At 73.6% G+C, this 56,609-nt stretch carries 52 protein-coding genes, 1 tRNA gene and 1 pseudogene (1 of these 54 running past the window's edge); 24 read left to right on the top strand and 30 right to left on the bottom strand.

Features of this window, described 5'->3' with window-relative positions:
* The 3 genes in view from ABD324_RS05460 to ABD324_RS05450 are tightly spaced (each overlapping or abutting the next) and all read left to right on the top strand, a layout consistent with a single transcriptional unit that may run on beyond the window.
* A protein-coding gene (locus ABD324_RS05460; protein ID WP_344412979.1) for a hypothetical protein crosses the window boundary here: on the top strand, positions 1-760 show its 3' portion. Its footprint begins 482 nt before the window's first position; only the last 760 of its 1,242 coding nucleotides appear in the window; its start codon lies beyond the left edge, outside the window; the stop codon is at positions 758-760.
* The gene (locus ABD324_RS05455; RefSeq protein ID WP_344412977.1) at positions 757-1,272 is read left to right on the top strand and encodes a roadblock/LC7 domain-containing protein; all 516 of its coding nucleotides are present in this window, start codon (positions 757-759) and stop codon (positions 1,270-1,272) included. The genes ABD324_RS05460 and ABD324_RS05455 overlap by 4 nt, the downstream gene beginning before the upstream one ends.
* Positions 1,269-1,832: a MarR family winged helix-turn-helix transcriptional regulator gene (locus tag ABD324_RS05450; RefSeq protein ID WP_344412975.1), complete on the top strand. Its 564-nt coding sequence runs from the start codon at positions 1,269-1,271 to the stop codon at positions 1,830-1,832. Before ABD324_RS05455 ends, ABD324_RS05450 begins: the two co-directional genes overlap by 4 nt.
* A 9-nt stretch (positions 1,833-1,841) precedes the next feature.
* On the opposite strand, the gene ABD324_RS05445 is transcribed toward ABD324_RS05450, so the two are convergent.
* From ABD324_RS05445 to ABD324_RS05415, 7 genes are all read right to left on the bottom strand, one after another.
* Complete coding sequence (locus tag ABD324_RS05445) at positions 1,842-3,116, bottom strand: geranylgeranyl reductase family protein (protein ID WP_344412972.1); 1,275 nt, start codon at positions 3,114-3,116, stop codon at positions 1,842-1,844.
* A 24-nt stretch (positions 3,117-3,140) separates the two neighbouring features.
* Complete coding sequence (locus ABD324_RS05440) at positions 3,141-3,791, bottom strand: hypothetical protein (RefSeq protein ID WP_344412970.1); 651 nt, start codon at positions 3,789-3,791, stop codon at positions 3,141-3,143.
* A 140-nt stretch (positions 3,792-3,931) separates the two neighbouring features.
* Positions 3,932-5,125, bottom strand: a complete 1,194-nt coding sequence (locus tag ABD324_RS05435) for an MFS transporter (RefSeq protein ID WP_344412968.1) — start codon at positions 5,123-5,125, stop codon at positions 3,932-3,934.
* A gap of 27 nt (positions 5,126-5,152) precedes the next feature.
* Positions 5,153-5,536: a hypothetical protein gene (locus ABD324_RS05430; protein WP_344412966.1), complete on the bottom strand. Its 384-nt coding sequence runs from the start codon at positions 5,534-5,536 to the stop codon at positions 5,153-5,155.
* Positions 5,537-5,604: 68 nt separating this feature from the next.
* Positions 5,605-6,993 carry an FAD-binding oxidoreductase gene (locus ABD324_RS05425; protein ID WP_344412964.1) on the bottom strand — a complete coding sequence of 463 codons (1,389 nt, stop codon included), beginning with the start codon at positions 6,991-6,993 and terminating at the stop codon, positions 5,605-5,607.
* 176 nt (positions 6,994-7,169) lie between these two features.
* On the bottom strand, positions 7,170-8,546 hold the full coding sequence (locus ABD324_RS05420) for a pyridoxal phosphate-dependent decarboxylase family protein (protein ID WP_344412961.1): 1,377 nt from the start codon (positions 8,544-8,546) through the stop codon (positions 7,170-7,172).
* Positions 8,543-9,790, bottom strand: coding sequence for an MFS transporter (locus ABD324_RS05415; RefSeq protein WP_344412959.1), 1,248 nt, complete (start codon positions 9,788-9,790; stop codon positions 8,543-8,545). Before ABD324_RS05415 ends, ABD324_RS05420 begins: the two co-directional genes overlap by 4 nt.
* 77 nt (positions 9,791-9,867) lie before the next feature.
* Here ABD324_RS05415 and ABD324_RS05410 point away from each other — a divergent pair, with 77 nt between their 5' ends.
* A complete protein-coding gene (locus ABD324_RS05410; protein ID WP_344412957.1) occupies positions 9,868-11,247 on the top strand; it encodes a chloride channel protein in 1,380 nt (459 codons plus the stop codon).
* 63 nt (positions 11,248-11,310) lie between these two features.
* On the opposite strand, the gene ABD324_RS05405 is transcribed toward ABD324_RS05410, so the two are convergent.
* The gene (locus tag ABD324_RS05405) at positions 11,311-11,877 is read right to left on the bottom strand and encodes a TetR-like C-terminal domain-containing protein (protein ID WP_344412955.1); all 567 of its coding nucleotides are present in this window, start codon (positions 11,875-11,877) and stop codon (positions 11,311-11,313) included.
* Between the two features lie 103 nt (positions 11,878-11,980).
* Here ABD324_RS05405 and ABD324_RS05400 point away from each other — a divergent pair, with 103 nt between their 5' ends.
* The gene (locus ABD324_RS05400) at positions 11,981-13,177 is read left to right on the top strand and encodes an MFS transporter (protein WP_344412953.1); all 1,197 of its coding nucleotides are present in this window, start codon (positions 11,981-11,983) and stop codon (positions 13,175-13,177) included.
* A 42-nt stretch (positions 13,178-13,219) separates the two neighbouring features.
* Here the strand turns inward: ABD324_RS05400 and ABD324_RS05395 are convergent, their stop codons facing one another.
* Both ABD324_RS05395 and ABD324_RS05390 read right to left on the bottom strand, forming a co-directional pair.
* Positions 13,220-15,100 (bottom strand): primary-amine oxidase, encoded by a 1,881-nt coding sequence (locus ABD324_RS05395; RefSeq protein ID WP_344412951.1) that lies wholly within the window; start codon positions 15,098-15,100, stop codon positions 13,220-13,222.
* Positions 15,097-16,500: pseudogene (locus ABD324_RS05390) on the bottom strand (APC family permease). Before ABD324_RS05390 ends, ABD324_RS05395 begins: the two are co-directional and overlap by 4 nt.
* A gap of 189 nt (positions 16,501-16,689) precedes the next feature.
* On the opposite strand from ABD324_RS05390, the gene ABD324_RS05385 reads away from it, so the two are divergent.
* From ABD324_RS05385 to ABD324_RS05375, 3 genes are all read left to right on the top strand, one after another.
* Complete coding sequence (locus ABD324_RS05385; protein ID WP_344412949.1) at positions 16,690-18,216, top strand: APC family permease; 1,527 nt, start codon at positions 16,690-16,692, stop codon at positions 18,214-18,216.
* Complete coding sequence (locus ABD324_RS05380) at positions 18,213-18,956, top strand: IclR family transcriptional regulator (RefSeq protein WP_344412947.1); 744 nt, start codon at positions 18,213-18,215, stop codon at positions 18,954-18,956. Before ABD324_RS05385 ends, ABD324_RS05380 begins: the two co-directional genes overlap by 4 nt.
* Positions 18,957-19,064: 108 nt before the next feature.
* A complete protein-coding gene (locus ABD324_RS05375; protein ID WP_344412945.1) occupies positions 19,065-19,484 on the top strand; it encodes a VOC family protein in 420 nt (139 codons plus the stop codon).
* 118 nt (positions 19,485-19,602) lie between these two features.
* On the opposite strand, the gene ABD324_RS05370 is transcribed toward ABD324_RS05375, so the two are convergent.
* A complete protein-coding gene (locus tag ABD324_RS05370) occupies positions 19,603-20,388 on the bottom strand; it encodes a hypothetical protein (protein ID WP_344412943.1) in 786 nt (261 codons plus the stop codon).
* Positions 20,389-20,458: 70 nt separating this feature from the next.
* On the opposite strand from ABD324_RS05370, the gene ABD324_RS05365 reads away from it, so the two are divergent.
* The 6 genes from ABD324_RS05365 (at position 20,459) to ABD324_RS05340 (ending at position 27,036) form a co-directional block, all read left to right on the top strand.
* On the top strand, positions 20,459-20,932 hold the full coding sequence (locus ABD324_RS05365; RefSeq protein ID WP_344412941.1) for a MarR family winged helix-turn-helix transcriptional regulator: 474 nt from the start codon (positions 20,459-20,461) through the stop codon (positions 20,930-20,932).
* Complete coding sequence (locus ABD324_RS05360; protein ID WP_344412939.1) at positions 20,929-22,161, top strand: MFS transporter; 1,233 nt, start codon at positions 20,929-20,931, stop codon at positions 22,159-22,161. Before ABD324_RS05365 ends, ABD324_RS05360 begins: the two co-directional genes overlap by 4 nt.
* Positions 22,162-22,291: 130 nt before the next feature.
* The gene (locus tag ABD324_RS05355; protein ID WP_344412937.1) at positions 22,292-24,274 is read left to right on the top strand and encodes an alpha-amylase family protein; all 1,983 of its coding nucleotides are present in this window, start codon (positions 22,292-22,294) and stop codon (positions 24,272-24,274) included.
* A gap of 157 nt (positions 24,275-24,431) precedes the next feature.
* The gene (locus ABD324_RS05350) at positions 24,432-25,130 is read left to right on the top strand and encodes a hypothetical protein (RefSeq protein ID WP_344412935.1); all 699 of its coding nucleotides are present in this window, start codon (positions 24,432-24,434) and stop codon (positions 25,128-25,130) included.
* Positions 25,131-25,183: 53 nt separating this feature from the next.
* Entirely contained in the window at positions 25,184-25,576 is a 393-nt protein-coding gene (locus ABD324_RS05345) for a hypothetical protein (protein WP_344412933.1), read from the top strand.
* A gap of 65 nt (positions 25,577-25,641) precedes the next feature.
* Complete coding sequence (locus tag ABD324_RS05340; RefSeq protein ID WP_344412931.1) at positions 25,642-27,036, top strand: alanine--tRNA ligase-related protein; 1,395 nt, start codon at positions 25,642-25,644, stop codon at positions 27,034-27,036.
* A 49-nt stretch (positions 27,037-27,085) separates the two neighbouring features.
* Here ABD324_RS05340 and ABD324_RS05335 read toward each other — a convergent pair whose 3' ends face one another.
* From ABD324_RS05335 to ABD324_RS05295, 9 genes are all read right to left on the bottom strand, one after another.
* The gene (locus ABD324_RS05335; protein WP_344412929.1) at positions 27,086-28,621 is read right to left on the bottom strand and encodes a bifunctional aspartate transaminase/aspartate 4-decarboxylase; all 1,536 of its coding nucleotides are present in this window, start codon (positions 28,619-28,621) and stop codon (positions 27,086-27,088) included.
* Positions 28,622-28,957: 336 nt separating this feature from the next.
* Positions 28,958-31,087, bottom strand: coding sequence for a bifunctional lysylphosphatidylglycerol flippase/synthetase MprF (locus tag ABD324_RS05330; RefSeq protein ID WP_344412927.1), 2,130 nt, complete (start codon positions 31,085-31,087; stop codon positions 28,958-28,960).
* A 32-nt stretch (positions 31,088-31,119) separates the two neighbouring features.
* Positions 31,120-32,397 carry an alpha/beta hydrolase gene (locus ABD324_RS05325; protein ID WP_344412925.1) on the bottom strand — a complete coding sequence of 426 codons (1,278 nt, stop codon included), beginning with the start codon at positions 32,395-32,397 and terminating at the stop codon, positions 31,120-31,122.
* An 83-nt stretch (positions 32,398-32,480) separates the two neighbouring features.
* The gene (locus tag ABD324_RS05320) at positions 32,481-32,870 is read right to left on the bottom strand and encodes a hypothetical protein (protein WP_344412923.1); all 390 of its coding nucleotides are present in this window, start codon (positions 32,868-32,870) and stop codon (positions 32,481-32,483) included.
* 91 nt (positions 32,871-32,961) lie between these two features.
* Positions 32,962-33,285, bottom strand: coding sequence for a putative quinol monooxygenase (locus ABD324_RS05315; protein WP_344412921.1), 324 nt, complete (start codon positions 33,283-33,285; stop codon positions 32,962-32,964).
* A gap of 102 nt (positions 33,286-33,387) precedes the next feature.
* Positions 33,388-33,612: a hypothetical protein gene (locus ABD324_RS05310; protein ID WP_344412920.1), complete on the bottom strand. Its 225-nt coding sequence runs from the start codon at positions 33,610-33,612 to the stop codon at positions 33,388-33,390.
* Between the two features lie 13 nt (positions 33,613-33,625).
* A complete protein-coding gene (locus ABD324_RS05305) occupies positions 33,626-34,753 on the bottom strand; it encodes an inorganic phosphate transporter (protein WP_344412918.1) in 1,128 nt (375 codons plus the stop codon).
* A gap of 157 nt (positions 34,754-34,910) precedes the next feature.
* On the bottom strand, positions 34,911-36,119 hold the full coding sequence (locus tag ABD324_RS05300; protein WP_344412917.1) for a lipase family protein: 1,209 nt from the start codon (positions 36,117-36,119) through the stop codon (positions 34,911-34,913).
* Positions 36,120-36,372: 253 nt separating this feature from the next.
* Positions 36,373-37,389, bottom strand: coding sequence for an LLM class flavin-dependent oxidoreductase (locus ABD324_RS05295; protein ID WP_344412915.1), 1,017 nt, complete (start codon positions 37,387-37,389; stop codon positions 36,373-36,375).
* A gap of 153 nt (positions 37,390-37,542) precedes the next feature.
* Between ABD324_RS05295 and ABD324_RS05290 the strand changes: the two genes are divergently transcribed.
* Both ABD324_RS05290 and ABD324_RS05285 read left to right on the top strand, forming a co-directional pair.
* Positions 37,543-37,884: a hypothetical protein gene (locus tag ABD324_RS05290; protein ID WP_344412913.1), complete on the top strand. Its 342-nt coding sequence runs from the start codon at positions 37,543-37,545 to the stop codon at positions 37,882-37,884.
* Positions 37,885-37,963: 79 nt separating this feature from the next.
* A complete protein-coding gene (locus ABD324_RS05285) occupies positions 37,964-39,208 on the top strand; it encodes a glycosyltransferase family protein (protein WP_344412911.1) in 1,245 nt (414 codons plus the stop codon).
* Positions 39,209-39,244: 36 nt separating this feature from the next.
* On the opposite strand, the gene ABD324_RS05280 is transcribed toward ABD324_RS05285, so the two are convergent.
* Entirely contained in the window at positions 39,245-40,363 is a 1,119-nt protein-coding gene (locus tag ABD324_RS05280) for an HNH endonuclease (RefSeq protein WP_344412909.1), read from the bottom strand.
* Positions 40,364-40,678: 315 nt separating this feature from the next.
* On the opposite strand from ABD324_RS05280, the gene ABD324_RS05275 reads away from it, so the two are divergent.
* Positions 40,679-40,840 (top strand): hypothetical protein, encoded by a 162-nt coding sequence (locus ABD324_RS05275; RefSeq protein ID WP_344412907.1) that lies wholly within the window; start codon positions 40,679-40,681, stop codon positions 40,838-40,840.
* 81 nt (positions 40,841-40,921) lie between these two features.
* Here the strand turns inward: ABD324_RS05275 and ABD324_RS05270 are convergent, their stop codons facing one another.
* Entirely contained in the window at positions 40,922-41,704 is a 783-nt protein-coding gene (locus ABD324_RS05270) for a hypothetical protein (RefSeq protein ID WP_344412905.1), read from the bottom strand.
* A gap of 160 nt (positions 41,705-41,864) precedes the next feature.
* A tRNA-Leu gene (locus ABD324_RS05265) sits at positions 41,865-41,937 on the bottom strand.
* 128 nt (positions 41,938-42,065) lie between these two features.
* On the opposite strand from ABD324_RS05265, the gene ABD324_RS05260 reads away from it, so the two are divergent.
* The 6 genes from ABD324_RS05260 (at position 42,066) to ABD324_RS05235 (ending at position 48,862) form a co-directional block, all read left to right on the top strand.
* Positions 42,066-42,692, top strand: a complete 627-nt coding sequence (locus ABD324_RS05260; RefSeq protein ID WP_344412903.1) for an ANTAR domain-containing response regulator — start codon at positions 42,066-42,068, stop codon at positions 42,690-42,692.
* Positions 42,693-43,097: 405 nt separating this feature from the next.
* Positions 43,098-44,330, top strand: a complete 1,233-nt coding sequence (locus tag ABD324_RS05255) for a branched-chain amino acid ABC transporter substrate-binding protein (protein WP_344412901.1) — start codon at positions 43,098-43,100, stop codon at positions 44,328-44,330.
* A 98-nt stretch (positions 44,331-44,428) separates the two neighbouring features.
* Positions 44,429-45,355 carry a branched-chain amino acid ABC transporter permease gene (locus ABD324_RS05250; RefSeq protein ID WP_344412899.1) on the top strand — a complete coding sequence of 309 codons (927 nt, stop codon included), beginning with the start codon at positions 44,429-44,431 and terminating at the stop codon, positions 45,353-45,355.
* Complete coding sequence (locus ABD324_RS05245) at positions 45,352-47,130, top strand: branched-chain amino acid ABC transporter permease (RefSeq protein WP_344412897.1); 1,779 nt, start codon at positions 45,352-45,354, stop codon at positions 47,128-47,130. Before ABD324_RS05250 ends, ABD324_RS05245 begins: the two co-directional genes overlap by 4 nt.
* Positions 47,127-48,140: an ABC transporter ATP-binding protein gene (locus ABD324_RS05240; RefSeq protein ID WP_344412895.1), complete on the top strand. Its 1,014-nt coding sequence runs from the start codon at positions 47,127-47,129 to the stop codon at positions 48,138-48,140. The genes ABD324_RS05245 and ABD324_RS05240 overlap by 4 nt, the downstream gene beginning before the upstream one ends.
* Positions 48,140-48,862, top strand: coding sequence for an ABC transporter ATP-binding protein (locus ABD324_RS05235; protein ID WP_425565731.1), 723 nt, complete (start codon positions 48,140-48,142; stop codon positions 48,860-48,862). The genes ABD324_RS05240 and ABD324_RS05235 overlap by 1 nt, the downstream gene beginning before the upstream one ends.
* Before the next feature lie 60 nt (positions 48,863-48,922).
* Here ABD324_RS05235 and ABD324_RS05230 read toward each other — a convergent pair whose 3' ends face one another.
* The 7 genes from ABD324_RS05230 to ABD324_RS05200 all read right to left on the bottom strand — a co-directional run bounded on the left by ABD324_RS05230 (position 48,923) and on the right by ABD324_RS05200 (position 54,841).
* Positions 48,923-49,348 (bottom strand): PaaI family thioesterase, encoded by a 426-nt coding sequence (locus ABD324_RS05230; protein ID WP_344412893.1) that lies wholly within the window; start codon positions 49,346-49,348, stop codon positions 48,923-48,925.
* Between the two features lie 49 nt (positions 49,349-49,397).
* Positions 49,398-50,456, bottom strand: a complete 1,059-nt coding sequence (locus tag ABD324_RS05225; RefSeq protein ID WP_344412891.1) for a DNA glycosylase AlkZ-like family protein — start codon at positions 50,454-50,456, stop codon at positions 49,398-49,400.
* Positions 50,457-50,473: 17 nt separating this feature from the next.
* Entirely contained in the window at positions 50,474-51,118 is a 645-nt protein-coding gene (locus tag ABD324_RS05220; RefSeq protein ID WP_344412889.1) for a response regulator, read from the bottom strand.
* Positions 51,115-52,242: a sensor histidine kinase gene (locus ABD324_RS05215; RefSeq protein WP_344412887.1), complete on the bottom strand. Its 1,128-nt coding sequence runs from the start codon at positions 52,240-52,242 to the stop codon at positions 51,115-51,117. The genes ABD324_RS05220 and ABD324_RS05215 overlap by 4 nt, the downstream gene beginning before the upstream one ends.
* Positions 52,243-52,251: 9 nt before the next feature.
* Entirely contained in the window at positions 52,252-53,031 is a 780-nt protein-coding gene (locus ABD324_RS05210; RefSeq protein ID WP_344412885.1) for a hypothetical protein, read from the bottom strand.
* 1 nt (position 53,032) lies between these two features.
* Positions 53,033-53,950 (bottom strand): ABC transporter ATP-binding protein, encoded by a 918-nt coding sequence (locus ABD324_RS05205; RefSeq protein ID WP_344412883.1) that lies wholly within the window; start codon positions 53,948-53,950, stop codon positions 53,033-53,035.
* A gap of 72 nt (positions 53,951-54,022) precedes the next feature.
* Positions 54,023-54,841: a class I SAM-dependent methyltransferase gene (locus ABD324_RS05200; protein WP_344412880.1), complete on the bottom strand. Its 819-nt coding sequence runs from the start codon at positions 54,839-54,841 to the stop codon at positions 54,023-54,025.
* Positions 54,842-55,121: 280 nt separating this feature from the next.
* Here ABD324_RS05200 and rpsA point away from each other — a divergent pair, with 280 nt between their 5' ends.
* Positions 55,122-56,600, top strand: coding sequence for a 30S ribosomal protein S1 (gene rpsA / locus ABD324_RS05195; RefSeq protein ID WP_344412878.1), 1,479 nt, complete (start codon positions 55,122-55,124; stop codon positions 56,598-56,600).
* The last annotated feature ends 9 nt before the right edge of the window (positions 56,601-56,609 follow it).

Here is a 56,609-nt window from a genome sequence, read left to right as displayed (position 1 = left end):
CCTCACCCCCGGAGAGCGTGCGGTGCGGGGTCTGTCCGACGGTGGCCTCACGGTGCGGGACATCGCGTTCCTGCTGGACCGTGGCGTGTTCGGGGTGCTGCTCGACGTCGTCGCGCTGCAGGAGCGGGGGCACGTGCGGCTGGACCGGGGAACCGTCCCCGCGAGCGACCCGCCCTCTCCGGCAGCGTCCTCGTCGCCGGCCGTGTCCCCGTCGCCGGTCGTCGTGCCGGAGCCGGTCCGGACCACCTACTCGTCCGTGCGGGACCGGCGGGCGGCCTCGCTGACCCCGTCGTACCCGCTGCCGCCCGGCACCCGTCCTGCTCCCGTGCCGGCCCGGTGGGCGGCCCGGACCTCCGCGGCGGCCGGGGCGGCTCCCGGGACGCCGGGATCCGGTGTCCCCGTGCGGGGTCCGGCCCTGGCCGGCATCCCGGTCCGGACCCGTCCCCTCGCCGCCCGCCCACCGACGAGCACCGGGGACGTCGAGCGGACGATGGTCGTGCCGGTCCGCGTGCCGGCGTCCGAGGCGGAGTCCCGCGAGGGGGTCTCGGCCGCGCCGGCCTCCTCCGAGTCCGTCTCCGCCGAGGTCGTCCCCTCGGAGGTCGTCTCCTCCGGGCCCACCGCCCCCGGGACCGGCGCGCCGCGGGAGAACCGGGTCGTCTCCCTGTTCACCCGGCGCCGCGGGAGGCCGGGCCCGCCGCCGGATCCGGGCCCCCGGCCCGCGCTGCCCCGGCGGATCCTCGGCGAAGGAGCGGGCCGATGACCACCGGGACCACCCACGAGCACACGGACGGCCTGGCCACGGACCCGCACGGCCTCGCGGTCGTACCCGCGCAGCGCGACCCCCGGGACGTGCTCCGCGATCCCCGCGATCCCCGCGAGTTCGTGCGGGACGCGTTGCACATCGCGCTGAGCGAGGTCCTCGACGACGCGATCGGAGTGTCCGGGGCGCTCGTCGCGACGCCGGACGGGATGCTCGTGGCCTCGGACTTCCGGGGGATGGCGACCGGGGCGGGCGGGGCCGAGCCGGAGGTGGTGGCGGCGCTGTCCGCGGCGGCCGCCGGGCTCGGCGCCCAGTTCGCGAACGTCCTGCTGCTGGGCGAGGCGTCGTCGACCGTCGTGCAGGGGGCGCGCGGCTGCGTCGCCGTGCAGCAGCTCCCCGGGCGTGGCGTGCTGGTGCTCTTCGGCAACGACGGGCCGAACGTGGCCCGCCTGCACCTGGCCGCGCGCCAGGCCGTGCCGCGCATCGAGGCCGCTCTCCGGGAGGAGGCGTGAGCGGGGTGCGCGAGGAGGAACGCGGCAACGGACGGATGCCGGCCCAGCGGTCGGCAGAGGGTGCGGCGCTCACCGAGCACGCGATGCTCGCGGCGCGGGTGGGGGAGCGGCTGCACCGGCTGAGCATGGACGCCACCCGGCTCGTCGACGTCTATGCGCGTCGGCGCGGGATGCGCTCCGGAGACGTCCATGCGCTGCTGGCGATCCGGCTGGCGGAGCTCGGCGGGGAACCGGCCACGCCCGGCGACCTGTCGCACACCCAGCTGCTCACCTCGGGCGCGGTCACCGGGCTGGTCGACCGGCTCGTCCGCTCGGGCATGGTGCGCCGGGAACCCGACGCGGTGGACCGGCGCCGGGTGCGGCTGCGGGTCTCGGACGGGGGGCTCACCGTCGCGGGCGAGCTCATGGAGATGCTGGGCGCGCGCACGGACGGCGTCGCGTCGGCGTTCAGCATCGCCGAGCTGTCCGCGGTCGAACGGTTCCTCGGCGAGGTCGGAATCGCCACCACCACGATGCTGTGGGCGCTCGAGGCGCCGGACGTCGGCCGCTCCCCGAACTAGCTCCCCGGCCTAGCCCCCGCTCTGGCGGAGATCGGCCGCCGGGAACGGCGGCCGGTCGTCCAGCCGGAGCGACAGCCTCCCGGCCGCCCGCCAGGCGCGGGCGGTCAGGTCGTGGTCGGCGTCGGTGACCAGGTTGCCCATCACCCGCAGCGCCACCCGCATGAGCGCGGTGGAGCGCATCCCGGCCGGGCCGGCGATCGGTAGCAGCCGCGGGATCGTCAGCAGGCCGGCGAGCCGGCGGGCGATGGAGAAGGCCTGGCCGTAGTGCCCGCGCAGGGTGGCCGGCCACGCCGTCTGCAGGTCCTTCTCGCCGGTCATCAGCTCGGCCACGACCCGGCCCGTCTCCAGCCCGTAGTCGATGCCCTCGCCGTTGAGCGGGTTCACGCAGCCCGCCGCGTCGCCGATCAGCGCCCAGTTGGGCCCCGCGACGCCGGACACCGCGCCGCCCATGGGCAGCAGCGCGGACCGGACCGCCCGGACCTCGCCGTCGAGCTGCCAGTCCTCGCGGCGCAGGGTCGCGTAGTGCCGGATCAGGGACCCGAGCTTGACGTTCGCGGGCCGCTTGTCCGTGGCCAGGGTGCCGACGCCGATGTTGACCTCGCCGTCGTGCAGCGGGAACACCCAGCCGTAGCCGGCGAGCACCTCGTTCTCGGTGCCGCGCAGCTCGAGATGGGAGGAGATCCACGGGTCGTCGTGCCGGCCGGACCGGATGTAGCCGCGGGCCGCGACGCCGTACGCGGTGTCCTGGTGCCATTCGCGGCCGAGGACCCGCCCGAGGCCGGACCGGGCCCCGTCGGCGACGACGACCCGCTCGCACTCCACCGTGACCGGGCCGTCCGCGGTGCGGAACACGACCCCGCTGACCCGGTCGCCGTCCCACTCGACGTCGACCGCCTTGGCCCCGTCGAACGGGACCGCCCCCGCATCGAGGGCGACCTGGCGGATCCGGGCGTCGAGCTCGGTGCGGGGGACGGCACTGCCCTCACCGGGCAGCGAGCCGCCGGGCCAGGGGAGCAGCAGCTCCTGCCCGAAGCCCGCGGCCCGCAGGCCCTTGTTGGCGCCGTGCCCGCGCAGCCACTCGCCGAGCCCGAGCCGGTCGAGCTCGGCCACGGCCCGCGGCGTCAGGCCGTCTCCGCAGGTCTTGTCGCGGGGGAAGACCGCCGCGTCCGCCAGGACGACGTCGATCCCGTGGCGCGCCGCCCAGGCCGCGGCCGACGAACCGGAAGGCCCGGCCCCCACGACCAGGAGGTCGGTGGAGCCGGGCGGGGTGGCGGTCGGGGGCATGTTTCCCAGTCTGCCTGACGGGCCTCAGCGGAGGGCGCGGGCGCCCACCCGGGTGGCCGAGGCGGCGGCGCCGCCGACCAGGGTCCCGATGGCCAGGCCGATCACCAGGTGCAGCGCACCCTGGGCCAGCCCGAGGGTGATCGCGGTGGTGTTGACGAGCGGGATCACCGTGGCCGCGGCGGTCACCAGGCCGACGATCCAGCCCAGGTAGGCCAGCGGCCGCGGGGTCGAGACCATCAGCAGGTGGGCGATGCCCGTGGCGACGAGTGCCGCGCCGGCGGCGACCGCGCAGAGCACCGCGGTCTGCTGGGTGCCGAAGGTCGCGAGGTGCGCGGCCGGGGCGAACTGGAAGGCCACCCGCAGGACCAGGGTCCCGACCAGCCCGACCAGGGCGGCGACGGCCGCGGTGGCCAGCCCGCCGGTCCAGAGCCGCTGGGCGTCGAAGGTCGGGCGGGGGGTCTGGTCGCCGTTGCCCAGCGAGGTGGTCCGGAAGTCCCGGGCCCGGTACTCGTCGGCCCGGTACCCGTCGGCCCGGTACTCGTCGGCCGGGCCCCGCTCGTCGGCCGAGAAGACCTGGGCCGGCGCGGCCTCGCTCCGGTAGGGGCGGGCCTTGTCGACGCGCGGCATCCGGACCGTCGGGCGGACGGTGTTGTCGATCTCGAACGGGGCGCTCATGGCGAGCCTTCTCTCGGTGCGTTCCTGGCGGGGTGTTTCCTCCAGCCGTGAGTAGCTTCTCGCCGCGCGGGCCCCCGCACCGTCGGCCGCCCGGCCGGTCCGCCGGCTGATCCCCGTGTCCCCCGATCGGTGGACGGGGCTCAGGTGTACGCGGTCGCCGGCACCCGCGCGGGGAGCAGCCGGCGGAGGGCGACGACGCCGAGGACCGGCCCCACGAGCAGCGTGAGGAAGGCGTAGCGCCAGCCCACCACCCCCGCGACCAGCCCGACGAGCTCGATGCTCGCCGCCGTCAGCAGGAAGCCCAGCGCGGTCTGCACGGTCAGCGCGGTGCCCGTGTAGCGGCGGTCCGCGACCGTGCTCAGCGCGGCGGTGAACAGCGCGGAGTCGGCCACGGCCGCCGCGCCCCAGACCGCGCAGAACAGGGCGAGCCCGGCCGGGCCGGCGTCGACGAGCACGGGGGAGAGCAGGCAGCAGGTGCCGCTCGCGGCGAGGGCCGCGGCGGCGACGGGGACCGTGCCGACGACGTCCGCGACGCGCCCCGCGAACAGGCACCCGGCCGCCCCGGCCAGCCCGACCGCCGTGAACACCACCGCGCCGACCGGCAGCCCGGTGCCGGTGGCCCCCAGCCAGGTCGGCAGCCAGGTCCACAGCGCGTACAGCTCCCACATGTGCCCGAGGTAGCCCAGCACCACCAGCCGCGGCCCGCGGTCGCGCAGCATCCGGGCGGCGTAGCCCGGGTCCGGCGGGGGAGACGGCGCGTGGTGCGGTCCGGGTCGGACGGCGACGGCGGCGAGGAGCGCGGCGACCAGCCCCGCGGCGGCGGGCGCCGCCAGCACGACCCGCCACGGCAGGCCGGTGGCGGGCAGGTGCGGCAGCGCGGAGCCGACCGTGAGGGCGCCGACCAGCAGCCCGAGGTCCCGGCCGCGGTGCGCGGCCCCGGACCAGGACGTCATCAGCTTCATCCCGACCGGGTAGACCCCGGCCAGGAACACGCCCGTCAGGGCCCGGAGCGCCAGCGCCCCGACCGGTCCGTCGGCGACCGTGGCCAGCAGGAGCGTGGTGCCCGCGGCGCCGAGCGCGGAGCCGGCGAGCAGGCGGTGGGGTCGCAGCCGGTCCGGCAGGGTGAGCAGCGCGGACGCGACCGCCCCGGCGACGAATCCGAGCTGGACGGACACGGTGAGCCCGACCGCCGCGCCGGTCCCGATCCCCCACTCCCGCCGCAGGTCCGGGACGACCGCCGAGGCCGAGAACCAGACGGCGAGCCCCAGGACCTGGACGAGGGCGATCGTCGCGCGGGGCAACAGGTGGCCCCGCGCGCGATGACGAGCCGGCACCCGACCTCCCCGAACGCGATGTCGCGCTCAGTATCGGACACGTGACGGAGCGTGTGGGTCAGTGGGGGTACAGTGGTCCCCGGAGGCGCGCGCCCGGGCGAGCTGCAGGTTGCACCACAGGAAGATGCCCACGCAGCCCAGCCCGATGACGGCGAAGATGATCGCGGGCACGATCACGCCGTCGAGCAGGAACACCACGACGACGAGCACGCACAGCAGGAACGCGATCACCGAGATGCCGCGATGGAGCTTGAGGGCGCTCTGCCCGTCGTGCGAGCCGGCGCCCGAGGTCGGTCCGCCGAACCCCCACACGCGGGTCCCGACCGTCTCCGTGGCCTGGGTGCGCTCCGCCCGCGGGTCCGGCGGGACGATGTGCGCGCCGACCGTCTCACCTTCGTCCTGAACGCTCATGGGGCTATCTACCCACGACCGGCCCGCCCGACACAATGGAGCGGGCGGGCCGGTGGGCGAACCGTTGCCTAACCGATCACGACGTTCGTGGCGAACGTCCCGGCCGGGTCGAGGCGGCGGGCGATCGCGAGCAGCCGCGCGCGGTCCTCGTCACCCCACAGTGCACCGACGCGCGCCGGACCGGCCTGGCCGAGGAGGTTCACCAGCGCGCCGCAGTTCCACTCGTCCACCGACTCGACGACGGCGGCGGCGCAGGCCGCGACGACCTCGATCGGCGGCCCGGCCAGCACCCCGACGGTGAACACCGAGAAGGCGGCCCCGCGGCCGGCCACGGCGTTGGGCACCTCCGGCTCCCGGCGGATCGCCCCGCCGAGCAGGCGCAGCTCGACCATCGCGAGCGGCACCTGCACCTCGGGTCCGGCCGCGGCGAGCAGCGCGTCGACGGCCGCGGCGGGCAGCGCCGAGACGGCGCAGCCGCGGTCCCAGACCGGCATCGGGGCGACCGGGTCCATGTGGACGGCGTCGATCGCCGCGTAGGGCAGCTCGCCGACCGTGTCCATGATCGGGCCGGCCGCGGCGCGCATCGGCGCGAGCAGCGCCTCGCCCTCCTCGGCCGGGCCGAGGTGGGTGAACCGCACGGCCACGACGAACCGCCCGCGCAGCGGCTCCGGGAGCGCCGGGTCCGGGGGCAGCCGCAGCATCGCGACGGACGTGCCGGTCTCCTCGGGCAGCGTCGGCGCCCACTCCCGCCAGGCGTGCAGGACCGTGCGGGCGTCGTCGGCCCCGAAGAACACGGCGCCGCCGAAGAACCGGGCGACCGGGACGAGATCGAACTCCATCTCGGTGACGATCCCGAAGTTCCCCTTGCCGCCGCGGACGGCCCAGAACAGGTCCGCGTCGTCGCCCCGGCTGTTCTCCGAGACCTCCCGGGCCGCACCGTCCGCGGTGACGATCGTGAAGCGCCGCACGTGGTCCGCGGCGAAGCCGTACCGGCGGGCCATCGGGCCGAGCCCGCCGCCCGTCGTGTAGCCGACCACCCCGACGTTCGACGACGAGCCGTTGAGCGGGGCGAGCCCGTGCGGCGCGGCCGCCTCGACGACCGCGCTCCAGCGCACGCCCGCGGCCACCCGGGCCCGGCGGTTCAGCGGGTCGACCGCGACGCCGTCCATCCGTTTCGTGGTCACGAGCACGGTCCCGAACAGCTCGCCGGTGAGGCCGTGCCCGGTGGCCTGCACGGCGACCCTGCGGCCGGTGGCGCGGGCGAACCGGACCGCGGCGACGACGTCGGCGGTGCAGGTGGCGCCCACGACCACGGCCGCGGCGGGCACGTGGGCCGTGTTGAACGCGGCGACTTCCGTGGCGTAGCCCTCGTCGCCGGGCTGCAGGACCGGGCCGGCGACGGCGGCCGCGAGGGCGGGCAGGTCGGCGGGGGTCAGCGAGTCGATCATGGCGGTCATGGGGTGTCCTCCCGGGTCGGCGCCGGGCCGCGCGGGATGGCGGCCTCGGCGCTTTCTGTGCTGGAGGAACCCTCCCGCCGGGAGGGGGTCCGCCACGATCGCGGCACCGGGCCTCTCCCGGGTGTGGCCAGCACCCCCCGCCCCTGCGCGCCAGGACGACCGCGGGGGTCCGCCGATCAGCGGGTCAGCCGGTCCAGGAACGCGATGAGCAGCGCCTCCCGCAGGCGGGGCGGGGCGGCGTCGAGCAGGGCGTTGACCGGCGCCATCCGGGTGGGCAGGCCGTCGCCGGACAGGCCGGCGGCGGCGAGCAGGCCGTCAAAGGCGGCGTCGTCGAGGGTGGAGGGATCGAGCTGGGCCGCCGCGGCCCGGAGCTCCGGGGCCACCTGCACCGGGCCGGCCGCGACCGCCGCGGCGACGGCCTCGTCGAGGTCGGCGAGGAACTCGTCCGCGGCCGTGGCGGCGGAGACCGTGAGGTGCAGGGTGGGCGCCAGATCCCGGAACCCCATCTGCGGCTGCGTGAACCAACCCCGCACGAGCATCTCGTCGGAGAGGGTGAACACGTCCAGCGCCGTGTCGGTCTCCACCGCGACCAGCGTGGTGTCCGGTTCGGCGGCGAGCCGCAGGTGCGGGTGCGCGGCGACCGCGGCGGCGATCCGCCGGGTGGCGTCCACAGTGGTCCCGACGAGCGCGCGGTAGCCGTCGGTCCCGATGTGCCGCACCACCGCCCAGGCTGCCGCGAGCGGCCCGCCGGACTTCGTGGACTGCATCGTCGCGTTGAGCATGGTGTAGCCCGGCCAGTCCGCGCTGGCGAAGAACTGCGGGCGCCGCAACGCCGGATCACGGTGCAGCAGAAGGGAAACCCCCTTGGGGGTGTAGGCGTACTTGTGCAGGTCGACCGACAGGCTCGTCACCCCCGCCACGTCCAGCCCCCACGGCTCGTGGTCCAGCCAGGGGAGGACCCAGCCGCCGATGCACGCGTCCACGTGGCAGCGCACGCCCCGCTCGGCGGCCGCCGCGGCGATCGGCGCCACCGGGTCCACGACGCCGTGGGCGTAGGAGGGCGCGGAGACGGCGACCAGCACGGTGTCCTCGTCGATCGCGGCCGCCATCGCCTCCGGCACGGCCCGTTTCGACACCGGATCCACGTCGATGGCCACCACGCGCACGCCGAAGTAGTGCGCCGCCTTGTGGAACGCCCCGTGGGCGGTCGTCGGCACCACCATCGACGGACGCTCGCGACGTGCTGCGTCCCGGGCGGTCTGCACCGCCAGGAGGATCGACTCGGTACCGCCGCTCGTCACCGTCCCGACGGCGCCGTCCGGGGCCCCGACCAGCGGCTTCGCCGTCGCGATCAGATCGCGCTCCATCGCCGCCAGGCTCGGGAAGGCCGTGGGATCGAGCCCGTTCGTCGAGGCGAACATCGCGAGCGCGCGGCGGCCGATCTCGTCCGCGTCCGGAAGCCCGGAGTCGTACACGTAGGCCAGGGTGCGGCCGCCGTGGGTCGGCAGGTCCCGCGCCCGCAGCGCCTCCAGCTCGGCGATCAGGTCGGTCACGCGGGGCTTCTTTCGTCGAGGGAGTAGCCGCGCAGCCCGACCAGGCTGAGCAGCACGAACACCGCGGGCACCGCACCGAACCCGAGGAGGATGGCGAGCAGCGCACCGTCCGGCTGCGCCTCGCCTGCGCTGCGGTACCCGCCGACCTGCAGCACGGCCGCGTAGATCCCGGGTCCCAGCGCGAGGCCCAGCGTCTCGCCCGCCGTCCAGATCCCGGCGAACATCCCGGCGCGGCTGGCCCCGCCCGCCCGGGCGTCCTCGGCCGCGACGTCCGGCAGCATGGCCAGCGGGAACACCTGCACCCCCGCGTACCCGATCCCGGCGACGGCGGCGGCCATGCAGAGCCCGACCAGCGATCCGCTGAGGGTCGCGAGCGCCCCCACCACCAGGACCAGCGAGGACACCACGTACCCCACCCGCTTGCCGCGGCGGGCGGCGTAGCGCGCCCACAGGGGCGTCACCAGCAGGGCGGGGCCGACGAACGCCGCGAACAGCAGCGACGAGGTGGCCGGATCGCCCAGCACGTACCGCGCGACGTACGCGGTGCCGGCCAGCAGCGTGCCGATCCCGAGCGCCTGCACGACCCAGGTGGTCAGCAGCCGCCGGAAGTCCGGGACCTCGGTGATCACCCGGAGCTGCGCGGCGAGCGTGCCCGAGGCGACGGTGGCCCCGACGCGCGGGGCGGACCGGGTGCCGACGTACGCACCCAGGCTGCCGGCGAGCAGCAGGACACCGACGTAGAGGCCCATGACGGCGTGCCCGGCCACGTCGACGACCAGGGGCGCGGTGGCCCCGGAGATGAGGATGGCGACGGCCAGCACCGCCACCCGCCACGTCATGATCCGGGTGCGTTCGGCCGGGTCGTCGGTCATCTCGGCGGGCATCGCCACGTACGGGACCTGGAAGAACGCATACGCGGTGGCGCAGGCCAGGAACAGCAGGACCACCCACACCGGGTTCGCGGGCCCGGCGAACATCAGCGCGAAGGTCACGGCCAGCGCGATCCCGCCCCACAGCAGGAACGGCCGCCGCACGCCGGCCCGGTCGCTGAGCCGGCCGGCCACCGGGTTGAGCAGCACGTCCCACGCCTTCGGCAGCACGACCAGCAGGCCGGCCAGCCCGGCGGCGACCCCGATCGTGTCCGTGAGGTAGGGGAGGAGCAGCAGCCCCGGCACGGTCCCGAACGTCCCGGTCGCGACGCTGCCGAGCGCGTAGCCGCGGCGCACGCCGGCGGGGAGGGCCATCTGCGGGACCGTAGTGATCGGTGTCTCGGACCGGCAGGCTTTCCCATCTACTGGGCGAGCCTGCAGAATGTCCGGACATGAGGGATCGTCGGCCGAGCGAACGGCTCCGGGAGCCCCAGCCGCTGGTGCGCCGGCGCATCTCCTCCGGTCGCGGGGCCATGGACCAGCCCAACGTGACCGGGGACGGCGACGTCCCGCTGACCGCCCGGTTCTGGGCGATGGTGGTGCTCACCGGGATCGGGGCCGGCCTGTTCGGCGTGCTGCTGATGCTCCTGCTGTTCGCGGTGGCCGATATCGCGTTCGGTCGCGACGCCGGGCGGGGCAACTTCCAGGCCGCGGTCGAGGCGGCGTCGCCGCTGGGCCGGACCGTCCCGCTGCTGGTCGCCGGGGTGATCGCGGGCGTGGGCTGGTTCCTGCTGCGCCGCCACGTCCCCGGCCGCTCCGATGTGGACGACTCCGTGTGGACCGGGGACGGCACGCTCGGCTTCCGCCGCTCGGCGGGGACCTCGGTGCTGTCCGAGATCGTCGTGGGGCTCGGGGCGTCGCTGGGGCGCGAGGCCGCCCCGAAGCTGATGGGCGGGGTGTGCGGGAGCCTGCTGGCCCAGTGGTCGGGGCTGTCGGTGTCGCAGCGCCGGCTACTGGTGGCCTGCGGGGCCGGAGCGGGTCTCGCCTGCGTGTACAACGTGCCGCTCGGCGGGGCGCTGTTCACGGCGGAGGTGCTGGTCGGAGCCGTGCGGCTGCCGGTGATCCTGCCCGCCCTGGTCTGCTCGGCGACCGCCACCGCGACCGCCTGGATCGTGTTGCCCACCGGCCCCGTCTACCTCGACCTGCCGGACTTCCCGTTCCATCCGGCCGAGCTCGTCTGGGCGGTGCCGGCCGGGGTGGTGATCGGCCTCGTCGCGGTCGCCTTCGTGCGGATGGTCGCGTGGGTGTCGTTCCACCAGCCCCGCGGCCGGTGGGCGCTCGTCGCGCCGCTCGGGGCGTTCGCGGTGCTCGCCGCGGTGGGCCTGGCGTTCCCCCAGCTGTTCGGCAACGGCAAGGACCTCGCCGAACAGGCCTTCACCGGCGTCGGCGCGCTCTGGCTGTTCGCCGCGCTGTTCGTGCTGAAGCCGCTGCTCACCGTGCTGTGTCTCGGTAGCGGGGCGTCGGGCGGACTCTTCACCCCGACGATCGCGACCGGCGCCGCGCTGGGGGCCTGCCTGGGCGGGGGATGGTCACTGCTGTGGCCGGGCGCCCCGACCGGCGCCTACGCCCTGATCGGGGCGGCCGCCATGATCGGTGCCGGGATGCAGGCCCCGCTCGCCGGCCTGGCGCTGGTCCTGGAGCTGACCCACACCGGCTTCGACCTGCTCGTCCCCATGATCGTGGCGACGGCGATCGCCACCGCCGTGACCCGCTGGATCGACGGCTACTCCATCTACTCCGCCCGCCTGTCCCGCCGCCCCGCCTCCGGCTGACCGCCTTCCTCCGCCGAGATGAACCTCAGGGCTGTTCGATCATGGTCGAGAGGTGCCTGACGTTCATCTCGGCAGGAGGACGTCGACGAGGGAACGGGCCCACTCCGGGGTTCCGGGGGTCTCGGTGAAGACGGCGCGGTAGTACAGGGCGCCGAGCAGGACGTCCGTGGCGCGCTCGACGGTCGGGACGGCGTTCCCGCGGGCCGCCTCCCGGTCGAGCATCGACCCGATCTGCTCCTCGCGGTCCCCGATGCAGGCGCACGCGCCGGACTCCCCGACGCCGACCGCGGCCCGGAGCAGCGCGAGGGTGTCCGGGTCGGCGAGGTCGGCCGCGACGTCCGCCGCCCACCGTTCGAGGTCGCCGCGCAGGGAGCCGGTGTCCGGCACCACGAGGTCCCCGGTGAACCTGCTGGTGGCGACGTCGGCGAGCAGCTCGCCCACGGATCCCCACCGCCGGTAGAGGGTCGTGGGGTGCACGCCGGCGCGGGTGGCGACGGCCGGGAGCGTGAGCTCACCGGGGTCGCTGACCAGCAGCTCCTCGACCGCGCGGTGCACGGCCGCGCGCACGCGGGCGGAACGCCCGCCGGGTCGGGTGCTGGCGGTGCGGGTCGAGGGGGCCGGCGCAGTCATGCCACCAGTATCGCACTCATCACTGCGATAGGCTAATGCAGCGATCGTTGCGATGGCGTAGCGTCGGCGCCGTTAACGCAACGATCTGTGCGAAAGGCTGGTCATGGACTCCAGACGCGGGTTCTTCGCGGCGGTGGCCGCGGTGGTGGTGCTGTTCATGGCGGCGTCCAGCGCGCCGACCCCGCTGTACGTCGTCTACCAGCAGCTGTGGGGTTTCACCCCGACGGTGCTGACGGTGGTCTTCGCGATCTACGTGTTCGGCCTGCTGGCGTCGCTGCTGGTGGTGGGCAGCCTGTCCGACCACATCGGACGGCGGCCGGTCCTCGCCGGCGCGATCGTGCTGGAGGCCGTCGCCCTGGTGCTGTTCGTGCTGGCGGGGGACGTGGTGGTGCTGTCGGCGGCCCGTCTCCTGCAGGGGATCGCGACGGGTGCGGCGATCACCACGCTCGGCGCCGCGCTCACCGATCTCGAGCGGACGCCCGGTCGCGCGGGCCTGGTCAACTCCCTGGCCGCGCCCGGCGGCCTGGCGCTCGGCGCACTGGGCTGCGGGGTCCTCGTCCAGTACGGCCCGGAGCCGACCCGCTTCGTGTACGCGCTGCTCATCGGCGGGATGGGGGCCGCGGCGGTGATCGTGGCCCTGATGCCGGAGACGGCGGTGCTGGCGGATCGCGGCGGGCGCCGGCCCGCGGCCGTGGCGTCGCTGCGCCCGGTCGTGGGGGTGCCCGCGCACCTGCGCGCCGATCTCGTGCCGATCGTGCCCGTCCTGGTCGCGAGCTGGGCGCTGACCGGGTTGTACCTCTCGCTCGGGCCGTCCGTGGTCGCCGCGATCTTCGGGCTGCACGACCACGTGGCCGGCGGGCTCGTGGTCACGCTGTTCTGCGGCGCGGGCGCGGTCACGGCCTTCCTGGTGCGCCGCCGCAGCGCGCTGTCGCTGCTCGCGCCCAGTGCGGCCCTGCTCGGCGCCGGGACCCTGACGACGGTCGTCGCGGTGTCGACGAACCTCCTGCCGCTCGCCGCGCTCGGCACCCTGGTCGCGGGCACCGGCTTCGGCGCCGCGGCGCTGGCCACCTTCGGCACCTTCGCCCGGATCGCCGCGCCCCACGAGCGCGGCGCGTTGCTCGCGGTGGCGTTCACCGTGGCCTACCTGGCCTTCAGCGTCCCGGCGCTGGTCGCGGGCTTCGCCAGCACCGCCTTCGGCCTGCGCGCCACCGCGGAGGTCTATGCCCTGGTGATCGTCGCCCTGACGATCGCCGCCCTGGTCCTCCGCCTCCGCCGCCCAGCCCTCCAACCCACCTCGTGAGTGGCGATGGTCGCCCTGGCGACCATCGCCACTCACAGGGGTTCAGTGGCAGTGCGTCGACGTCGTGGGTGGGACGTCGAGGGCCGGGTTGCGGTCGAAGAAGCCCGCCGGCTTGAGGACGAAGCCGGTGTAGTCCACCGGCATGACCGGCCAGTCCTCCGGGCGCGGGAAGTGCGTGAGGCCGAAGGTGTGCCACACGACGATGTCCTCGCCGTCGACCGCCCGGTTCGCCGCCACCCAGGCGGGAAGCCCTGCGCCGCCGGGGTTCTGGTTCACGAAGTCCCCGGCCGCGTAGCGCTCCGAAGGGTCGTACCGCGTGACCCACAGGGCCTTGCGCGCGAAGGCGGCCCGGCCCGCGATGGACGACGCGTCGTCGGCCAGGAGGGTCGGCTGGCCGGTCGGGTGCAACACGTACCCGACCTCCTGGCCGAGGGCGTTCCGCTTGTCCGGGTTGACGATGTGCCAGGTCCGCGCGGCCGCGGCGTTCGCGTCGCGCTGGGCGTCGGACTCCCGGGACAGCCGGGTCACGCTGCGGCGGAACGCGTTCCCGTACGGGTTGCCCTCGCCCATCGGCACCCGCTGCGCCTCGACCTCCTCGACGGCGTTGCGCGGGCCGTCGACCGTCATGTCCAGGCGCGCCGAGAACAGGTGCTGGTGGAACGGCGCCCCCAGGCCCGGCGCGATCTCCGTCGCGTACTCGCCCGGCGTGCCGCTCGTGAACACGATCCCGGTCGCCTTGCACTCCAGCTCGATCGTGCCGTCGAGGTACAGGTACCAGTAGAACCCGTAGTCGTAGTTGCCGATCGGCGTGAAGAAGCTGATCACCAAGCGGCGCTGGCGGCGGGTCTCCCGCGAGCCCGTGAACATGTCCGAGTGCTTCCAGAGGATCCCGTAGTCCTCCTCGTGCATGCAGATCGCGTTCTCGATGGTGCGCGGGTTGCCGAGGTCGTCCGCGATCACCGCGTCCGTGTAGTGGATGTCGCCGAGGCAGTCGCAGCCCAGCTGCAGGGAGTCCGCGTACCGGGCGAACATGTACTCGCCGCAGTCGAAGTAGTTCTGCCAGAAGCGGACCGGGGCCGGATCGGCGTAGGGGACCACCATCTCGGCGACGGACGCGCGGTAGACGATCGGCCGCCCGTCGAACCCGATCTGGTGCAGCGTGAGGCCCTCGCGCTCGTTGAACCCGATGCGCAGGTCCCACTTGCCCCACCGCACGTGCCCGTCCTCGACGGTGAACGAGCGCCCCTCGGGCTGGGTGATCTCGATGGGTTTGAGGTCCAGGTGCGGGCCCTGCACCTCGGGATCGTCGAAGTTCCCGCCGGTCCGCGGGACGTCCACCAGGTCGGAGTCGATCACCCGGTCCACGCTGCGGGCCGTGAGGTCCACATAGGCCACGAGCCCGTCGATCGGGTGGGCCCACGGGTGGTCCTTCTCGTGGTCCTGCCGGAAGCCGAAGGCGCGCACGATCCGGCGGCCCGCCTCGTCGGGATAGTCGTAGACGCCGGCGGACAAGGGGACCGCCCGCACGGCCTCCGGGGCGATGCCGCGCTTCGCGAGTGCCTCCAGCCAGGCCGGCTCGGCGTTCAGGATGTCCTCGATCATCTCGAACTCGGTGTCGATGATCGGCGGCTGGCCGTCGACCGGGGGATCGAGCTCCCGGCTCGACACCACGCTGCGGGTGCCGGTCGAGACCACGGTGTCCCAGGAGCGGCCGGTCGCGATGTCGAGCAGCACCGCGCGGAAGCGGCGGTCGGTCTCGCCCCCGGCGAGGACCTCGGCCTTCGCCGGCTCCTCCGGTGCGAAGAAGGTGTACCGGACGTTCTCGGTGAGCAGCCCCGCGGCGAGCAGGACCTCGCGGACGGTCGTGACCTCGGCCTCGGACGTCATCGCCAGGGCGTGGGTGCGGTTCTCGAGGGTGGTCATGCGGTTCCTCCTGCAGGTACGGCGGTGGGCCTGCGGCTCCAGAGTGCCCCCACCACGAAGGCGAGCACCAGGACCGCGCCGATCCCGGCGGCCAGCGCGGGCGAGCCGCCGATCAGGGTCGGGAAGTTGGCGACGGTCAGCCACAGGCACGCGAGCAGGCCCGCGAGGCCGAGCGCAGGTGCGATCAGGGTGTGCCACGGCCGCGGGTCCACGCGCTCGCGGCGGAAGAACACGAGCACCGCCCCGCAGGTCAGGGCCATGAGAGCCAGCACGCCGAGGGTGGCGGTGCCGGCCATCCAGGCGAACACCTGGGCGACGGGATCCATCCCGGCGATCGCGAAGATCGCGAGGAACACCAGCGCCACGCCGGACTGGGTCAGCGACGCGACGTGTGGCGAACCGTGCCGCGGGTGGCTGCGCCCGCAGGCGGCGGGGACGGCGCGGGCCTTGCCGAGCGCGTGTCAGTAGCGGGCCAGGACGTTGTGGAAGGACAGGATCGCCGCGAACAGGCTCGTCATCAGCAGGACCTGGGCGACGTCGCCGCCGACCGGGCCGAGCACGGTGGTGATCGTCGTGATGATCATGCCGCCGGGATCCGCGCCCGCCGCCTCGACCGCCGCCGCGTCGCCCCACGCGGACACGACGGCCCAGCTGGACAGCGTGTAGAACACGCCGATCAGGATCAGCGCCAGGTACGTGGCGCGCGGAATGGTGCGCTGCGGGTCCCTGGCCTCGTCGCGGAAGACGGCCGTGGCCTCGAACCCGATGAAGCTCGCGATCGCGAACATCACCGCGATGCCCGGGGCGCCGGAGAACACCTGCGCCGGGCTGAACAGGGCTGTCGAGAGGTGCTGTCCCTGACCCACGACGAACGCGTCGAACACCAGGACGATGGCCACCTCGGCCAGCAGCAGGACACCGAGGACCTTGCCGGACAGCTCGATGTGCCGGTACCCGAGCACCCCCACGATCGCCAGCACCACCAGCGACCACACCCACCAGGGCAGCGCGGGGCCGCCCCAGTGCTGCACCAGGCCGTCGATCACCGCGCCGATGTAGCCGACCACGGCGAGCTGCACGGCGGTGTAGGTGACCAGGGCGAGGAACGCGGCGCCGAGGCCGGGTGCGCGGCCGAGCCCCCGCTGGACGTAGGCGTAGAAGGCGCCGGCCTGCGGGACGTGCCGGCTCATCGCGCAGAACCCCACCGCGAACAGCAGCAGGACCGCGCAGCAGAGGGCGAAGGTCATCGGGAAGGCGGCGCCGTTGCCGGCGGCGAGCCCGAGCGGGACGGTGCCCGCGATGACGGTCAGCGGCGCGGCGGCGGCGACGACCATGAAGACGATCGACCCGACGCCGAGGCTGCCGGTCAGCTGTCTGCGTTCTTCCGTGCCTGTGCTCATGACGGGGCTCCAGGTGGGTGGCGGATGGCGCGACCCTCCGCGCCGCCCCCGCCGGGCACAACCGCTCGTTCCCGGTGGTGCGAATCACAGCCGGCTCCGTTCCCGCAGCCCGGGAATCGGCCCGCGGGAATTCTCATTCGACCCGTCCTGGCTGGTCACAAGCCCGCCGCGGCGGGCTACCGTGCTCGGATGCTGCGCGACCGTTCCCCGGTGCACGGGCTGGAACGCCGTCGCCTCGGCGCGCCGGACGTGCTCGCCCAGTCGGTCTCCGGGGCCGCGCCGTCGGCCGCCATGGCCGCCACCCCGGTGATCGTCGCGGCCTCCGCGGGCGGGGCGACGGTCTGGTCGTTCGTGGTCGCGACGGTGTTGGCCCTGCTGATCGCCAGCTGCATCGCCCGCTTCACGCGCCGGATGGCCGCGCCCGGCGGTCTCTACCCGCTCACGGCCAAGGGCCTCGCCCCCGGCGCGGCGCTGGCCTGTGGGATCGCGCTGCTCACGGGGTACGGGCTGCTCGCCGCGGCGGCGCTGGCCGGCGTGGCCTCCTACGCGGACGCCCTGCTCTCCCGCGTCGGCGCGACGGACGGCCGGTGGGTGCCGGCGGCGGTCGCGGTGCTCGTCGGCGGGGGTGTGGCGGTGCTCGCCCTGCACGGGGTGCGGCTCGCGGCGCGGGTGGTGCTGCTGGTGGAGAGCGTGGCGATCACCGTGCTGGTGGTGGTGTTCGCGCTGCTTCTGGCCGGTGGGCCGATCCCCGGGCCGGGTTCCGGCGAACCGGCCGCGGGCCCGGGCGGGGTGGTGGCGGGCGTGCTGCCCGCACTGGCCGCGTTCATCGGCTTCGAGATCGCGACGACGCTGGGTGCCGAGGCCCGTCGCCCCTTCCGGACGGTGCCGCGCGCCGTCGGGATCACCGCCGCGGTCGCCGGCGTCCTGTACCTGTTCGCGGCGCACGTCCAGGTCGTCGGGTTCGCGGACACCCCGGGCGGGCTGGCCGGCCAGTCCGAGCCGGTCCTGGTGCTGGCCACCACCCGTGGCTGGTCCTGGGTGCCGGTCGTGCTCGACCTCGGCCTGATCATGTCCTTCTTCGCCTGCGCCTTGGCGACGACGTCGGCGCTGGTCAGGGTCCTCTTCTCACTGTCGCGGGACGGCGTGGCCCCCGCGGCGCTCGGCCGGACCCATCGGCGGTTCCACACGCCGCACGTAGCGCTGGCCGTCGCGGTCCCGGTCGTCGTCGCGGCCCTCGTGGTGCCGGTGGCGGCCGGGCTGCCGCTGGGCGGGGTGCTCGTCACGCTCCTGACGCTCGCCACCTCCGGCTTCCTCGTCGCCTACCTGCTGGTGTGCGTGGCGGCCCCGGTGTTCCTGCGCCGCATCGGCGAGCTGACCTGGCCGGCGGTCGCGGCGAGCGCGGTGATCGCGCCGATCCTGGTCGCGGCGCTCGTCGCGTTCCTCGTGAGCCGGCCGGTGTCGGCGCTGGTCCTCGCCGGGGTCGGGGTGCTCGGCGTGGGGTGGTGGGCCGGGCTGCGGACCCGCCGGCCCGCGGTGCTGGCCGGGATCGGGGTGTACGACGAGACGGTGGCGGCGGACGTCGCGGGTCGCCGGGTGGCGTCGGACACCGGCGGCAGCCGGGTCGGGGACGCCACCGGGTCCGGAGCCGCGACGGACCTCGAGGGGCACCGGGACGCCGTGGGCCGCCGGACCCCCGGGCGGGGGAGCGGCCGGTGACGGGACCCGCGCCGCTGTCGGGCCGCCAGCCCAAGGCCGTCCGCAGCGCGCTCGCCGTGCTCGAGGAGGTCGTGGCGGCCGGGCCCGGGGTCACCGCCAAGGAGATCTCGGCGGCCCTGAAACTGCCGCAGGCCACCACCTACCGGCTGCTGAACCTGCTGGTCGCGGAGGAGTACCTCGTCCGGCTGCCCGACCTGAAGGGCTTCGAGCTCGGACGTCGCGCCGCCCGCCTCGCCCTGCCCGTGGTCACGACCCCGCCCACGGCCGCCCGCGCCGTCGTCGACCATCTGCGGGGGCTCGTGCGCTGGGGCGTGCACCTGGCCTCCTTCCGCACCGGCCAGGTCGTGCTCGTCGATCCCGATCCGGACCACCCGCCGTCGGACGGGGCCCTGCTGGCCCGGTATCCGCAGGTCAGCGCCCTGGGTCGGCTGCTGCTCGCCGAGCAGCCGGACTGGCACGCGCTGGTGCGGGAGGAACGGAGCTTCACCGAGCACACGATCCCGGCCGCCGGGCTGGGCGCGGTCCTGGAGCAGGTCACGGGCCTGGGCCTCGCCCGGCAGTGCGGCGAGCTCCGCCCCGACCGCGGCTGTCTCGCCGTCCCGATCCGGGCGCCCGGCGACCGGTCGCTCGTCGCCGGCCTCGCGATCGCCGGCCCGCCGCACCGGATCGCGGAACCCAACACCGAGATCGTCGCGCTCCTCGAGGACCACGCCGAACGCCTCGCCCCTCTGCTGGCCTGATCCCGCCCCCTCGAGCCGACCCGCGGCGAGATCCCCTCCGAACGGAGGTTCCGCCCGGGCGGAGGCCGTTCGAGACTCGGGCCGATCGACCCTCGGCACAGCCGACCGATGACGTTCGGAGGTCCCACCATGCCGTTCCCGGCGCTCACCCACGTGGCCGTCACGGTGTCCGATCTCGAGGCGAGCACGCGCTGGTACGCCCGGCTGTTCGACAGCGAGCCCGTCCTCGACGAGGACGAGACCGCGGGCGGCTTCCACCACACGGTCTTCGCCCTCGACGGCGGTCACCTCTTCGGCCTCCACACCCACCCCGGCGGGGTGCGGGACGGGGCGTTCGACGAGCGCCGCGCCGGGCTGGACCACGTCGCCTTCGCCTGCGCGGACCGCGCCGAGCTGGAGAGGTGGGCCGCGAGGCTCGACGAGCTCGGCGTCGCCCACGGCGGGGTGAAGGACGCCCACTACGGCTCGGGCGTCTCCTTCCGCGACCCCGACAACACCGCCCTGGAGTTCTTCGCCCCGCCCTCCTGAGTGAGCGAACGGCACTCTCGCTCAGTAGGTGTGAGCGAGGGTGCCGCTCGCTCGTCCGTCGCCGTGACGTGGCGAACGGGCCGCTCGCTCAGTAGGTGTGAACGACGGCGCCGTTCGCTCACCGCGCGGGGGCGCGGACCAGGGAGAGCCGGCCGTCGGATGTCCCGGTCGTCGTCCACTCACCCGTGTCCGCGGTCCAGGTCCGGCCGTCGTAGGTGACCGAGGCCAGGTCGAAGCGCTGTGCGTGGGCCACCAGCCAGGCCGAGTAGGCCCATCCGTGCTGCGCGGGCTGCGGCCCCGAGAGCGTCGCGGTGCCGAGCTCCGCGGCGGCCACGGTGGCGACGTCGTCGGGCGGGGTCCGCGGGGTCAGGTCCTGGCAGCGCAGGGCCGCGGGCTCCTCCCCGGTGAGCGCGACGGCGATCGCCCGCGCCTGCGGCTCCCACTGGGCGTAGGCGTCCGGGGCGGCGGAGCGCTGCACGAGCTGGGCGGCCTCGGTGACCGTGACGTCCTGCCAGTCGGGTAGCTTGCGCAGCGCCCGGTAGAACGCCTGCGAGGCGTGGACCGGGTCGGTGACCTGCGCGTACGTGCCCCAGCCCTGGCTCGGCCGCTGCTGGAACAGGCCGGCGGAGTCGCGGTCGCCGCCCGGGAGGTTCGCCAGCCGGGACTCCTGCAGGGCCGTCGCGATCGCGACCGTCACGGCGTGGTCGGGCATGTTCTCGGCGTCTCCGACGCCGCCGATCGTCGCCGCGTACTCGGCCTGCGCGAGGGTCAGCGAGACGGTCCGCCCGGCCGCGGTGACCACGCACTTCGGCTCGGGCCTGCTGTTCGACCACCACACGACGCCGCCGACGACCAGGACCGCGACGGCGACCAGGGCCAGCAGGGTGACCGCGCCGCGCCTCACGTCGCCAATCGTGCCCGAGGCCCCGCGGCGCCCTGCGAGCGGGGTCTGACAGCGCTGTTATATTAGCGCTGTGACATCGGTCGATCCCACGTACGAGAGCTGGCTGATCCCGCTCAAGAACCTGCTGGAGCACATGGGATCGGCCATCGACGAGCTGTACGCCCGGCGGGGCGTCGAGGGCGTCCGGCCGCGGTACTCGATGGCGCTGATCCGGCTGCACCACCAGGGGTCGCTGTCGGTGAAGGAGCTCGCCGCGCAGGTCCGGGTCACGCATTCGGCGATGAGCCAGACCGTCACGGCCATGCGGCGCGAGGGACTGGTCGACACCTCGCCCGGTGCCGACGCCCGCACCCGTGAGGTCGCGCTGACCGCGAAGGGCCGCGCGCTCGTCCCGTTCCTGGAGGCGGAGTGGCGGGCCACCGAGGCCGCGTTCGACGAGATCGACGCCGCTCTGCCGTACCGGATGACCCAGGTCATCCGGGACATGGAGGCGGCGCTCGCGGCCCGCCCGTTCGTCGACCGGATCGAGGCGCACCTCCGGTGACGGCCGCGCTGGACCTGCGCCCGCTGCGCGAGTCCCCGGCCTTCCGGCGGCTCTGGATCGGCGGCACCGCCTCGGCGACGAGCTCCCAGCTCGCCCAGGTCGCGGTCCTGTTCAGCGTGTGGGAGCTGACCGGCAGCTCGGTGCAGGTCGGGGCGGTGGGGCTCGCCGCCGGCCTGGCGACGGCCGTGTTCGGCCTGGTCGGAGGCACCCTGGCCGATCGGCTGGAGCGACGGCGGCTGGTGCTGTGCAGCGGTGTGGCCGCGGCGGCCGCGGCGGTGGCGCTCGCGGCGGCGGCCGCGTTCGGCGTCCGGTCGGCGCTGCTGGTGATCGTGCTGGTGGGGGTGCAGACGGGCTGCACGTCGCTCGGGCAGGCGGCGCGGCGCACGTTCGTCGGGCGGCTGCTCGGACGGGAACGGCTGGGTGCCGGGCTGGCATTGCAGCAGACCGGTTTCCAGGTCGCGATGTTCGGCGGGCCGGCACTGGGCGGGATCGTGCTCGCGGCCTGGGGCGCGCAGGGGGCGTTCGCCGTCGACGCCGTGGTGACGGTCGCGGCGCTCCACGCCGTGCTGCGGCTGCCCCCGATGCGGCCGCAGGGAGACGGCACGCCGAGGTCGATGCTCGCCGGCCTGCGCTTCCTGGTGGGGGAGCGGGCGCTGCGGGCCGCGCTGGTCGTCGACCTCGCACAGACGGTGCTGTCCATGCCGATCGCACTCTTCCCCGCGGTGAACGACGCCCGTTTCGGCGGTGACCCGCGCACGCTCGGCCTGCTCCTCTCCGCGGTCGCGGTCGGGGGCATCGCGGCCGGACTGGTGTCGGGACCGGTCGGCCGGACCCGTCGCCCGGGGCTCGTCAGCCTGGTCGCGGCGGGGGTGTGGGGGCTGGCGCTGGCCGGGTTCGGGCTGGTCGGCGGCCTGCTCCCGACCCTGGCGAGCCTGGCGGTGGCGGGCGCCGCGGACGTCTTCTCGGTGATCGCCCGGGGCACCCTGATCCAGCTGGCGACGCCCGATGCGTACCTGGGCCGGGTCACCGCGGTGGAGTACGTGGTCGGGGCCGGGGCGCCGGGGATCGGGAACGCCCGCGCGGGCCTGGTCGCGGGGTTCGCGGGCCCGGAGCTGGCCGCGGTCACGGGGGGACTGGCGTGTGCGCTGGTCGTCGCGCTGTGCGGGATCCCCCGCCCCCTCCGCAGCTGGACGGTGCCCACAGGTCCTGATGATCACGTCACCCGGTGATCACCAGGACACAGCCGCACTTTCCGGGCCCCGGATTCGCGGTCACGTCCTGGTGATCATGCGATCTTGTGCCGGGTGATCATCCGGCCCTGCGGCGCGCCGGGGGCGGCGCAGCGGGCAGGATGGGCGGATGGACGACCGCGACGAGGCGGACCTCGACGCCCGCCGCCGGCTCCCCGACGCCCAGCGGCGCCGCGCGGCCGCCGCCTGCCTGCGCGCGCTCCTGCCCGCGGTCCGGATCGAGGCCGAGCGGACGCTGGGGCGGGCCGAGTCCGTCGCGTTCGTGGCGCGGCTCGAGCTGTGGTTCGCCGATCTCCATCTCCCGCTCGACGCCCTGTTCGGCGACCGCCACGACACCGCGGGGCTCGCCGCCCGGATCGTCCGCCAGGCCCTGGCCGCGGCCGCCGCCCGGCCCGCAGCGCTGCGGGAGCTGGACCGCCGCCGCGAGGTGGATCCGCGCTGGTACCAGCATCCGCGGATGGTCGGGTACGTCGCGTACGTCGACCGCTTCGCCGGCACGATCCGTGGCCTGCACACCCGCCTGGACCATCTCGCCGAGCTCGGCGTGACCTACCTGCACCTCATGCCGCTGCTGCGCCCGCGCGAGGGGGAGAACGACGGCGGCTACGCGGTCGCGGACTACACGAGCGTCGACCCCCGGCTCGGCACGATGGCGGATCTCGAGGAGCTCGCCGCCGCCCTGCGCGAGCGCGGGATGAGCCTCTGCGTGGACCTCGTGGTCAACCACACCGCCCGCGAGCACGCCTGGGCGAAGGACTGGCTCGCCGGCCGCAACTCCTTCTACCGGTCCTTCCCGGACCGCACGGTGCCGGACGCCTACGAGGCCACCCTCCCGGACGTGTTCCCGGACCGCGCGCCCGGCTCGTTCAGCCTTGTCGACGAGGCGGGCGGCTGGGTGTGGACCACCTTCTGGGACTACCAGTGGGACCTCGACCACACGAACCCCGAGGTCTTCGCCGCGATGCTCGGCACCGTGCTGCAGCTCGCGGACCGCGGCGTGGAGATCGTGCGGATGGACGCGGCGCCCTTCCTGGGCAAGCGCCTCGGCACGAACTGCCAGAACCAGCCCGAGGTGCACGACATCCTGCAGGCGATGCGGGCGGCCGTCGCGCTCGCGGCGCCCGCGACGGTGTTCAAGGCGGAGGCGATCGTCGCGCCCGAGGATCTCGTGCCCTACCTCGGCGGGCATCCGCGCGAGCGCCCGGAGTGCGAGCTGGCCTACCACAACCAGCTGATGGTGCTGCTCTGGTCGTGCCTGGCCACGAAGGACGCCCGGCTGGCCGTGCAGGCGTTGCGCCGCATGACATCCGCGCCCGAGAGCTCGGCGTGGGCCACCTACGTCCGGTGCCACGACGACATCGGCTGGGCGGTGTCCGACGTGGACGCGGCCGCGGTCGGCTGGGATGGCCCGGCCCACCGCCGCTTCCTCAACGACTTCTACTCCGGCCGGTTCCCGGGCTCCTTCGCCCGCGGTGCCCTGTTCCAGGAGAACCCCGAGACGGGCGACGCCCGGATCTCCGGCACGGCGGCGGCGCTCTGCGGGCTCGACGAGGCCCGGGAGCGGAGCGATGCCGGGGCCGTCGACCTCGCGCTCCGCCGCCTCGTCCTGCTGCACGCCGTGACCTACGGCTTCGGCGGGATCCCGCTGCTGTACATGGGGGACGAGCTCGGGCTGGCCAACGACGAGTCCTACCGGGACGATCCCGCGAAGGCGGACGACAACCGCTGGCTGCACCGACCGCGGATGGACGAGGCGGCGTTCGGACGGCGCCACGATCCGGCGGCGGTGGAGGGGCGGATCTTCGGGTGGCTGCGCTGCCTCGCCGCCACTCGCGCGGAGCTGCTGGCGCTGACCGCCGGCCGCACCTCGGACGTCCTGGGGCTCGACGATCCTCACGTCCTCGCCTGGCGCCGCCGCCACCCCCGCAGCGGGGTGTTCCTGGGGCTGGCGAACATGGCCGAGCACCCCGCGAGCGTCGACGCCGGGCTGGTGGCGGGGCTGGAGCAGGTGCTGGGCAGCGATCCCCTCGAGCTCCGCGACGGCCGGGTGACCCTCCCCCCACTGTCGTGGATGTGGTTCTCCGAGCCGTGATCGGCGGTCGTGTCCGGAAGGCGACGGACCCGGCGGCGGCGCGGACACAGGCGATGATCACCGTGTCGGACCCGACGGCGCCGTATGCGGCCGCGATGGGTCCCGACCGGTGATCACCGCGGGTACGGTCCTTCCATCGCGGGCGCCAGGAGGGCCGATGACCACACACCAGCCGGTTCCGGCGGAGCCCACCCCGGCGGCGCCCGGGGCGCTGCCTCCCACCCCCGCGCGCCCCGCCCTGCCCACCGCCCCGCCCCGCCTGCGCGGCCCCGTGCCCCGCGAGGACGGGGCCGCCTCCGTGCGGCTGCTGGCGATCGCGTTCGGCGTCACGGTCGTCGTCACCCGGCTCTACCTGGCGCTCACCGGCTACCCGCAGATCGGCGGCGGCGAGTACCACCTGGCCCACGCCCTGTGGGGCGGGCTGCTCCTACTGGTGGGCGGGGTCGTGGCGCTGCTGTGGAGCAACCGCTGGGTGCAGCCGACCGTGGCGGTGTGTGCCGGCGTCGGGTCCGGGTTGTTCGTCGACGAGGTCGGCAAGTTCATCACCCGGCAGAACGACTACTTCACCCCGCTCGCCGCGCCGATCATCTACGCCTGCTTCCTGGCGGTGCTCGGCGTCGCGCTGCTCGCCCGCCGCGCCCCGCTGGACCGGCCCCGCTCGCTCGCGTACTCGATCGTCGTGCGGCTCAAGGACCTGGCCGACGGGCCGCTGCGCCCCGTGGACCGGGCCGCGCTGCTCACCGATCTCACCGCGCTGCAGGCCGAGCCCACCCGTCCCGACCTGGCCCGGTTCGCCGCCGAGGTGCGCCCGCTGGTGGAGGCCGCCCGGTCGGCGACCCGCGGCGGCGCCCCCTGACCCGGGCGGTCGAGGGTGTCGAGCGGTTCGTCCCGCGGTTCGCGCACCGGATCGTGCTGATCCTCGGCTGCGCCCTGCTGGGGCTGGTCTCGCTGCTCGGGCTGGTGATCTTCCTGGCGCTGCTCTCCTCCGATCCCGACGTCCAGGTGGCGCTGAACGACGCGACCTACACGCCGGCGAACCATCCCGGGATCCTGCTGGTCACGTCGGTCGGCGAGGCCGTGGTCGGGGTGCTGCTCCTGGTGGCGGCCGGTGCGCTGCTGTTCGGCCGGGACCGGGTGGGGACGGCGGCGGCGCGGGTGGGTCTGCTCGTCGCGCTGGCCGGCGTCAACGTGACGCTGGGTTATCTCGACGCGGAGATCGTGGTGGTTGCGGTCGTGGTGGAGCTGGCGCTGTTCCTGCTCGTCGGCCGGTACCGAGAACGATTCCTGCGCACCGCCGCGTGACGGTTTCCGCGATCGTGACCGGTCGGGCCTTCTGCAATTCCGGCGTTGCTGGCAATCTCGCCCGTGTGGACGCACAGGAGATCCGCACGGCCTATCTCGACCTGCTCGCCGGCGACCGGCACGCCGTGGTGCCGCGCGCACCGATCGTGCTGCGGGACGACCCGACGACGCTGTTCACCGGTTCCGGCATGCAACCGCTGCTGCCCTACCTGCTGGGGGCCGACCACCCGCTCGGCAGCCGGCTCGTCGACGTCCAGCCGTGCCTGCGGGCGCAGGACATGGACGAGGTCGGCGACAACCGGCACACCACGTTCTTCGAGATGCTCGGGAACTGGAGCCTCGGCGACTACGAGAAGGCCGAGCAGATCCCGCGGCTCTTCCATTTCCTGGTCGACGTCGTGGGGCTCGACCCGAACCGCATCTACGTCTCCTGTTTCATCGGCGATCCGCAGCACGGCATCCCACGGGACGAGGAGAGCGCCGCGATCTGGGAGCGGCTGTTCACCGAGCGCGGGGTGAGCGCCGACCGCATCGACCTCGACACCGAGGAGTACGGCAACGACCACGGCAACCAGGGCGCCCGCATCGCCTTCTACGGGCACAAGAACTGGTGGAGCCGCTTCGGGGGGCCGGACGACATGCCGGCGGGCGATCCGGGCGGCCCGGACTCCGAGGTCTTCTACTACTTCCCGCAGGTCGAGCACGACACCCGCTACGGGCGCTACCCCCACCAGAACTCGGACGGCGGGCAGTACCTGGAGATCGGCAACTCGGTCTTCATGACCTTCCGCAAGGAGCCCGACGGCGGTTTCGCCGAGCTCCCGCGGCACAACGTCGACTTCGGCGGCGGCCTCGAGCGGATCGCCGCGGCCTCGGTGGACGATCCGGACGTCTACCGGATCAGCCTGCTGTGGCCGATCGTCGAGAAGCTGCAGGAGGTCTCGGGGAAGTCCTACGACGACTTCACCGAGTCCATGCGCGTGGTCACCGACCACATCCGAGGCGCCGCCTTCCTCGCCGCGGACGGCGTGAAGCCCGGCAACTCCAAGCAGGGCTACGTGATGCGCCGGCTGGTCCGCCGGGCCCTGCGCTTCGGCCTCGACCTGGAGCTGACGGCCGGGGTGGCGGCCGATCTCGTGCCGATCGTCGGGAAGCTGTACGCGGACGTGTATCCCGAGGTCGCGGAGCAGGAGGCGGCGATCGTCGCAGTGCTGCAGAAGGAGGAGAAGCAGTTCGCCCGGACCCTGCGCAAGGGCCTGTCGATGCTGCGCCGCCTCCACCGCCAGGGCGAGACGGTCACGGGCACGCACCTCTTCGAGCTGCACGACACCTTCGGCATGCCGATCGAGCTCTCCATCGAGGAGGCGACCCGCAAGGACTACCCCCTGGCAGAGGACTGGCGCGAGACGTTCGACCAGCTCATGGACGAGCAGCAGCAACGCTCCAGAGCCGCCGTCTGATTCGCCATTATGGAGCCACAACTGTCGTTTTCGGGCCCTGAGACGACAGTTATGGCTCCATAATGCGGCGGGACAGCTGGTCGACGACCTGTGCGATCGCCTCGCCCACCTCGCGGAGCTGCTCGGTGGGGAGGGCGGCGACGCACACGCGGACGTCCCAGGTGGGGGCGCCGAAGCCCGCGCCCGGCAGGACCACCACCCCGTGGTCCCTCGCGAGGAGGACGGGGACCTCGGCCGGGTCGACGGCGTGGAGGCGCTTGGCGCCGTCCTCGCCGTGCCGCACCCTCGCGACCGCTTCCAGGTCGACGAGGGCGTAGTAGAGCGAGTCCTGGCCGCCGGGCAGGGCGAGGTCGAGGGGTTCCAGGAGCGCCTCGGCGCGGGCACGGAGCTCGGTGCGCAGGGCCGCGGTGTGCTCTTCCGAGCCCGGGAGCAGGTGGGACAGGGCGAAGAGGGCCATCTGCACCTGGTCCGGCGTGGCCAGCCCGGCGATGTTGTGGAGGGCGACCTCGCGGCTGTCCGCCACCATGCGGGACACGAACGGCAGGGAGCCCGGGTCGGGCGTGACCGACGCGTACCGGGCGGCGACCTCGGGACGGCCGGCGAGGATCTCGTCGAGCACGGTGTCCGCGGCGACCGCGACGAAGCCGAGCCGGTTCCCGGTGGCGCCCAGGTTCTTCGAGAAGGAGTGCAGGCAGATCACGTTGCGCGGCAGCTCGGAGAGCAGCCCGCGGAAGCCGTCGACGAAGGTCGCGTACACGGTGTCCGCCACGACGATCAGTTCCGGCCGGTGCTGCGCGACCAGCTCCGCGAGTTCGCTCATCCGCTCCGGGCGCATCGCGCGGGTGTCCGGGTTCCCCGGGTTGATCACGACGAACGCCTTGATCGCCGGATCGCGCAGGACCTGGAGCGCGCCCTCCTCGAAGCGGTAGGCCTTGTTGGGCGCCGCCTGGATCTCGACGATCTCGAAGCCGAAGTCTGCCAGGGCCGGGATCTGCAGGTACGGGGTGAACACCGGCGCCGCGATTGCGATCTTGTCGCCGGCCGCGAGCAGGCCGTTCTCCTTGAGCGAGCGGAAGGTGTACGCCATCGCGGCCGCGCCGCCCTCGGTGCCGAACACGTGGAAACGTCCGGGCGCACCGGGCTCGACCCCGACCGCGTGCACCAGGTAGCGCTCGAGGATCGCCTCGCAGTGCCGCAGCATCCGGGTCGGCGTGGGGTAACCGTCGCCGAGCGTGCCGCGGACCAGCTCGGACACCAGCGTGTCCGGGTCCGCGCCCAGCTCCGCCACGCACCAGTCCAGCGCGGCGGCGAGGAACCGGTCGCCCGCCGAGTCGCCGAGCCGCGCACGGATACGGTCGGCCAGCCCGGCGGCCGGGGGAGTGCGGCCCCAGTACGCGTCACCGGCCGCGGCCGGGCCCGCCGCGGCGGCCTCCTCGACGGCGAGCGAGCCGAGGCGGAAGAAGGCCGCTCGGGGGTCGATGGCGATCCAGTCCGGCTGGCCGCGCCCGGCGTCGAGGACCCGCCTGCCCGAGTGTGCCGCGGCGTCCGTCAGCGCGGGCTGGGAGGGAAGGGCGGGTGCGCTCATGGGTGACCTTCCGGGCTGGCGGGGTGACCGGACGGGCGCGGTGGACCCGCGACCGGGATGTGTAACTCGGGCGACCGCAAGTGCCGACTCGCGGGGCGACAGCGCCTCGGGTGAGCGCGGCCGACGGGAACGATGCGCGGCGACACAGGCCCCCCGGAAACGCGGCCGGGGCCGATCGCGGTGTGCGATCGGCCCCGGCCGGACGTTGGTGGAGGACACAGGAATTGAACCTGACAGGGCGCCCCAAGTGCGCATCCCCCGTGCAGGAGGAAACCTATCGCACACCTCTCGGACACGGCAAGGACTCATGGTCGACATCGTCAGAAAAGACGATCTCTACGCTCCGCCGCCCCCGGAGAAGCCCGCGGCGATGAGCTGCCGCGGCGTCGCGTCGGGCAGATATGCCCTGGTCAGGGCGATGCCGATGCGGGGGAGATCCGCCTCGTCACGGAACGCGAGGTGCACCGGTTCGTACCGCGGCGAGAACTTCGCCTTGAAGGCGTGCAGTGAGCGGAAGCCGTAGAAGGGCTCGAGTGCGCCGCCCAGCTTGTCGAGCAGCCGGTCGGTGCGGTCGAGCTCCACGCCCTCCTCGCCGCGGGCCAGCGGCGCACCCGAGAGCGAGATGAAGGCGTAGCCCTCCGCGCCGAACGCGAGGCAGGCCGAGGCGATCATGAACTCCATGACGGAGCGGAACCCGTCCGTCCGCCGGCGCATCACATCCAGGGTCCACCCGCGCACCGCACCGTCGGGGCCGTAGACCGGCAGCCACGACGTCACGCCGTGCAGGCTGCCGCCCGCGTCGATCGCCAGGCCCACCTTGACGGCCGGGTCCAGGGCCTCCTCCACCCCGCCGAGGGTGAAGCCCATCTCGGGCAGACCCTTGTCCCCGACCCACTGCTCGGAGATGGCCCTGACCTGCGCGAGGATCGCGAACGACGCCTCGGCGAGGGTGACCACGCGGAACTCGATGCCCTCGCGCTTGGCCTTGTTCAGCGCGGTGCGGATGTCCTGCCACTTCTTGCCCTTGAACGAGATCCCGGGCAGGTCGAGGATCGTGTCCTCGGCGATCTGGACGGTCCGCCAGCCCGCGGCGCGCGCCGCCTCGGCCGCCGCGTCCGTCACCGAGAACAGGCACGGGGTGAGCCCGCCGCGCTCCGCCTCCTCCGTGAACTCCCGGACCGCGTCGGCGATCGTGTCCGCCGGCACCACCGGATCGGCCAGCGCGAGCGCGATGCCGGCGTGTCGCTGGTACCCGACGTACCCCCGGCCGTCCTTGGTGAAGTAGTAGCGCATCTCCGGCCACAGGGTCATCCAGGACATGGTCGAGCCGCCGACCGCGGTGAGCAGCCCGCGGGCGCGCTCCTCGGCCTCCTGGCCCGTCTGCCCGCCCACGACGCGGCGCCGGATCCGGCCGCGGAACGCCCGCCGGGTGAACAGCAGCAGGAGCAGCAGCCCGAGCCAGAGCAGCCCCGACCCGATGGTGACGCTCGGGGCCGAGATCTCGATGTCGAGGTCGGGCCGCGCCCGCTGGAACCCCAGCCCGACGACGGCGATGACGAGCGTGAGCGCGTTGATCACGCCGAGCACCACGGCGACCCACCAGGCCCACCGCTTGCCCAGCCGCAGCGCGTTGGCGATCACGGCGATGATCAGCAGGTCGACCAGGACGTCGACCAGGGTGCCGTCGCCGGCGGTCGGGCCGAACGGGCCGCTGCCGGGGAAGAGCAGCACCACGAGCTCGGTGAGCCCGATGGCGACCAGTCCGGCGAACGCGAGCAGGCGGGTCTCGCGGCGGCTGCGCGGGCCGAACCCCGGCTCCACGGCGAACCACCGCTGGCCCACCCAGAACCCGGCGGCGACGGCGATCGCGTGCGCGACGTCCGACAGCGTGCCCTCGAACAGCAGCGCGACGGCCGCGTAGAAGATCAGGACGGCCCGCACGCGCAGCCGCCACGGGGAGCGCAGCGCCGCCGTCGTCACGGCGAGGACGCACAGGGTCCCGGTGGTGAAGCCGACGTCCCGGACCGTGGCGAGGTGCTCGGCCCACGGCCACGGGGTGGCCGACAGGGCCCAGACCAGCAACGACGCCAGCAGCACCCCGCCGATCTGCCCCGCGATCGCGGCGACGGCGACCACCCGCGTGCCCATCCGGATCTCGCAGGCGCCCACGATCAGCGCGAACATGATCAGCCCGGTGGCGTACTGGCCGGGGGTGAGCGAGAAGAACCAGCCGGTGAGGACGGTCCAGATCTTGCCCTCGCGCAGCGCGGGGACGCCGTAGGCGATCTGCGGGAACCAGTCGCGGCGCCACACGGGCTCCCAGATGGCCCGGGTGAACATCCCGACCAGCAGCGTCGCCACCAGCACGGACAGGGTGAACGGGATCCGTCTCCAGGCGTGCGGCAGCGTGGAGGCGAGCCGGGAGGCGACGACCTCGAAGGGCAGGCCGCGGTCCGCCGTGGGCATGCCCGCCACATCCGTGCCCCGCCCCGCCCGGGTCATCTGCGCAGGCCGAGGCGCTGGTCGAGCCACTGGAGCGCCACCGGCAGCGACGCCTGCGGCTCCCCCCACGAGTGCCCCAGCCCCGGCACCACCTGTGTCTTCACGGTCATCCCGGCCTTCTGCGCCGCGGTCGACACCTCCGTCGTCCACTGACCCACCTCCACCTCGTCGCCCCCGTCGGAGAAGTAGCCCCACACGTTCGGGTAGCGCTTCTGGGCCAGCAGGGTCAGCGGGACGAGCGCGTCGAACGCCGCGGTGTCGCCGTGGAACGCCTGCTGGATGGTCTCTGTGCGGTCGGCGCTGATCGCGGGCTCGCGCTCGCCGGCCATGTCGATGAAGTTCGGGTAGAGGTCCGGGTGCCTCGTGGCCATCTGCAGCGCGCAGGTGCCCCCGTAGGACCAGCCGCCGAAGGCCCAGTGCGCGTGGTTCGAGTCGATGCCCAGGTTCGCGGTGATCCAGTTCGGGACGTCGACGGACAGGTACGTGTCCGCCTTCGCGATGTCCGAGTCCATGCACATCGTGTTGCCGCCGTCCGAACCGTCGGGGTCGACCACGACGGTCACCGGCGCGAGCCCTTGGTACCTGGCCGCGACGCCGTCCATCACCTTCTGGAGCTGTCCCGCGGACACCCAGTCCGCCGGTCCGCCCGGCTGGCCGGCGACGAGGACCAGCACCGGGAGCTGCGGCGGGGTGGGGCCGGTGTAGGCGGGTGGGAGGTAGATGTAGGCGTCCCGCCCGGTGAAGCCGGAGACCGTGCCGGGGATGGGGGCGGTGTCGATGCGGCTCGGGCCGGTGGGACCGTTCTCCCAGCGGACGTCCACCGCCGTCTTCTGGAAGACGGACGGGTGGCCGCTGCCGCCCGGCAGCTGGCCGGCCGCGGGGTTGCCGCCCAGCGACGCGATCGTCGGGTACTGCTGGAAGTAGACGTTGATCTGCGAGGCGCAGGCCGCGATCAGCAGCACCCCCGACACGAGCGCGACGACCTTGCGCCCGGCCCCGGTGCGCACCAGGCCGCCGACCAGCAGCACCACGGCGCCCACGGCCAGTGCCATCCAGACGAGCACCTGCTCCGGAAGCGGGTCGGGCAGCAGATCGAGCACGTGCACGACCAGCGGGTTGAGCAGCAGGAACGTCAGCGCGGCGAGCAGCACGGCGACGACCGCGGTGACCAGCGCGCCACGTCCCCAGCGGGCCAGCAGCAGGAACAGGCCCACACCGCCGAGGACCAGCAGCGTGACCGGCACCCAGCCGTCCAGCAGAGAGACGCTACCCACCGAACCCCCGTCCGATTCGTACCGTTCCCGGTGCGGGGCGGCGGGCCGGAGGTTACCGAGGAATGATCACGGAAGGGTAGAGATCAGCTCCTGCCGACGGCGATCAGCGCGGCCACGTTGAGGGCCGCCCAGCCGAGCGACACCGCGAGGATCTTCTTCCGCGCCTCCGGGGAGAGGTCCGCGGTGCCGAACGCGACGGCGTCGCCGAGGTCCGAGGCGGCCCGGGTGGCCAGGGCGAGCTGCAGGGACCTGCGGCCGGGGGCGAGGGCGATCGCGAGCCCGGAGGCGGCGTCGCGGGCCCCGACGGCGCGGGTCAGGACGGCGGTCGACGGCGTCTCGCCCACCTCGGTGGGCCCCGTCAGCACCGAGGGCCGGACGAGGGTGGTCACCGCGTAGGCGGTGGTCGCGAGCCCGAGCAGGCGGGCGAGCGGAGAGGTCGTGAGCGGGGAACGGGGCAGCGGGGAACGGGGCACGACGGGCTCCTGTCGATCGGTTCCCGTAGCGGTACCCGCACCGGGGGCGCGCGGAACGTGGGGCCCCGGTGCCGCGGGGCCCCACGCCGGCCTACTGCGGGGTTACCTCGGCCATGTCGTTGAACGCATCGCCCTCGAGATCGTGGTAGCTGATCTGCGGGCGGGCGCTCACGACCGTGCCCATCCAGGGGAAGAAGTCCTGGACGTACTGGTGGGCGACGTGGGCGGCCCCGGCGTCTCCGTCCACGAAGGTCTCGACGATGACGAACTCGTCGCGGTCCTGGCTGTTCTCGTAGTAGTCGAACGAGAGGTTGCCGGGTTCCGAGCGCACGTTGTCCGTGTACTCCTTGATCCCGGCGAGCCAGTCCTCGCGCTTCTCCGGCTTGATGCGGGCCTTGAGCACGATGAGGATCACGGGCGCCTCCACGTCGGGGTCGGGCCGGGCCGGGCGGCCCGGGACGGTGGCAGCAGCCTTCCACCTCCCCGGCCACCCGGCCGTCTCAATCGGGGACGGTCCTCACGCGACGATCAGGTAGAGCCCGTAGGCGACGATCGCGACGGCGGCGAGCAGGCAGACCGCGGCGACCGCGGTGCCGGCCCCCGGGCCCAGGGTCGCGCCCTCCGCGGGGGCGGTCCGGGCCGAGAGCCCGACCAGCGCGAAGGACACCAGCGCCACCAGGACGATGCCGACGGCGAGGGACACGATCACGACGATCCCGAGGGATCCCCAGGCGATTCCCATGGCGGTTCTCCCCTCAGGCCGCGACGGGCGCGGGCTCGGCGGACGGGACGTCGTTGACGGTGTCGGCGGTGACGGGCCGGCGGCGGGAGGCCGCGTAGATGCCGGCGGCGACGGCCACGCCGACGACCGCGACGACCACGGTCCCGACGGTGCCGGTGGACGCGGCCCACGCGGCGACCGCGCCGACGACCGCGGCGGCGGGCAGCGTCACGATCCAGGCGATGGCCATCTGGCCGGCGACGCCCCACTGCACGGACGCCAGCCGCTTGCCCGCGCCCGCACCGAAGATCGCGCCGGTGGCCACCTGGGTGGTGGACAGCGAGAAGCCGAGGTGCGAGCTCGCGAGGATGACGGCCGTGGACGCGGTCTCGGCGGCGAAGCCCTGCGGGGTCTGGATGTCGCTGACCCGCTTGCCGAGGGTCTGGATGATCCGCCAGCCGCCGATGTAGGTGCCGAGGGCGATGGCGAGGCCGGCCGAGAGGATGACCCAGAACGGCGGGCCGGCGTCGGGCGACAGCACACCCGCCGTGATCAGGGTCAGGGTGATGACGCCCATCGTCTTCTGGGCGTCGTTGGTGCCGTGGGCGAGCGCGACCATCGAGGCGGAGACGATCTGGCCGATCTTGAAGCCGCGGCTGACCGTGCCCTGGTCGGACTTCGCGGTGGCGCGGTAGGCGACGTAGGTGGCGATCAGGGCGACCACCCCGGCGAGCACCGGGGAGATCACGGCGGGGAGCACGACCTTGGTCAGCAGCACGCCGAAGTGCACGGCGCCGGTGCCCGCGGCCACCATCGTGGCCCCGATCAGGCCGCCGAACAGGGCGTGCGACGAGCTGGACGGCAGCCCGAGCAGCCAGGTCAGCAGGTTCCACATGATCGCGCCGACCAGGCCGGCGAAGATCACGATGGGGGAGATCTTCGCCTCGTCGACCAGGCCCGAGGAGATCGTCTTGGCGACCTCGACGGACAGGAAGGCGCCGACGAGGTTGAGGACGCCGGCGATGAGGACGGCGACGCGGGGCTTGAGGGCCCCGGTGGCGATGGAGGTGGCCATCGCGTTGGCGGTGTCGTGGAAGCCGTTGGTGAAGTCGAACAGGAGCGCGGTCACGATGACCACGACCACGATCAGCGAGATCGTCATGGGGCAGTCGTCTCCGGTGGGGGGTCCGCGCGACCCGTCCGGGACGCGCGCGCACGCGGGGATGACGGTCCGTCCGCCGGGCGACGGCGGGCCCTCCCTCAGGTAGCAGGAGGTGAACTCTCGGCCACAACGACCTCGCAACCGGACAACGAGCCCGCTATCCGGCGGGACAGGTGGACCCGCCCGGTGCGGCGAGCCAGGGGAGGAGCTTCGACAGGGCGTCGTCGGCGACGAAGCCGTGGTCCACCCCGGGGATCACCAGCGAGGTGACGGCGGTGCCGAGGCTGCACTCGCGCTGGACGAAGGCCGCGGTCGTCTCGGGGCGGACGAGGGTGTCGGCACCGCCCTGCGCCACGAACAGCGGCACCGGCATCCGTACCGAGCCGGGGGTGTTCTCGCGCAGGATCGTGGCCCACGGCTCGGTCGTCGCCGGGTCGCTCTTCACGTAGTGGCCGATCAGCGGGTCCGCGATCGCGTGCAGCTGGTCGTTCTGCCCGATCAGGCAGAGCTGCGCCATGCCCGGTGTCGCGGCCGCGCCCGCCGGCGTCAGGATCGAGTCGAGCGCGACGCCCGGGCGGGACGCGTAGGCCGAGGCGTAGGCGTTGAAGGCGTACGACCCGATGGTCACGCCGGAGACGTCGCCGATGTCCGCGTCGAGCAGCGCGCCGAGCTCGGCGGCGGGCGCGGCGACCGCGACGCCTTTGAGTGCCAGCTCCGGGGCGTAGCTCGCGGCACGCTCGCCCGCGAACAGCGCGGCGTGCCCGCCCTGCGAGTGGCCCCACAGCAGCAGGCCGTTCGACGCGCCCGCCTCGGGCAGTCCGCGGGCGGCGCGGGCGGCGTCGAGCACGCTGTTGCCGCTGGTCGTGCCGATCAGGTAGGTCTGCGGGCCGGGGGCGCCCATGTTCGAGTAGTCCGTCGCGGCCACGACGTACCCGGCGCCGATCAGGTCCGTCAGCCCCTCGACCAGGTCGAACGGGTCCGCCCCGACGGAGGGGGCACAGCGCGGCGCGACCCCGGTCGTCGGGTGCCCCCAGGAGACGATCGTGCGGCCGCCGGGCGGGGCCGGTGCGGTGGGGGCGATGACGGTCCCGGAGACGGCGATGTCCGCGCCCGCGTCGTCGCGCGAGTGGTAGAGGACGCGCCAGGCCGCGGCGCCGTTCGGCGCACCGAGCAGGCGCTCGGAGCGGATCAGGGTGCCGGGCGCGCCGGGCGGGAGCGGGTTCGGCACCTCGTAGAACGGCCCGGCGGTCCACTCCCCGGCGAGCCCCTCGCCCACGCGTCGCTCGACCGTGCTGCATCCGGCGAGCACGAGCAGCGCGGTCAGCACTGTCGCCAGCAGCGGGACCTGGGCCCGCACCGTCCTCATCGGAGCAGTCTGCCGTGCCCCGGCCGCGGGCGGAACCTCGTGATCATCGCGGACGTGATCATTCCGGGCGTGACGTCGGGGCTGGACCGTCCGCGCCGGTGTGCCGGTCGTCGTGACCATGACGGACGTGATCGTTCCGAGAACGACCCGGGCGTGGTCGCGGCAACCGCCCGGGCGCGCTCGGGACGATCACTCGTCCTCCAGAGGGAGGACGCACGCGGGGGGATTGCGGTGGCTCGATGTGGCGCGGGTCTCAGTCCCCGGTGCGCGGCTTCCAGCCCAGCGCGGGGCCCAGGTGGGTCGCCATGTCCGTGAGGATCTGCTCGTAGTCCTCGGGGGCGAAACGGAAGGGCAGCGCGAAGACGACCTCACCGACCAGCCGGAACCCGGCGTGCGCGTAGAGCTGCTCCGCGATCTCGGCGGAGGTGCCCACGATGTCGCGGGCGAACATCATCCCCGCCGGGCCCTGGGGCTCTCGCGTCCGCGGGAGCCGGGCCGCGGCGTACTCCTCGTACTTCCTCCGCTGCGCCGGGGTCGCCGAGTCCGTCGGGACCACGACGAGACCCTGCGACACGCGACCGGTCGAGTGCGCCGCGCGGAAGGCCTCGATGTGCAGGGCCTGGATCTCCGCGAAGTCCGTGCGGCCCTCCGAACGCACCACACTGCTCGTCAGCAGGTTGGTGCCGAGCTCGCCCGCCCGTGCCGCCGAGCCGATGCTCGCGGTGCCGTACCAGGTGCGGCCGCGCAGGCCGGGGGAGTGCGGCTGCACCCGGTCGGAGAACTCCTCGATCCCGCGAACGCCCGCGAACTCCGACGCCCTCGCTCCGCCGATCAGGTCCAGCAGCCGGGTGAGCCGGCCCGTCCCGAAGTCCTCCGCGTCGGCGGTGTCCGGGTAGAGCGAACCCTTGACGTCGTCGTAGGACATCGGGGGCCCGACGCTGATCCCGGGGTTGAGCCGGCCGCCGGACAGCACGTCGACGGTCGCGAGGTCCTCGGCCAGCCGCAGCGGGTTCTCCCAGCCCAGCGGCGTCACGGCCGTGCCCAGCTCGATCCGGCTGGTGCGCTGGGTGGCCGCCGCGAGCACCGCGACGGGGGAGGAGATGCCGAACTGGAGGTGCCGGTGCCGCAGCCAGGCGCTGTCGAACCCGAGCTCCTCGCCCCGCTCGATCATCCGCAGCGTGGTCTCGTGCCCCGCGGCCGGATCGGCCTCGTCGAACGAGCCGATGGTGAGGAAGCCGAGGCGCTCGAGCGGCTCGTCGGGAAGGGGCATGACCGGGCCAACCCGGGCGCGGGCCGGACTGTTCCCGTCCGATCGGAGGACACCCGGCTCCTCCGGAGCGGGGCCCGACGGCGGGAGGGCGCGGGGTGTCCGGTGGCGGGAGGGTCGGGACGACGGGGAGAGACCCCGCACGAGGAGGTTCCGATGACGACGCCCGTGATCCCGACGGCCCTGATCCCGATGCCCCTGACCCCGACCGGTCCGGCTCCCGCCGGCTCGACTCGCCCCGCTGCGGCGGATGTCCCCGATGCCGCGACGTCTGCGCGGCCTGCTGTTCGGCGGTACCCGGTGGGGGCGCGGTTCCCCCGCGGTCCCCTGGCGGTGGAGGTCCCCGGCGAGGTGGTGCTGCCGACCGTCCCCGCCCAACCCGTCGGTGCGCGGTTCCCCCGTCGCGGCGGCGCCGAGCTCGCCGAGCGGGTGGCGTTCACGGCGCCCGCTCCGTCGGGGCGGCCCCGAGGGGCCCGCTTCCCGCGGCGGGCCGGGTGAACGGACGGGCCGGGGCGTTGTGCCTCGGCCCGTCCCGGGGCGGTGGGGCGGCGGGCCGGGACCGCTAGGTTCTCCGCTCATGGAGTCCCCGCGCGACCTCACTGACCCCCGGCAGAACGAGGCGGTGCTCGAGTTCGCCTCCCTCCTGCTCGACGATCCCGGGACGGCTGTCCCGGCTGCGGTCGCCGCGGAGGCGCGGGCGGTCGCGCGGTCCCGGCGCCGGCTCGCCGCGCTCACGGACCCGGTGGCGCTCACGGTCGTGTGGGCGATGTACGGCGAGACCGGCCGCATGGCCACCCGCGAGGAGCACGCGCACGGGGAGGACTTCGTCCGGGTGAAGGTCCGGCAGCTCGACTGGCTCACGGCCGGGCTCCCGAGCGTCACCTGGAGCATCCTCGCCGTGGACGACGGCTGCCCCGACCAGCCGTCGAGCGCGGAGATGATGGCCGGGATCGCCGCCGCGGAGGACTACCCGACGGCGGGGCACCGAGCGGTCTCGGTGGTGCGGCTGGCCGACGTGATCGCCGACGGCCCCTCGATCGGCCCGGCCTTCGACGCGCTGACGTCTCCCGACCAGTCCCGCAAGGGTGGCTCGATCCTCGCGGGGCTGGCACACGCCGTCGCCGCGGGCGCGCAGATCGTCTGCTACACCGACGCGGACCTCTCGGCGAACCTCGCGATGCTGGGCACCCTCGCCGCCCCGATCGTCGAGGGCGACGGCGTGGTCGCGGCCCTCGGCCAGCGCTACGGGATGGAGGGCGCGGTGCTGGTCAAGGCCGACGGCCCCTCGGTCGAGCCGCAGAGCACCGGCGACAAGCCCGACAAGCTGATCGTGCTGTTCCGGCACTTCGTGCGGGCGATGCTGGTGCCGGACCTGGCACACGTCCTCGACACCCAGGCCGGCTTCAAGGCGTTCGACGCCGCCGCCCTGGCACCGGTCCTGCCGCAGATGACCTCGTTCGACGAGACCTTCGACGTCGAGCTGCTGATCCACGTCGCCCAGACCTCCGGGGCACACGCACTGGCCGTCGAGCCGATCGTGTTCACGGAGGACTTCGCCGCCACCAACTTCCCCTCCGTCGACCCCGGGAAGCGGCACCTCGCGATGGTGGAGCAGGTCGTGGGCCTCTACGACCGCCTGGTCGCCCCCGTCGCGCCGGCCACGGGGGAGGCCGCGGAGCTCCTCGACCTGCTGCGGACGCTGGACCTGGAGAGCTACGTCCGGTTGATCGAGGCGCTGCGGGCGGAGGACAAGGGGGACCCGACGCTGTTCGACAGGCGGTGGGGTGTGGAGCACCTGCGGACGATCGTCGCGGGCAAGTAGACCCATCAGGGGCCCGGGGCTGCCCCCGACCGGGCCCTACGGGGGTATCTCCCGCACCAGGTTGTGGAAGGCGCACCGGCCCGCGCCGTTCTCCAGGGTCGTGGAACCGCCCTCCGACCAGCGGTGCAGGTGGTCGAGGTGTTCGATCGGGGCGTCGCAGTGCGGGGCGGTGCAGCGTCCTCGGTCCCGGGACCGGATCACCTCGGCGAGCACCCCGGTGAAGGTGCGCCGGCGGGAGTCGGCGCCGATGACGACGCCCTCCCGGGTGACGAGGCGGCGCCAGGTGGCGCGACCGGGCTCCACCAGGAACTCCGCCGGGACGGGGCCGAAGCCGGGCAGCTCGACCGGCAACGGCCCGCCCGCGGTGTCCACGAGGGACTCCACGGGGACGAGAACCTGCAGCTCCACCGCGGCCGCGGCCTCGGTGGGGGCGGCGCCGGTGAGGCGTTCGACGAGGGTGTCCGCCATGATCTGCCCCCGGGTGCGGGTGACCGGCTCGGACCCGACCCAGTGCTCGGTGACGGCTTTGCGCAGCGCGGCGTAGCAGGTGACTCCCTGTTCGGCGGGGAGGTACGCGCGCAGCAGCGCCATCCCGTCCCCGGCCGGGCTGATCGTGACGTGCCGGTCGCGGCGGGCGGCCCGGGCCCGCTCGGCGAACTTCTCCGGCGCGACCTCGGCGACGATCGTCCGGGCCAGATCGGCGACCCGTCGCAGCCCGAGCGAGGGCAGGTCGTAGGAGGACAGCCGCCGGTCCACCTCGGCGCGCTCGCCGGCGTCGAGCCCTGCCGCCGCGGCGACGATCGCCGCGACCTTCGGCTGGTCGAGCTCCCCGGCGCCGTACGACGTGCGAACCCGGTCCAGCCCGGCGTGCAGGTCGCGCCCGATCCGCAGCTGGGCACGTGCCCGGGTCGGGGATACCCGCAAGGCCCGGCCGAGCCGATCGACCACCGTGGCCTCGACCTGCTCCACCGTGACCTGCTCGGCGGCGATCTGCTCCAGCCGCGCCTCCACCGCGGCACGGGCGAATGCCCGCACCTCCTCGGCGATCTCGGCGTCGATCCTGTTCCGCAGCGCGACCAGCTCGGCGATCCGTGCCGCCTCGGCGGCGGCAGCCGGGACGGGGGTCCCGGGTCGCGGCGCGAGGGCGGTGGTCATGTCCTCGACGATAGTCGACCACGTGTTCGAACGGGCCCGTTTCCGCAGGCAGGAGGCCAGCGGTCGACCAGCCGCGGCGGCTGGAAGGCGAGCGCTCGCCCTCACCAACTGGTTCGCTCGGGATGCAGTTCGTCCGCGCAGAATCGACCGCTCGCCACGGCGCACTGTTCCTCACCACGTGTGCGGAGCGACCAGCCCTACCCGGTGGGCGAGCACCACGGCCCGCAGCCGGTTCCGCACCCCGGGCTTCCGCCAGGATCCGAACAACGTGCGCCACCGACCGCGGTCTCGTCGCGGAAGAGCGCGGACATCTCGATGTCCGACAGGATCCCCGGCCATGGACCGGAGCACCTTCGCTCTCGGGTCGGGCTGGCAGCCAGCTCTGCGGGATCGGTCGGCGGCCAGGAGCAGGGCAGCGCCGAGGGCCGTCCGCAGCTCGCCGACCACGGGCGGCACCTGATCAACCCGAACCGGTGACCGTGATCTTCGTGACGAGCAGCGCCGGCACTGTCGTGCTCCCACCCACGGTGGTGCCGTAGGAGTACGAGCCGACAACGGTCACCTCGGCCTTGAACAGGTCGCCCTCGACGACGTCGGCCAGCTGGCTGCCGAGGTGCCCGCGAGCAGGGTGTTGGTCTCGTAGTCGTACTTCCCGGACGAGCCGGGGTGGTTGACGCCGTCGACGCTGGCTCGGAACTGGTCGCTGCCGGTGGCGGAGTCGAACTGACGGACCCAGCCGTAGACGATGGCCCGCTCACCCTTGTGCTGGTCGGGGTTCTTCGCGATGAGCTGCCACTCGCGGGCGGTGATCGCCTTCGCCGGGCCGGTGGCCGGTATCGCGGGCGGGGCGGTCGTCGCCGGCACCGCGGTGGTCGGAGAGGACCAGGCCCTCGTCGGGCAGAAATAGAGCACGGCGTTGGCGACGATGGTCTCGGCCGCACCCTGGCTGACCTTCCGGTAGGCGGCCAGGTCCTTCACCACCTGCGAGCGCACAGCCCCCGCGGGCTGGCTGCACACGGCGCGGCCGATGCTCAGCAGGCTGGCGTCGTCGAACTGCGCGGCGTCGGGGGAGACGGTGCGGACGGCTGCGAGGTAGGCCGGCTCGCCGGTCGCGGGCCTGGGCGTGCTGGTCGTGATGCCGCTGCCTGCCGACAGGGCACTGCCTCGCGCGTTGCCCAGGGTGATCCCGACCACCACGGCGACGACCACGAGAACGCCGAAGATGCTGAAGGGGATCCACCGGCGCTGCGGCGTCGTGGGGTCGGTCGGGACCCGCTGGTGGGGGACCTCGCCGACCGGGGCGACGTGCGTCACCCGCTCGGTCGGTGGCTCGGTGTCCATGCCGGACCAGTCGCCGCGCGTGTCGGCGAGGTTACGCGCGGTATGTCCAGATCATCAGGATTGTGGATCGCGCGGCGCCACGGAGCGGCACCCTCGCGGCCTGCCGGGACGGCACCAGGGCGATGCTGATCGCGGGAGCCGCGTTCCGCCTGGTGGTACGTGCCCCCGGTGGGATTCGAACCCACACCGTACGGATTTTGAGTCCGCTGCCTCTGCCGTTGGGCTACGGGGGCGGCTGTGGCCGACTGTGTTCTCGATCGCCTCGGGCGGGATCACACGAGTCGGGCAACCTGTTGGCAACCTTATCGCCGCTACCCTGGGAGCCTCCGCTCGACCCGTACCGGAAAGAGGAGATACTCCCGTGAGCCAGCCAGTGTCCGCAGACGAGACGACCGACGGTCCTGCCGCCGGCTGGCGGGTCCTCGTGGTCGAGGACGAGGCGCTGATCCGCCTCGACCTGACCGAGATGCTCGGGGAAGAGGGCTACCGGATCGCCGGTGAGGCGCCCGACGGCGAGGCCGCCATCGAGATGGCGCGCGAGCTGCGGCCCGATCTGGTGATCATGGACGTCAAGATGCCCAAGAAGGACGGCATCGAGGCGGCGGCCACGATCGTCGACGAGAAGATCGCCCCGGTCGTCATGCTCACCGCGTTCAGCCAGCGGGACCTCATCGAGCGGGCGCGCGACGCCGGCGCGATGGCGTACCTGGTGAAGCCGTTCGCGCGGCACGAGCTGGTGCCGGCCATCGAGCTCGCCGTCTCCCGGTTCGCCGAGAAGCGTGCGCTCGAGGACGAGGTGGCCTCGCTCAACGACCGCTTCGAGACCCGCAAGGTCGTCGACCGGGCCAAGGGCCTGCTGATGACCAAGCAGAGCATGACCGAGCCCGAGGCCTTCCGCTGGATCCAGCGCACCGCGATGGACCGGCGCACCACGATGAAGGCGGTCGCCGAGGCCGTCATCGAGGGGCTGGCGCCCGCCAAGGGCTGACCCTCCGCGTCGTCCGACAGGGCCGCCCCGGCATCACGCCGGGGCGGCCCTTGTCGTGTGCGTCCGATCGGGTGGTTCTCGATCATGGGGGAACGCTCTCGTTACTCGCCGGTAATGACCCTGGCCAATGTGTGATGTCCGACTCGTGGTAAGGGAATCTCCGCAGGTCAGAGCCTCGTGGCTTGATAACGATATGATAACAAGCGACTGACGGTAAAACCGTCCTGACGCTGGGTGATATCCGGTTGCGGTCTGGTAAAGCTGCCCGCCGCCGTGATGACGGCACCCCCGCGGGTGACCTAACGTCCGCGACGCTCTCGGCAGCCACCGGGAGTGGGGCGGGTCGATTTCGGGGGACCGTCACCGGATGTTCTCGGCAACGTGGTTGGCACGGAAGGACATGACATGAGTCGGACGCGGAAGGTCGCAGCGACCGCCGCCCTGCTCGCGGGCGCCCTCGCGCTCACCGCGTGCAGCACCAACCGGACCGAGGCCTCGGGCGGGGGCGGAGGCTCCTCCTGCGACACCAGCAAGGGAACGCTGGTCGTCGGCTTCATCGCCCCGCTCTCGGGCAGCCTCTCGGCCCTGGGCCTGGGCATGAAGAACTCGACGGACCTCGCGGTCAACCAGGCCAACCAGAAGTGCACGGTGCCGGGCTACAAGCTCGCCCTGCAGGCCGAGGACGACCAGGCCACCGCGCAGATCGCGGCCCAGGCCGCGACCAAGCTGGCCTCGGACCCGAACGTCGTCGGCGTCATCGGGACGCTGAACTCCTCGACGGCGCAGTCGGTCGCGCCGATCCTGGCGCAGAAGAAGATCGTCGAGATCTCGCCGGCGAACACCAACCCGGCGCTGACCCAGGGCGACAACGCGGCGGCGCCGACGCGGCCGAACGCCACCTACTTCCGCACCGCGACCACGGACGCCATCCAGGGCCCGTTCGCCGCGCAGTACCTGGTGCAGAAGGCCGGCAAGAAGAAGATCGCGGTCATCGACGACGGCAAGACCTACGGCGCCGGTCTGGCCAGCGCGTTCGCCGCCGAGGCGCAGAAGCTCGGCGCCACGATCGTGGCCCAGGCGAAGGTCGGCGAGAAGGACACCGACTTCTCCGGCGTGATCACCCAGATCCGCGGTGCCGCCCCGGACGCGGTCTACTACGGCGGTGAGTACCCGGTCGCCGGCCCGCTGTCGAAGCAGCTGGCCGACGCGGGCCTCAACGTCCCGCTGATGGGCGGCGACGGCATCGTCGACAAGACCTACGTGTCGCTCGGCGGCCGCACCGGCGACCTGGCGACCAACGTCGGTGCCCCGCCGGAGCAGCAGCCCAGCGCCAAGGCGTTCCTCGACGCGTACGCCGCGGCCGGCTACAAGGACGCCTACAGCGCGTACGGCGCCCTGACCTACGACGCCGCGAACGTGCTGATCGCCGGTCTCTCGAAGGCCGTCGCCAACGGCACCTTCTCCGACGCCACCCGGGACGGGCTGCTCTCGGCGGTCCAGGCCACCAACCTCCAGGGTGCGACCGGATCCGTCTCCTTCGACAAGTTCGGTGACACCACCAACAAGGTGCTCACCGTGTACTCGGTGAAGGACGGTTCGTTCCAGCCGCTGGAGACGGGGACCTACCCGGCCAGCTGACGCGGACCCCGGCCCGGGGCACGTCACGGAAAGTCCGCGAGCGGGGACGGGATCACCTCCCGTCCCCGCTCGCGCACGCGGGCGGAGGAGACCCCCGTTTGTCCATTTTCCTGTCCCAGATCGCGAACGGGCTGGTCTTCGGCTCGCTGATCGCGCTCATCGCACTCGGCTACACGATGGTCTACGGGATCATCACGCTGATCAACTTCGCGCACGGCGAGATCTTCATGGTCGGCGCGTACGGCGGGCTGGCCACCCTCACCTACATCGTCCCGGCGGCCGTGGCGACGAAGTGGTACTTCGCCCTGCCGATCGCCCTCGTCGCGGGCGCCCTGGTGTCGATGCTGATCGCGATCGCCATGGAGCGCTTCGCCTACCGCCCGCTGCGCAACGCACCGCGCCTGGCGCCGCTGATCACCGCTCTCGGGGTGTCGGTGGCGCTGCAGGAGGCCATGCGCGTGTTCTACCCGGGCGCCACCGCGGCGCTCCCGTTCCCGCCGCTGTTCGTCCAGGGCGCGCTGGTCATCCCGATCGGGGACGGGGTGCCGATCCGCTACTCGGGCATCCTGCTGGTCGTCGTCTCGCTGGTGCTCGCCTTCGCGCTGGAGCGCTTCATCGAGCAGACCCGGATGGGCCGCGCCATGCGGGCCACCTCGCAGGACCGTGACGTCGCCCGCCTGATGGGCATCGACCCGGACCGCGTCATCGTGCTCACCTTCGCCATCGGCGGGGCGCTGGCCGGCGTCGCCGGGGTGCTCTACGGCAGCTACCTGAACAACGTCAACATCGACATGGGCTTCCAGAACGGCATCTTCGCCTTCACCGCGGCCGTGCTCGGCGGCATCGGCAACATCCGCGGCGCGGTCGTCGGCGGCCTGGTGATCGGCCTGGTCAAGGCCCTCGGCGGGCAGTACCTGCCGGGCGGGACCGCCTACGACTACGTGTGGATCTTCGTGGTCCTCATCATCGTCCTGGTGTTCCGGCCCCAGGGCTTCTTCGGCGAGTCCGAGCGGGTGAGGGCATGACCACCACCGTGGAGGAGACCGCTCCGGCGGCCGCTCCCGGTCCGGTCCACACCGGACGGATGGGCGGTCTGCTGACCGCGCTGGCGCCGCGCTCGACACCCGTCATGATCGTCGGCGGGGTGCTGGCGATCGTCGGCGCCTACCTGCCGTGGGTCACCTTCGTGCTCAACGAGGGGGCCTATCCGGAGAAGGCGACGCTGAACTTCTTCGTCGCGCCCTTCGGGGTCAGCGGGTTCCGGCTGCACCTGCTGATCCTCGGCGTGGCCGCGATCGTCGTCGCGGCGCTGCCCCGGATCCCCGCGCGGCACCGGATCGTGCGCGGGCTGGGCATCGGCGTCGTCGCCGTGTCCCTGCTCAACGGCCTGTGGATCACCGTCTCCGGCGGTGGCCTCGGTGCGATCACCGCGGCCGACGGTGCCGTCGCCTTCGGCGCGATCGCCGCGCTGATCGGCGGCATCGTGCTGATGCTGGGCGCGGCCTCCGGCGGGCTGGAGCCCAAGCCGGTGTGGGAGTGGCAGCTGCCCTGGTGGGTGGAGTGGCTCCTGCTGCTGGTCGTCTTCGCCGTCGTGCTGCTGCTGGTCGCCGAGGTGCTGACGAGCGGTGGTCAGGGCGGCGTCGTCAATCCCTATGCCGGGGTGGTGTTCCTGTCGCTGCTCGCGGCACTGGTGGGCGCGTTTGCCGCGCTCAACGCGTCCGGCCTGCTCACCTGGGTCGGCGTGGTGTCCGAGCGGCACCGGCTCTTCAGCGTGATCGTGCTGCTCGTCTGCGCGCTCGTGCTGCCGCTGACCAGCGCCGGCACCGAGTACTGGATGACGGTGGCGTCGAACATCGGCGTCTACGCGGCCACGGCGATCGGGCTCAACATCGTCGTCGGGCTGGCGGGCCTGCTGGACCTCGGGTACGTCGCGTTCCTGGGCATCGGCGCCTTCGTGGCGGCGAACTTGTCCGGCGCCGCCGCCTCGCAGATCGGCATCCACGTGCCGTTCCTGCTGGTCATGGTGATCTCGGCGGTCGTGGCCGGCATCTTCGGCGCCATCGTCGGCTCGCCCACGCTGCGGGTGCGGGGCGACTACCTCGCCATCGTCACCCTGGCCTTCGGCGAGATCTTCGTGCGCAGCGCGCAGAACAACATCGGCGGGCTGACGGGTGGCGCCAACGCCATCCCGAACATCCCGGCGGTCGGGCTGGGGGACTTCAAGTTCTCGGACTCGATCACGATCGGCTCGCTCCGGCTGCCCAGTGGCGTCATGTACTACGTCGCCATCGTGCTGCTCGTCGCCGCCGTGATGCTCGTGTTCGCGAACCTGAAGAACTCGCGGCTCGGGCGGGCCTGGGTCGCCATCCGTGAGGACGAGGACGCGGCCGCGGCCATGGGCATCCGCACCGGGCCCATCAAGATCCTCGCCTTCCTCATCGGCGCCACGCTGGCCGGCTTCGCCGGCGCCTTCTTCGCCCACAAGACCGGCGTCGTCGCGTACGACTCGTTCCGCTTCCTGGAGTCCGTGACGCTGCTGTCGGCGGTCATCCTGGGGGGCATGGGCACGATCCCCGGCGCCGTGCTCGGCGCCTCGATCCTGTTCGTGCTGCCCGAGAAGCTGCGCGAGTTCTCGGACTACCGGCTGCTGATCTTCGGTATCGCCCTGGTGCTGATCATGCGGTTCCGGCCGCAGGGCATCATCGCCGACCGGCACCGCAAGGCGGAGCTGGCGGACGACGATCCCGAGGACGTCGCCCGCGAGGCACCCGGGGCCCTGCCGACGGAGGTGAAGCCGTGAGCGAGCGAGCGAGCGAACCATCGGCCCAGGAGGACCAGGGCGAGACGCTGCCCGAGCTCGCGACACCGCCGGAGGAGGTCGTGGCCGAGCTCGCGGAGGACATGCGCGACGCCCCCACCACCGCCACGGGCGCCCGGGGGCCGATCCTGGAGTCCGCCGGCGTCTCGATGGTCTTCGGCGGCCTGCGGGCGCTCAACGAGGTGACCTTTTCCCTCAAGGAGGGGGAGATCATCGGGCTGATCGGGCCCAACGGGGCGGGGAAGACCACGTTCTTCAACTGCCTCACCGGTCTGTACACGCCGACGTCGGGCGCGGTCACGCTGCGCGGCAGGCCGATGCCCCAGGACCCGGCCCGGGTGACCGAGGCGGGCGTGGCGCGGACGTTCCAGAACATCCGGCTCTTCCCGTCCATGACGGCCACGGAGAACGTCCTGGTCGGCCGGCACGTGCGGATGAAGCAGGGACCGATCTCGTCGCTGCTGCACGGGCCGCGGTTCCGGCGCAGCGAGGCGGAGGCCCTGGACCGGGCGGAGAAGCTGCTCGCCTTCGTGGGGCTGAGCAGGTTCTCGGACGAGCTGGCGCGCAACCTGCCCTACGGCGACCAGCGGCGCCTCGAGATCGCCCGGGCGCTGGCGACGGACCCGTCGGTGCTGCTGCTCGACGAGCCCACGGCCGGCATGAACGCCCAGGAGACCGAGGCCACCCGGCAGCTGATCTTCGCGATCCGGGACCTCGGCGTGTCGGTCGTGGTCATCGAGCACGACACGAAGTTCATCTTCACCTTGTGCGACAGGGTGCTGGTGCTGGTGCAGGGCGAGCTGCTGGTCGAGGGCTCGCCGGACGAGGTGCGGGGCGACCCGCGCGTCGTCGAGGCGTACCTGGGTGCCCCGCCGGACGAGGTCGAGGCGCAGCTGCAGACCGGGGCGGGCCCCGCATCCGACCCAGCGGCGGGCCCCGCGTCCGACCCGGCGGCGAGCCCCGCATCCGATGCCGTGGAGAGTGAGTCCTGATGGCGTTCCTCGAGGTCCGCGACCTGGTGGTCGCCTACGGGGCCATCCAGGCGGTGCGTGGGGTGTCGTTCGACGTCGAGCAGGGACAGATCGTGTCCCTGATCGGCTCGAACGGCGCCGGGAAGACGACGACCCTGCGCACCCTGTCCGGCCTGCTCCGCACGGTGTCCGGGACGATCACCTTCGACGGCACCGCGATCCAGAAGCGGCCGGCGCACGAGATCCTCTCCATGGGCATGGCGCACAGCCCGGAGGGCCGGCGGCTGTTCGCGCGCATGACCGTCGAGGAGAACCTCCGCCTCGGTGCGTACACGCGCAAGGACGAGGACGGCATCCAGAAGGACATGCAGCGGGTCTACGACCTGTTCCCGGTGCTGGGGGAGCGGCGCGGCAACAAGGCGGGCCTGTTCTCCGGCGGCGAGCAGCAGATGCTCGCGATCGGCCGGGCGCTGATGTCGCGGCCGAAGCTGCTCATGCTCGACGAGCCCTCCATGGGGCTCTCGCCGATCATGACCCAGCTGATCTTCTCCACGGTCAGGGAGCTGCGCGACGAGGGCACCACGGTGCTGCTCGTGGAGCAGAACGCCCTTGCGGCCCTTGCCCTCTCGGACCAGGCCTACGTGATCGACCTGGGTCGCACCACGCTGTCCGGGACGGGCCACGAGCTCCTCGCGGACCCGCGGGTCCAGGAGGCCTACCTGGGCGAGGGCGCGAGCGCCTGACCGACGGCCGTTGAGCGACGGCGCTCTCGTTCACCAGATGTGAGCGAGGGCGCCGTTCGCTCAGCCGGCCGGGCGGGTGTCGCGGTGCAGGCAGGTGAGCTTGGCGGTGCAGGTGCGGCGGCCCTGGTCGTCCGTCAGCACGATCTCGTGCGTGGAGGTGCTGCGGCCGACGTGGAGCGGGCGGGCCACGCCGGTGACCCAGCCCTCCGTCGCGGCGCGGTGGTGGGTGCAGGCGAGCTCCAGGCCCACGGGGAAGCGTTCGGGCAGCGAGTGCAGCGCGGCGAGCACCGAGCCCAGGGTCTCGGCGAGGACGCCGGAGGCGCCGCCGTGCAGGAGGCCGTAGGGCTGGCGGTTGCCCTCGACGGGCATCCGGCCGCGGACCTCCTCGAGGGTCGCGGAGAGGATCTCGATCCCCATGCGGTCGTTCAGCTGGCCGGGAGCGATGTCGCCGGGCAGGGAGGGGAGCTGGGAGGCGTCGATCGGCACCCGCCGAGTATGCCCCGCGGCCGTTCCGCCGCCCGTGGGGCGGGCGCGATCAGGCCCAGCCGACCTCGCCGAGCCGCTCCACCGCGCGGCGGGCGCCGGCCGGGAGCTTTGCGAAGGGCCGCACCACGATCCGCCCGCCCTCCCGCTCCCAGACACCGGCCACCCGTCCGTCCACCACCAGGACGGGGGTGATCCAGCCGGCGGCGCGGCTGACCTCCTTCTCCCGGCCCTCGGGGACGGCGTGGCGGCGGTGCGAGAGCGGCGCGATCGTCCAGGGATCGAAGCCGGGCAGCAGGAACGGGCCGTCCGCGGGGTGGTCGCCGTCGGCGGGGGTGGCGGCGAGCTCGTCGGCGTCGGCGGGATCGAGCAGGAACCCCGGCTCGCCGTCGATCTCCACCCCGACCCGCTCCGCGCCCCTCAGCCGGCGCCGGGCCGGTGCGGGCTGCTCGCCCCACCAGCGCGCCACGTCCTCGACGGTCACCGGCCCGTTCGCGGCGAGGAACCGGGTGAGGGCGGCCTGCTCCGCCTCGGCGGGATCGTGCTGGTCGAGCGGGCGGCCGAGCAGCCCGGCGGGGGAGACGAAGGTGCCGTCGGGTCCCGAGCAGAGGTAGCCGCGGGCGGCGGCGGGCTTGAGCAGCACGCCCCAGCCCTTGCCCATCGCCTCGGCGATCTCCGGCCGGCCCAGGTCGTCGACGACCCGCTCGACCAGCTCGGCCCGGGTGAGCGGCTCGGCGCCGAGGACCCGCCCGATGGAGGCCGTGACGGCGTGGAGGGTGTCGCCGTCGACGCCGTTCTCGCGCTCGAAGGACGGCGGGAAGCGGCGCCGGGACTCCCGCTCGGTCAGGGCGGCGCACCACAGCCCCAGCTCGTCCGCGGGCAGCAGGTGCAGGGTGCCGCGCATCGCCCAGGTCCGGACCAGCGTGCGATCGGCCAGCGCGTCGTCGACACCCGTGGCGCCGCGAAGCGCCGCGATCCCGGTGCTGCAGGAGGCGACCTGGGCGTGGATGCCGCCGACCCGGCGGGCGACCTCCACGGGATCGGGCTCCCCGGTCGTCAGCAGCTGCCGTACGGCGCGCCATCGGGTGACCTGCCGCCAGGTGATCCGCATCGGCCCAGTCTGCCCGCTCAGGCCTCGAGGTAGCGCAGGATGGCCAGGACGCGGCGGTTGTAGTCGCCGTCGTGGGGCAGGTCGAGCTTGTCGGCGATCGCGGCGAGGTGCTTCTCCACCGTGCTGAGGGCGAGGTGCAGGCGGTTCGCGATCGCCTGGTTGGCAAAGCCCTGGGCGAGGTGGTCGAGCACCTCGCGCTCGCGCGGGCTGAGCCGGGCGAGGGCGTCGTGGTGGGAGGTGCGGGCCAGCAGCTGGCGGACGACCTCGGGATCGAACGCCGCCCCGCCCTCTCCGACGCGCTGCAACGCACCGAGGAACTCCGCCACGTCGGCGACCCGGTCCTTGAGCAGGTAGCCGAGCCCCTCGGGGGCGCCGCCGAGCAGCCGGGCGGCGTAGTGCTTCTCGACGTACTGGGACAGGACGAGCACCCCGACGCCGGGGACCTCTGCGCGGATCCGCAGGGCGGCGCGCACGCCCTCGTCGCTCTGGCCCGGCGGCATCCGGACGTCGACGACCGCCACGTCCGGGCGCTCGCGGGCGACGGCGTCGAGGAGCGCCGCGGCGTCCCCCACGGCGGCCACCACCTCGTGCCCGGCGTCGGTGAGCAGGTGGACCAGGCCCTCGCGGAGCAGGACCGAGTCCTCGGCGAGGACGATCCTCACGAGTCACCTGCCCGGTCCGCGCGAGGCAGGACGGCGGTGATCTCCGTCGGTCCGCCGGCGGGGCTGACGACCGTGAACGTGCCATCCAGTGCGCTCACCCGGCGGGCGAGCCCCCGCAGCCCCTGGCCGTCGGGCGAGGCGCCGCCGCGGCCGTCGTCCGACACGACCACGGTGGTCGTCGTGGGCGTCTCGGCGACCACCACGACGACGTCGCGAGCGCCGGAGTGCTTGACCGCGTTGGTGATCGCCTCCCGGACCACGAAGTACAGCGCGGTCTCTACCTCGGACACCGGACGTGCCGACAGTCGATGGTGCACGGTCACCGGGAGTGCGGATCGTTCCGCGACCCCGGCCAGCGCGGCGTGCAGGCCCAGCTCGTCCAGCGCCGTCGGATAGATCCGCCAGGCGACCTCGCGCGCCTCGTCGAGGAGGCCGCGCGCCTCGGTCCAGGCCTGGTCGACCAGCCCCGCGGCGGCCGCCGGATCGGCGCTGTGCCGGGCCCTCCCGAGCAGCATCGCGACCGCCACCCCGCGCTGCTGGACGCCGTCGTGCAGGTCCCGTTCGATCCGGCGCCGCTCCTCGTCGATAGCCGCGAGCATGCCGGAACGGGTGCTCGCCAGCTCGTCGATGCGGCGGCGCAGCCGCTCGCGCTCGCCGGGGCCGAGCAGGGCGTAGGTGAGCCGGCGCTCAACCGCGCCCACCCCCAGGGCCACCCCGAGCGCGACGAGCACCACGAGGACGCCGTTGGCGATCCCGAGAGTCGCGCTGGAGGTCAGGATGCGGATGCCGGGCAGCACCACCGGCACCGTGTTGGCCTCGCCGGCGAGAGCCTGCCAGATCCCACCGACGAGCAGGAGCAGGCCGACGAACAGCGGCGTCGCGATCAGGTAGCCGCCGGCCAAGCCGGTGACCGCCCGCGCGGCGAGGAACCGCGCCCGGCCCGCGCCGTCCCTGACGTCCCGGTCGAACCAGCGGGCCAGCCGGGCCGCCTCGGCACGGCCGAGCAGGGCCAGCACCCGTCCCCGGGCGCCGGGCGGCCACACGAGCAGCAGGGCCAGGGCCTCGGCGACCGCGAGGGGCACCCCAACCACGACGCCGACCAGCGTGCCAGCCCGCCGCCCCATGCCGGCAGCCTAGAGGTCGCGCCCGTGGAACACGGCCGCGCCGAGGCCGAGGGCGGCCGCCGTCCAGCCGGCCAGCCACGCGAGCCCCTCGAGGGGCGGGTAGTCCAGCAACGGGCCCACTGGGGTGCCGGTGCTACCCAGGAAGGCCAGCCCCGCACCCGTCGGCAGGCGCAGGGCCAGCTCGACGAGTGGTGCGGACCCGGTCGAGGCGAGCAGCAGCGGCAGCGCGAACAGCAGTGCGAACAGCAGCGCCAGGGTGCCCGCGGCGTGCCGGACCGCGACCGCAACCCCGACGGTCAGCAGCGCGACCAGGGCCGCGAAGCAGCCGAGCCGTAGCAGGTCCGCGACGACCGGTCCGAGGGGAAGCCCCGCGGGGCCGCCGAAGGGTTCCAGCCGGAGGAACTCGCGGACGACCACCGCGGTGACCAGCCCGCCCAGCACCGTCGCGACGGCGGCGGACGAGGCGACGACGACCGCCTGCGCCAGCAGGAACCGGCCGCGGCGGGGGACCGCCTGCACGGACGCACGGACGCCACCGGAGGCGTACTCCGCCGTGACCGGGAGCATCGCCAGCGCGACGATCCCGACCTGGAAGAGCACCGCGCCGTCGACGACCGGGGCGGTCGCGGCGAACGTGCCGCCCCGCCCCGTGGCCCGGTCGGCGCCGAAGGTCAGCGCCGCCATGCCCATCAGCACGCCGGTCCCGACCAGGCACCACCAGGTCGACCGGACCGTGCGGAACCGCGCCCACTCGGCACCGACCGCTCGGAGCGTCGCTGTCGTCGTCATCTCAGGCCACCTCGGTAGGTGCGGCACCGAACTCGATGCTGCGCGCGGTCAACTCCTGGTACGCCTGCTCCAGCGACGCCTCGCGCAGCCGGAGCTCGTGCAGCCGGATGCCGGCCTCGTGGGCCACGTCGCCCACCCGCTCGACCGCGAGACCGGTGACGACGAGCCGGCACTCGTCCAGCCGCTCGACGGCACCGCCCGCGGTGCGGAGCCGCGCGGCCAGGTCGCCGGCATGCGGGCTGCGGACCGTGACGGCGGTGAGCGGGCTCCTGGCCAGCACCTCGGTGAGCGGGGCGTCGGCGAGCAGCCGGCCCTTGCCGAGGACGACGAGGTGGTCGGCCGTCGCCTGCATCTCGCTCATCAGGTGGCTGGAGACGAAGACCGTGCGGCCCTCGGCGGCCATCCGGCGGGCCAGGCCGCGGAACCAGCGCACCCCGTTCGGGTCCAGCCCGTTGACCGGCTCGTCGAAGATCAGGATCTCCGGGTCGCCGAGCAGGGCGGCCGCGATGCCGAGGCGCTGGCCCATGCCCAGCGACAGGGTGCCCGCCCGCCTGCGGGCGACCGGCCCGAGCCCGACCGTCTCGACGACCTCGTCGGCCCGCCGGCGAGGGATGCCGTTGCTGCGCGCGAGTGACCGCAGGTGCGCGCGGACGCTGCGGCCCGGGTGCACGGCGCGGGCGTCGAGCAGCGCGCCGACGACCCGCAGGGGCTCGGCGAGGTCCCGGTAGCGGCGGCCGAGGACGAGCGCCCGGCCTGCGGTCGGCAGGTCGAGCCCGACGATCGCCCGCATCGTGGTCGACTTCCCGGCGCCGTTGGGCCCCAGGAACCCGGTGACGCGGCCGGGCCGGACCGTGACGGTCAGGTGGTCGACCGCGAGCCGGTCTCCGTAGCGCTTCGTCAGTCCTTCGAGCGTGATCACGACGGTCGACGGTAGGGACCGGCCCGGCCGGGCGGCACCGTGCATCCCGCCCGCTCCGGTAGCGGAAAACCGCTATCCGGGCCGGTGGGTCACGAAGATCGCGGTGCCGGGGAAGAGCGCGCCGCGCAGCGGCGACCACTGGCCCCAGATCCGCTCGTGCCCCTCGGGCCACTCCGGCTCCACGACGTCGTCGAGGACCAGGCCCGCGGCGACGACGTCGCGCACGCGGTCGCCGATCGTCCGGTGGTGCTCGACGTAGGTGGCCCGGCCCCCGCCGTCGACCTCCAGGTAGGGGGTCCGGTCGAAGTACGACTGGGTGACGGTCAGCCCATCCGGCCCGGGGTCGTCGGAGAACATCCAGCGCATGGGGTGGTTCACCGCGAACACCCAGCGGCCGCCGGGCCTCAGCACCCGGTGCACCTCGCGCATCACCCGCACCGGCTCGGCCACGAAGGGCACCGCGCCGAAGGCCGAGCAGGCGAGGTCGAAGGACGCGTCGGCGAACGGCAGGTGCTCGGCGCCGGCCTGCACGAGCGGGACGCCGATCCCGGTGGCGCGGTTGAGCTCCGCCGCCGCGGCGAGCATGCCGCGGGACAGGTCGAGGGCCACCGCGTGCGCGCCCCGGGCCGCCAGCCAGCGAGAACACGGCGCGGAACCGGCCCCGACCTCGAGCACCCGCTTCCCGTCGACCTCGCCCAGCAGCCGCACGTCGGCCTCGTGCAGACCCTCGGGGCACCAGACGAACTCGGCGTCGCCGATGTCGCGGGCGTGCTCGGTGAGGTAGTCCGTCGCGTCGGCGTCCCACCAGGCCCGGCTGGCCCGTTCGGACTCCGCGGAACCCACCTCACGGCGGGCCACCCCGGCCGTCCCCAGAAGCTCCTCGGCGCTCATCGCACACCCGTGTTCACGTGCCGGATCGTCCCAGTTCGGGAGGGGGGACCCGCATTGCCCCACTGATCGGCGTCCGCGTAGCATGGTCCGTAGCTCGGGGTCAACGTGCGCGTCCGCCGGTCAGAGGGGCGTCGCGGGTCTTGCTAGTCCTGGACACGGCTCCCGGGAATCGACGAACAAAGGTGACTGTTCCACGTTTCATCCAGTCACGGCCACACCCACCGAACGGCCGCCCGTGACGCGGCCACTACCGAAATCATCCACCGGAGCACCCCACTACATGTCCACCGACACCACCGCCGCCCCGACCAGCACGACCCCGCAGGTCGCCATCAACGACATCGGGTCGGAGGAGGACTTCCTCGCCGCCATCGACCTGACGATCAAGTACTTCAACGATGGCGACATCGTCGAAGGCACCATCGTCAAGGTCGACCGTGACGAGGTCCTGCTCGACATCGGCTACAAGACCGAGGGCGTCATCCCGTCGCGGGAGCTCTCGATCAAGCACGACGTCGACCCTGCCGACGTCGTCGAGGTCGGCGAGTTCGTCGAGGCCCTCGTCCTCCAGAAGGAGGACAAGGAAGGCCGGCTGATCCTGTCCAAGAAGCGCGCGCAGTACGAGCGCGCCTGGGGCACGATCGAGGCCCTCAAGGAGGCCGACGAGCCGGTCGAGGGCACCGTGATCGAGGTCGTCAAGGGCGGCCTGATCCTGGACATCGGCCTCCGCGGCTTCCTCCCCGCCTCGCTGGTCGAGATGCGCCGCGTGCGCGATCTGCAGCCGTACGTCGGCCGCAAGATCGAGGCCAAGATCATCGAGCTGGACAAGAACCGCAACAACGTGGTCCTGTCCCGCCGCGCCTGGCTGGAACAGACCCAGTCCGAGGTCCGCAGCGAGTTCCTCAACCAGCTGGCCCGCGGCCAGGTGCGCAAGGGCGTCGTCTCCTCGGTGGTCAACTTCGGTGCGTTCGTCGACCTCGGTGGGGTCGACGGCCTGGTGCACGTCTCCGAGCTGTCCTGGAAGCACATCGACCACCCGTCCGAGGTCGTCGAGGTGGGCCAGGAGGTCACCGTCGAGGTCCTCGACGTCGACCTGGACCGCGAGCGCGTCTCCCTGTCGCTGAAGGCGACGCAGGAGGACCCGTGGCGCCTGTACGCCCGGACCCACGCGATCGGCCAGATCGTCCCGGGCAAGGTCACCAAGCTCGTCCCGTTCGGTGCGTTCGTGCGCGTCGAGGAGGGCATCGAGGGCCTGGTGCACATCTCCGAGCTGGCCGAGCGCCACGTGGAGATCCCGGAGCAGGTCGTCCAGGTGGGCGACGACGCGATGGTCAAGGTCATCGACATCGACCTCGACCGGCGCCGCATCTCGCTGTCGCTCAAGCAGGCCAACGAGGGCATGACGGTCGACACCGAGTTCGACCCCACGCGCTACGGCATGGCGGCGGAGTACGACGACCAGGGGAACTACATCTACCCCGAGGGCTTCGACGTCGAGACCGGCGACTGGAAGGAAGGCTTCGAGGAGGCCCGCTCCGTCTGGGAGAAGCAGTACGCGGAGGCGCACGAGCGCTACGAGCAGCACATGACGCAGATCCGCAAGGCCGCCGAGGCCGACGCGGAGGCTGCCGTCGAGGGCGCGACCGGCACGAACTACTCGTCCGGTGGTGACACCGAGCAGCAGGCGCAGAGCGGCGGCTCGCTCGCCAGCGACGAGCAGCTCGCGGCCCTTCGCGAGAAGCTGTCCGGCGGCGCGTGACACGCTGAT

Source organism: Pseudonocardia ailaonensis (assembly GCF_039531635.1).
GTDB lineage: Bacteria > Actinomycetota > Actinomycetes > Mycobacteriales > Pseudonocardiaceae > Pseudonocardia > Pseudonocardia ailaonensis.
The sequence above is the reverse complement of the archived record's forward strand: the minus strand, read 5'-3'. Positions and strand labels throughout refer to the sequence as shown.

What these genes read in the sequence shown, in the direction of transcription:
- ABD324_RS05455 (WP_344412977.1), top strand. Translation starts at nt 757, where the DNA reads ATGACCACCGGGACCACCCACGAGCACACGGACGGCCTGGCCACGGAC.
- ABD324_RS05445 (WP_344412972.1), bottom strand. Translation starts at nt 3,116, where the DNA reads ATGCCCCCGACCGCCACCCCGCCCGGCTCCACCGACCTCCTGGTCGTG.
- ABD324_RS05440 (WP_344412970.1), bottom strand. Translation starts at nt 3,791, where the DNA reads ATGAGCGCCCCGTTCGAGATCGACAACACCGTCCGCCCGACGGTCCGG.
- ABD324_RS05430 (WP_344412966.1), bottom strand. Translation starts at nt 5,536, where the DNA reads ATGAGCGTTCAGGACGAAGGTGAGACGGTCGGCGCGCACATCGTCCCG.
- ABD324_RS05425 (WP_344412964.1), bottom strand. Translation starts at nt 6,993, where the DNA reads ATGACCGCCATGATCGACTCGCTGACCCCCGCCGACCTGCCCGCCCTC.
- ABD324_RS05415 (WP_344412959.1), bottom strand. Translation starts at nt 9,790, where the DNA reads ATGGCCCTCCCCGCCGGCGTGCGCCGCGGCTACGCGCTCGGCAGCGTC.
- ABD324_RS05410 (WP_344412957.1), top strand. Translation starts at nt 9,868, where the DNA reads ATGAGGGATCGTCGGCCGAGCGAACGGCTCCGGGAGCCCCAGCCGCTG.
- ABD324_RS05405 (WP_344412955.1), bottom strand. Translation starts at nt 11,877, where the DNA reads ATGACTGCGCCGGCCCCCTCGACCCGCACCGCCAGCACCCGACCCGGC.
- ABD324_RS05400 (WP_344412953.1), top strand. Translation starts at nt 11,981, where the DNA reads ATGGACTCCAGACGCGGGTTCTTCGCGGCGGTGGCCGCGGTGGTGGTG.
- ABD324_RS05395 (WP_344412951.1), bottom strand. Translation starts at nt 15,100, where the DNA reads ATGACCACCCTCGAGAACCGCACCCACGCCCTGGCGATGACGTCCGAG.
- ABD324_RS05385 (WP_344412949.1), top strand. Translation starts at nt 16,690, where the DNA reads ATGCTGCGCGACCGTTCCCCGGTGCACGGGCTGGAACGCCGTCGCCTC.
- ABD324_RS05375 (WP_344412945.1), top strand. Translation starts at nt 19,065, where the DNA reads ATGACGTTCGGAGGTCCCACCATGCCGTTCCCGGCGCTCACCCACGTG.
- ABD324_RS05355 (WP_344412937.1), top strand. Translation starts at nt 22,292, where the DNA reads ATGGACGACCGCGACGAGGCGGACCTCGACGCCCGCCGCCGGCTCCCC.
- ABD324_RS05350 (WP_344412935.1), top strand. Translation starts at nt 24,432, where the DNA reads ATGACCACACACCAGCCGGTTCCGGCGGAGCCCACCCCGGCGGCGCCC.
- ABD324_RS05335 (WP_344412929.1), bottom strand. Translation starts at nt 28,621, where the DNA reads ATGAGCGCACCCGCCCTTCCCTCCCAGCCCGCGCTGACGGACGCCGCG.
- ABD324_RS05330 (WP_344412927.1), bottom strand. Translation starts at nt 31,087, where the DNA reads ATGCCCACGGCGGACCGCGGCCTGCCCTTCGAGGTCGTCGCCTCCCGG.
- ABD324_RS05310 (WP_344412920.1), bottom strand. Translation starts at nt 33,612, where the DNA reads ATGGGAATCGCCTGGGGATCCCTCGGGATCGTCGTGATCGTGTCCCTC.
- ABD324_RS05305 (WP_344412918.1), bottom strand. Translation starts at nt 34,753, where the DNA reads ATGACGATCTCGCTGATCGTGGTCGTGGTCATCGTGACCGCGCTCCTG.
- ABD324_RS05300 (WP_344412917.1), bottom strand. Translation starts at nt 36,119, where the DNA reads ATGAGGACGGTGCGGGCCCAGGTCCCGCTGCTGGCGACAGTGCTGACC.
- ABD324_RS05295 (WP_344412915.1), bottom strand. Translation starts at nt 37,389, where the DNA reads ATGCCCCTTCCCGACGAGCCGCTCGAGCGCCTCGGCTTCCTCACCATC.
- ABD324_RS05290 (WP_344412913.1), top strand. Translation starts at nt 37,543, where the DNA reads ATGACGACGCCCGTGATCCCGACGGCCCTGATCCCGATGCCCCTGACC.
- ABD324_RS05285 (WP_344412911.1), top strand. Translation starts at nt 37,964, where the DNA reads ATGGAGTCCCCGCGCGACCTCACTGACCCCCGGCAGAACGAGGCGGTG.
- ABD324_RS05280 (WP_344412909.1), bottom strand. Translation starts at nt 40,363, where the DNA reads ATGACCACCGCCCTCGCGCCGCGACCCGGGACCCCCGTCCCGGCTGCC.
- ABD324_RS05275 (WP_344412907.1), top strand. Translation starts at nt 40,679, where the DNA reads ATGTCCGACAGGATCCCCGGCCATGGACCGGAGCACCTTCGCTCTCGG.
- ABD324_RS05270 (WP_344412905.1), bottom strand. Translation starts at nt 41,704, where the DNA reads ATGGACACCGAGCCACCGACCGAGCGGGTGACGCACGTCGCCCCGGTC.
- ABD324_RS05255 (WP_344412901.1), top strand. Translation starts at nt 43,098, where the DNA reads ATGAGTCGGACGCGGAAGGTCGCAGCGACCGCCGCCCTGCTCGCGGGC.
- ABD324_RS05245 (WP_344412897.1), top strand. Translation starts at nt 45,352, where the DNA reads ATGACCACCACCGTGGAGGAGACCGCTCCGGCGGCCGCTCCCGGTCCG.
- ABD324_RS05235 (WP_425565731.1), top strand. Translation starts at nt 48,140, where the DNA reads ATGGCGTTCCTCGAGGTCCGCGACCTGGTGGTCGCCTACGGGGCCATC.
- ABD324_RS05225 (WP_344412891.1), bottom strand. Translation starts at nt 50,456, where the DNA reads ATGCGGATCACCTGGCGGCAGGTCACCCGATGGCGCGCCGTACGGCAG.
- ABD324_RS05215 (WP_344412887.1), bottom strand. Translation starts at nt 52,242, where the DNA reads ATGGGGCGGCGGGCTGGCACGCTGGTCGGCGTCGTGGTTGGGGTGCCC.
- ABD324_RS05210 (WP_344412885.1), bottom strand. Translation starts at nt 53,031, where the DNA reads ATGACGACGACAGCGACGCTCCGAGCGGTCGGTGCCGAGTGGGCGCGG.
- ABD324_RS05200 (WP_344412880.1), bottom strand. Translation starts at nt 54,841, where the DNA reads ATGAGCGCCGAGGAGCTTCTGGGGACGGCCGGGGTGGCCCGCCGTGAG.
- rpsA (WP_344412878.1), top strand. Translation starts at nt 55,122, where the DNA reads ATGTCCACCGACACCACCGCCGCCCCGACCAGCACGACCCCGCAGGTC.